Here is a 57,671-nt window from a genome sequence, read left to right as displayed (position 1 = left end):
CATCAGCAGTTTGGCCTCAGTACCTACCGAAACCGAAACAACCTCATCGAGATTGGAAATAGGTTCGATGGCAGACAGGGGCATGTCGGCAGTGACGAGTGTCTCGCTGATGCGCGAGTTCACTTTGGCTCCCAGAGCCTCTATTTTGGCAATGGCATCCTGCGACTTGACGGTGATGAATGCGCTGACAGTCTGTGGGGTAGCATTTGCAGCCTTGGCTTTCTTCTGTGCTGTTCTTGCTTCGTGAAGCATCATGCTTGTGCTTGGCGACAGCTTCTGCGCAAAGCTGAAACTGCCGACAAGCAGGAATGATGCCATAAGAATGGTTTTCTTATTCATTTCTTAATTCTTACTTTTTCTTTTTAATCTGTTTATTAGTATGCTTCTACTGCTCCGTTGTAATTGAATACCAAACGCTCCTTGTTGCCTGCACCATTTGGTGTATTTTTGTTGGTATAAGTGTTGACAACATCCAGTGAGATTTCATAGTTGCCGGCAGCGTCTTTCTTGATGGATAATGTACCGTTGTCTGGAGTGTTGTTAAATCCACCATATTTGGCATCGGGAGAATACAACTGTACGTCTGAGTATTTCACCTGGAAGTTGTCGCCGTCTTTCAGCTCAGCCAAGTTGATGGTTCCGGCATTGATAAACTTCTCATCTACCTGCAGTGTTACCTTTTCGCTGCTGAATTTGCTTGAGAACTTGCCGCCATAAAGGTAGAATGTGTAGATGTTGCTCTTTTGCTTAAGAAGCACCTTGCAGATGTCCTGGTTTATAAGGATGCTTCCGTCAGGGTTGTACAACTTGTAGCTGTTGCTTACCACAGCAGGAGTCATTCCGTCGAGGCTCTCTACGGAAGTGGTTGCACCGTAATACTCCAACTCGATGGTACGGTTGTCATCGAAGGTGGCGTTGATCTTGATGTAGAGCTTGCCGTCCTTGTCCTTTGCGGTGGTGATAGTGCCGGCCTTAACCTTCTCGTAGGTGACGCGTGTGGCGTAGTCGATGTACTTCAGGGTGTAGCTGTCGGCATCGGTAGCCAGGTCGATGGTTCCATTGTAGAGCTTGGAAGCCGAGATGCTTACTGCAACGCCAATCTTGCCAGCCAGCAAACCGTCGGCTGTGGTAGCCTCGACATCACCGAAGGCGAAGGTTGTTGCCGCACCTACAGTGGCTGGGTTGAGCACGAGGGCAGAAGCAACGTTATAGGTCTTCACGTCGTTCACATTAGTTGTCTTGATGCTGTTGGTGGCAGTGTAAATCTGGGTGAACGCGCTGTTGGTCCACTTGCAACGCAGGTCGCTGTAGTCGGCAGTCTCAGCCTCAAGTGTGATGGTGACGTTCTTCTTGCTCTTGTCGAATTTAGCCTGGAGCGTACCAGTCAGCTTAGGAGTCTCGCCATTGTAAGCCACCTTTACGTCCTGAGCGTTGTCAGAGCCAAGCGTAATCTCATGACCCATGAGACTCTGTGGAATGGTCAGCTCGAATACAGGTTTTGTGTCGCTGTCGCTGCCATAGAGCGCAAACACGTATGAGCCGTTGGCATCCAGCTTGGTTACCTTGCTGAGATCCTTTACGTCGTCGTTGTATGCCCACTGGTTTCTGAGGGTTGCGAGAGCCTCGTCGGTAAAGGTGACGTTCTCTATGCTGTTTACCTTATATACTTTGGTTGTGCCGTCCTTCTGGTGAACGGTCATCACGCGTCTTGTCTGTGCGAATGTGGGGAGCACTGTTGCGAGACAGAGTGCTGCTGTAGCTATATACTTTTTCATTTCTTTACGATTTTTGTGGTTTTGTTGTTTGATTTTACGATATAGATGCCGCTTGGCAGGTTGGCGATGCTGGCAGCCTTGGTGCCGTCGATGGTCTGCATGAGTTGTCCACCAACAGAGTATATTTCGGTCTTGCCGGTAAAGTCGGCCTTGATGCCTTCGATGCCAGTGATGGAAGATGGTTCGTAATTGTATTCCATCTCCTTGTCGAACTCGCCCGTAATCTGGAAGCCTTTGCCGTCGAAGAGGTTGATGACGAACTTGTAGTGTGTGTTGTCGGTCTTGCTTACGCCCACGGTTCCTGAGTAGACTGTTGCCCACTTGTCAACTACCCATGGCAAGCGGGTGGCAGGGTCTGGGTTCTTGCGGAAGTGATGGTAGCGTGTGCCTGTGCGCTCGCCGTTGTTATAGAAGTAGCCGCGGGTCATCATGAATGGAGCATACATATTGGTCCACAGATGGCTTTCCTCCATGAGGGTGTATGTGCCTTCGGGAAGATACTGGCTGCCTTCGGCTGCCTGGAATTCCATGCGCAGCAGATCCTGGTCACCAGTATAGTCTTGGTCGTCCTTGCCGCTTGGCGAACCGAGGTCGACAGAGAATACCTGAACACCGTTCTGCACGCCGAGCGAGTAGATGCGTGACTTCTCCACGCGGTCGAACTTGAGATGTACATCCTCCTCGAGGTTGGAGTCAACGTCCTTGTCGTCTTTCTCCGACTGATCGTAGTAGATGAACGAGATGCCCTTGGCTGTGCCTGTCACCTTGTGTCCGCGGTCGGTGGTGCAGTCTACGGTAATGTCGAAGGTTCCCTCTTTCTCGCCGTCGGCGATGGTGATGGTTCCGTTGGTGATGTAGCAGTAGTCGTAGTCGGTGTCCATTCCTGTCACGGCCTTGCGGCGCTTCACGTAGGTTCCCATTACGACAGTCATGCCGTTGTAGTCGATTTCCATACCTGGGAAGAAAGTGCCTACCTTGAAATTGCGTGCTACGGTATAGGTGCCTGGCACGACAGTAGCGGTCTTAGGGTCGCCAAAGAGACGGTTGTAGAGGTTGATGACGAGGTCGTGTCCCTTGCCTGTCATTCCGCCAGTCTGGGTGTCGTACTCTCCGTCGTAGAGGTTGAGCACCATGTTGCCGGTCTTAGAATCCATGAGGTTGCCGTAATAGTAGCCGATACCGCCATGGAAAGTGGTGTTGATGTCTGTCGAAATCTGAGGATATACATCAGAGCTTCCCGCTGACATATTGTTGAATACCATATCGCCGACGTACGAATACTGTGTTCCATTGGCATCGCTGAACGAGAGCGTGTAGGTTACGATTCCTTCGTTCTCTGCCTTGCTCACGGTGATGTCGTTTGCTATGTCCACAACGCCGTCGCTGTTACCCTTGTCGTCGAAGTTCTCCACGTAAGTAAGATCGGGATTGTAGTACAAGTTGCCTTCAGAGGCAGCGAAGGTTCCTGCAGGCAGGTCGATGCCTGTTCCTTCTGGCGCATAAAGGTCAAGCTCGGCTACAGTAGCGTTTTTGGCATTGATCTGTCCTTCGTTGACATTGTAGCTTACATCTTCCTTGTCCGAAAGAACCAAGTAGTAGTTTTCGTATCCTTCTGCTCCTGAGCCGGCAGCAGGATAATAAGCCAGCAGCACACTGTTGTTGATATTGGTGACAGCCTGTGCGGCTGCGGCAGCTTTTCTTTTGCCTGCTACGGCAGCGTCAGCACCACGCTTCTTGATGAGCTGAAAGGTAACGCGCTTCTTGACTGTTTTCTGCTGTGCCAGAACAGGCATGGCTATGAAGGCAAGAAGGCATGTGAATAAAAGTAAAGTTTTCTTCATTATTTCTTGATGATTTTAAAGGAATGTTCGTTGGTCAGATTCAGAATGTACACACCCGGTGCGTAAGAGGCAACATTGATGGCAGCGTTTCCGCCGCTTACTTTCTGTCGCTGTAGCAGTTTGCCGTTGGCATCGTAGAGCACAGCTTCGCCTGCCGCAGAACCGCTGATGCGGATCGTGGCGTTGTCGGTGTAACTAAAACTCATGGTGGATGTGTTTACCTTTTCCTCAATGCCTGTGGAAATGGCTGTGAAATAAAACTCGGTTACATCGCTCTGAGGATAGTCGGTGGAAATCTCATCGGATGTAATCTGCAACTTGTCTTCGGAAAAAGCGATGACGGGTCGCGTACTTAATTTGAACTCTGCCGTCTTGGAGTCGGCCATCTTTAAAACCAAGAATTCTGCTTGCTCAGTCTCGGCTGCATGAATAAGCCCAAATGGGGGGGGCAAAACAGCAGAGTAGAGCAAGGCTCAAAACTCTCTTTTTCATGTTGATAATCTCTTTAGAGGGACAATTAATAGTATAAGTATTCTCTATGTGAACATTGTTTTGTCTTTCGTCTCACCCTCGTACATATTAACGAATGTCAAATAAATGTGCTGCAAAGGTAGTTAAATCTTTTAAAACATGCAAGAAAATACAGGAAAAATTGTATTTCTTGTACCTGATTATCTTACGTTTTGTTATAAAACGCATGTTTATTGTAATGAAATGAAGATGATCGTGCTACAAAAGCGAGGTGGCGTGACAAAACAATAGATATGGATGAATTGTGTCTGTTGCTGTGTTGTAAAAACAAATTAGGGGCGAGACTGCTAAGTGCAGTTCGCCCCTATATATATATTGTTCTTAAGTAACTTCTCTAACTTCCCCGAGCAGCTTCGGCTCCTCAGCTTATTTCTTGTCGTAGGCGTGGACGGGATAGTCGATGGTGTAGTGGAGACCACGGCTCTCTTTGCGTTCTATCGCCATGCGGGTGATGAGATAACCCACGTTGATCATGTTGCGAAGCTCGCAGAGCTCCTTGCTTACCTTGACACGCTTGAAAAGGTTCTCGGTCTCCTCGTACAGCAGGTCGAGTCGGTCCCAGGCACGTTTCAGTCGGAGGTCGCTGCGCACGATGCCCACGTAGTTGCTCATGCATTCGCCCACTTCCTTGACGCTCTGTGTGATGAGCACTTTCTCCTCGTTGGTCAGTGTTCCCTCATCGTTCCATTCAGGCACCTTCTCGTTGAAGTCGTACTCGTCGACATGCTTGATGCTGTGCTTGGCAGCTGTGTCGGCATAGACCACAGCCTCGATGAGCGAGTTGCTTGCCAGACGGTTGCCGCCGTGCAGACCCGTGCACGAACATTCGCCCAGAGCATACAGGCGGTTGATGCTCGAACAGCCGTTGAGGTCGACCTTGATGCCGCCGCACATATAGTGGGCTGCCGGACGTACGGGAATGTAGTCTTTGGTGATGTCGATGCCGATGCTCAGGCACTTGGCATAGATATTGGGGAAGTGGTGCTTGGTCTCTTCGGGATTCTTGTGAGTGACGTCGAGGCATACGTGGTCGAGTCCGTGCTTCTTCATCTCCTTGTCGATGGCACGTGCCACGATGTCGCGTGGAGCCAGACTCAGTCGCTTGTCGTATTTCTCCATGAAGCTCTCGCCGTTGGGCAGGCGCAGGATGCCGCCATAGCCACGCATGGCTTCGGTGATGAGGAAGGCAGGATGAGTCTCGCCTGGGTGGAAGAGGGCTGTGGGGTGGAACTGTACGAACTCCATGTCGGCCACTGTTCCCTTGGCACGATAGACCATAGCCTCGCCGTCGCCCGTGGCGATCACGGGATTGGTAGTGGTCTGATAGACAGCTCCGCAGCCGCCTGTGCACATCACTGTCACCTTGCTCAGATAGGTGTCCACCTTTTGGGTCTCGGGGTTGAGCACATAGGCTCCGTAGCAGTTGATGTAAGGAGTGCGACGTGTGACGCGTGCGCCTAAGTGGTGCTGTGTGATAATCTCGACAGCGAAATGGTTTTCCTTGATGTCGATGTCAGGATTGCTGCGCACGGCTTCCATCAGTCCGCGCTGAATCTCGGCTCCCGTGTCGTCGGCATGGTGCAGGATGCGGAACTCGCTGTGTCCTCCCTCGCGGTGAAGGTCGAACTTGCCGTCCTGCTGCTTGTCGAAATTGACACCCCACTGCACCAGCTCCTTGATCTGCTCGGGTGCCTTGGTGACAACCTGCTGCACGGCTTTGTAGTCGCTGATGTAGTCGCCAGCAATCATTGTATCCTGGATGTGTTTGTCGAAGTTGTCCACTTCGAGATTTGTGACTGAGGCGACGCCTCCCTGTGCGAATGATGTGTTGGCTTCGTCGAGCGATGTCTTGCAGATCATGCACACTTTACCTTTATGCGCTCTGGCCACTTTCAGGGCGTAACTCATACCGGCAACTCCTGCACCGATAATCAGAAAATCATACTTATAAACCATTGAGTTTACTTTAAACTAATTAATGGATTTTATCCTAATTGTTTGCAAAAGTAATAATTTATCTTTAAAGTGAGCATTAAAAGCCATATTTTTTGTAATTTTGCAGTGTTTTTTTGTAGAAAAGGATAATGAGAGACAGAACATTTCATAAGCGTATCACGCTTCCAGTGCGTTTGGGCATGGGGCTTTTCACGGCTTTGGCCGTATATTTCTTTTGGGTCAAGACGGCTATTCTGGGCATCTTGGTGGCTATAGTCATCGTGGGAATGATAGAGCGCATTCTGCATACCACGTACACCATCCGCCGTGTTAAACCCATCGACCGCGACGAGGAGATGGACTTCCTTATCATCGACGAGGGACGTTTCTCCACAAACCGCAATGTGCCGTTGTGCGATGTGGTGAGGGTGGAGAGCATACGGTGCTTCTTCGGCCTCGACCATTGCCTGCTCATCGAATACGGAGCTGGCAACATGGTGACGGTTCAGCCCGACAACGAGGAGGGAATGAAAAAGGCAATAGAGGAGAGAATTGGGGGAAGTTTATGAAGGAGTTAAGGAGTTAAGAAGTTGAGGAGTTAAGACAACGGCTTTTGTGGAGTTGGAATTTAACGTGAAACATTTCCTCAAGGCATTTGTCTTAACTCCTCAGCGACCGCAGGGAGCGATAACTCCTTAACTCCTGAAAAAAAATAAAAAGAACATTACAAGGTAAAAAAATGAAATACAGATATATTTGGTTGCTCTGCATGGTGGCGATGCTTTCGCTTCCTGTAGGAGCACAGAACGTGAAGAAGAGCGCTGCGCCCTTGATGGCGGGCGAGGAGGAAGTAGTAGAGGACAGGGACGAAAGCGAGGCGGCGGCAGACACACTCTGTGCCGACTCCATAGCAGCCGACTCGTTGGCTGTCGATTCCATCACAGCCGGCGGCTTGCGCCTGCCTTGGCCCGAAAATGTAAGGCACGGGCTCGACCGTCTCTTACAGAACGATATGTTCGAGACTTCGCAGGTTGCCATCATGGTGTGGGACTTGCAGGCCGACTCGTGCATCTATCGCCATCGCGAGCGTCAGCTCATGCGTCCTGCCAGCACGATGAAGCTGCTCACAGCCATCACAGCCCTCGACAGGTTGGGCGGCTCTTATCAGTTTAAGACGCAGCTCAAGTACACGGGCAAGATAGAGGAGGGTGTGCTCCAGGGCGACGTGTACTGCGTGGGCGGCATGGATCCGCGATTCAACAACGACGACATGCGGGCTTTTGTGAGCAGTCTGCAGGACATGGGTGTCGACACCATCCGTGGCAGCATCTATGCCGACCGCTCGATGAAAGACGCCGATCTCTTAGGCGAGGGCTGGTGCTGGGACGACGACAATCCTGTGCTTTCGCCTTTGGTCTTTGCCCGAAAGGACGGGTTTATGGATCGTTTCGTCGACAGGCTGAAGGATGCAGGCATCGTGCTCGAGACCGACACGCCTCAGGTGAAACGCTGTCCTGAGAGCGCCTTTTCGGTGTGCACGCGCTTCCACACCATGGATCAGATCATGCACAAGATGATGAAGGAAAGCGACAATCTCTATGCCGAGAGTATGTATTATCAGATAGCCGCCTCTACGGGCAACCGTCCTGCCAGCGCCAAGAGTGCGCGCAGCGTGGAGCGACAGCTCTTGCGCAAGCTTGGACTGGATGCCTCGCGCTGCAGGTTGGCCGACGGCTCGGGCCTCTCGCTCTACAATTATCTCAGTGCCGAACTGGAATGTCAGCTCCTGCGTTATGCTTATCGCAACGAGAACATTTATCCTCATCTTCGTCCCTCGCTGCCCATTGCCGGCATCGACGGTACGCTGAGGAAGCGAATGCGTGGCACTTCGGCAAGCGGCAACGTGCGGGCCAAGACGGGCACGCTGACAGGCATCATCACTCTTGCCGGCTATTGTACGGCAGCCAACGGGCACGACCTGTGTTTCGTCATTCTCAACAATGGCATCATGCATGCCGTCAATGCCCGCCGTTTTCAGGACAGGGTGTGCGCATTGCTGTGCCAGCCGTGAGTTTTTTAAAGGTAAAAAAGTAAAAAGGTAAAAAAGTAAAAAAGTAAAAAGGTAAAAAAGTAAAAAGGTAAGTAAGAACTTGCTGAAGTTCAATAAGTAAATAAAAGCGAGTGGATATGGTGTCGAATACAACTTTTTCTTATGCGATTCTTTCATGGTTTCGCGATAACGGCAGGGCTTTGCCTTGGCGCGACACCACCGACCCTTACCCCATCTGGCTGAGCGAGGTGATATTGCAGCAGACGCGTATCGCCCAGGGATGGGAATATTGGGAGCGGTTCATGCGCCAGTTTCCCACTGTCGAGGCTTTGGCTGCGGCGAGCGAGGACGAGGTGCTGAGGCTCTGGCAGGGCTTGGGCTACTATTCGCGTGCCCGCAACCTGCATGCCGCCGCCCGTCAGATAGTCGCATTGGGACAGTTTCCCTCCACGCTCGAAGGCATCAGACAGCTGAAGGGAGTGGGCGACTACACCGCAGCAGCCATTGCCTCCTTTGCTTTCGGCATCAGGGCGGCAGTGGTGGACGGCAACGTGTATCGAGTGCTGTCGCGCCACTTTGGCATCTCCACCCCCATCAACTCCACGCAGGGCAAGAAGGAGTTTGCTGCTTTGGCTCAGTCGCTCCTGCCTCCTTCCGAGGTCTCGGCCTACAATCAGGGCATCATGGATTTTGGTGCCTTGCAGTGCACGCCTCTGTCGCCCCGTTGTTCCGATTGTCCGCTGATGGAGAGCTGTGAGGCTTTCCGCACGGGCAGGGTAGAGGAGTTGCCCGTGAAGCAACGCAAGCTTCAGATCAAGACGCGCCGTCTCGCCTATATATATATAAGGTGTAAGGAGCCGTCTTCCTCGCAGGCGTTTACCGCCATCCATCGCAGGGGCGAGGGCGACATCTGGCAGGGGCTGTGGGAGCCTTTCAATGCCTCGCTTCCCGACGGCACCCGTGCTACCACGCCTGCTGAGTTATTGCAGCAGTTGGACTGCGGTGCGCCTGATGCACATCTTCGTCTTCTGTCGCAGGGTGTGAAGCATGTTCTCACCCATCGCATTCTTCTTGCCGACTTCTATCTTCTCGAGGTTTCTCGTCGTCCTCTCCTTCCTCCCGATTACATCTGGATTCCCGAGTCGGAAATAGACTGTTATGGTGTTCCCCGCCTCATAGAGAAGATGCTGAGCGAGGTTCATGGGAGATGTTGAGGAAATGTTCCATTTCCCCTATTTGTTCGTGAGAAATAGTCTATTTTTCGCTTTTCTATTACAAAAAGATGAATATTTCTGTAAAGGCTTGCTTGTTTGCTTTATTATGCTTAATTTTGCATTCGTATAAGAAGCAGATAGTAGCCTTGCGCAAACACGAAACCCTTAATAAAGAGTGAAATACGCCTCGTAGGTGTTGTCTGCTTTCACACGTAGCACGAAACAAAGACTAATTAAAATATTAATTCTTACGTTTATGAAACAACATTTACGCTTTTTATTTACGCTCCTCTTGGCGATAGTCTGTGGGGGGGGCAATGTTTGGACAGACGACTGTTACAGATGAGCTAACACCAGGTTCTTGGGATATAACTGGCCAAAATAATTATTCCCAGAAAAAAACAATTACTTTATCTTCTGGTGTATCTTATAGTGGTTATTTTTTCGCTAATAAAAATGGAAACATGACCCCAAATTTGCGACTCCAGATAAAGGAAGATTTTCAAAAGTCTAAACGAACAGGGTTTTATACGACAGCTTCCAGCAAGGTAGCTAAGAAAATCACTATTAGTTTGGCAAGCGATCATTCTGCTAATACTACACTTCAGGTTTATGGTAGCAATACCGCTTATACTTCGGCAGAAGACATATTCGATAGCGAAAAATGTGGAACGCTATTAGGAGAAATTACTAAAACCAAAACAGACGCCATCATACTTTCCGACGCACAGAGCTATAAATTTATAGCTGTGCGAGCAAAAGGTGGTGCTGCATTAATTAACAGTATCTCTATCGAGTGGGCAAGTGTTTCTGCTGAGAAAACTCAGACCAAACTTACATTCCCTAAAGACTCTTATTCTTTCTCAACCACAGATGATCTTTCTTCTTTCACGGGTCAGACTCCGACACTTAAAGCAGGAGAAAGTGAGTTGACTGGTAAGACAATCACCTATTCTAAAACAGGTGATGATATTTTCACTTCTTTTGATGCATCTACTGGCACTCTTGCCTTGAATGGTAAAGCCGGTACAGCCACAGTTACTGCCTCATTCTCTGGTGATGAAACCTATGCAGCTTCTTCTGCTTCTTATACGATTACCGTGCAAGATAACAGAGCCACTCCTACATTTACTTTTGGCAAGGAGTCTTACACCTTTGATTTAGGCGCTACGGTTGCTCCATTCACTAATCAGCTGACAGCTCCAGAAGGCGTAACTGTCGTTTATTCTTCTAATTCGGAGATTGCTACAGTCAACGAAACAACAGGCGAGGTTAATGTAAACACAGCTACTGTTGGTAAGGCAACGATTACTGCTACTTTTGCAGGAAATGAGACTTATGCCCCAGCTACTGTTTCTTATACCATTGAAGTAAAGAAACCAATGTTGCCTCCAACATTCGACTTTACTCAATCAGAAAATGATTATGGTTCTGGTGCGACTCCTGGTGAAAATTATATAGAAACATCAACTTGGACTTCAGGAAAAGTTAAAATGGTAACAAGTAAAGGGAATAGTCAAGGATTTCGTTGGTGGCAAAAAACTGATGGTACAGTATTGAGATCCTATGATGGTTGCAGTTTGACTATTTCTGTAAACAAGGGCTTACTTATTAATTCTATAGAATTCGATGGTGTTATTAGTGGGTTTGCTGCTGATAAGGGTACGTTGAAAAGTGAAAAATGGACAGGTTCTGCGCAAACTGTAACATTTAGCTTTAGTGCAAAAAAAGACATCAAGTCCATTACCGTGACTTACGAGAAGGATGCAACTTTTACTCTCGAAACCCTCACGACAGCAGCATCAGGCTTCGCTACTTATGCCGCAGATTATGATGTGAACTATAGCGCTTTGGGCTTGACGACATACACCATTGCCTTGGATGAGGCCAACAACAAGGTAAGCTATAACCGCTTTGAGGGCGTGGTTCCTGCTGGAAAGGCAGTGCTCGTACAGGGAACAGCATCAACATCTTATGAACTGACACCAGCCGAAGGGGCAGCTGATGAAACATTCACTACCGACCTGAAGGCTTCTGACGGAACATTTGAGGCAAAGGACGATAAGGTTTATGCCTTCGGTACACTCAATGGCAAGTCGGGCTTCAAGCTCGTGAACAATGGTGTTGTGATTCCAGCCAAGAAGGGCTATTTGCAGCTGACAGGCACGACTGCAGCCAAGCCTACGTTCTTCGCATTCGATGGCATCGGTACAGGAATCAGCCACATTGAGGCAGACGCCGCCTTGGAGAATGCCGCCATGTACAACCTTGCCGGACAGCGCGTGGACAAGAGCTACAAGGGAGTAGTCATCGTGAACGGAAAGAAGATGCTTCGCAAGTAAGCAACCATAGAAAAGTTTATCCTAAAAAAACAGAAATGACAATGAAAAAATATATAATTCCCACCATTGAGGTGATGAAGATTGAGACTGAAAGCATGATAGCAGCCAGTCCTGAAAGCGATTTGAATTCGACAGACAAAATCACCGACCAAAACCAGATAGAGGCAAAGCCCCATTCTCCCACGGATGTAGACTTCTGGGACGATGAGGAAGATGACGGTAGCTGGTCATACAGCCATCGCACCAAGAGTCTCTGGAATTAAAAACATTCACCCATGCGAGCGTCCCGGCACAGCCTATGTGTCGGGACGTTTTGCATCATTTACAGAAATGGAGTCATGTAGAAAGGAAGGCAATTTAAGGAACCTTCTTTTCTTAAGTCCTTGCCGTATATGAGATACGAATGCAGTATGCGTGATGAATATTTCTGCATAAAATTATCGATAGAGACATGTTGTGCAGAACGAGCAGACTTAACCTCTATTACGCTTATTTTCCCTCCATCCGGAATCAAGAAATCAACCTCGTATTTCCGTTTGCCGTCTGGGGTTGGCCAAGTATGATAGTACAATTTCTTGCCGGCGGCTACAAGCATCTGTGATACGATGTTTTCATAAACATATCCAAGATCTGCCGTGAGTTTGCCATTTAGAATTTTCTGGTATATAACGTTGCTTGTGAAGTCAGAGTCCCAAAAAGCAAGCGTAATGAATAATCCGGTATCTCCACAGTAAAGCTTGAAACATTCTGGGTTGATATGCATGGCAAGTCCGGCGCTCGGGTCGTTGGAGTGATAGGCAATATTTGTAGTCATTGATTCTTTCAGAATGGAAAGAGACGTAGTGAGTCTTTCTGTCCTTCCTCCCTCTATTACACTACTTACTTGATAACGTGAGGCGTTGGTGTTCAATTGTGCTGGTATCGCGTGAAACAGCATGGAGGTTTTTCCAGAAGAATCTAATTCATAGAAATCAGAGTCATATAAGTTAATGATATTTCTCTTGACTTGATCAACTCTACTTAGGTCCAGCGTATCGAGATATGTGTTTACAGCCTGTGGCATACCGCCGACGAGTACATACAAGCGAAAATCTCTCATGAGCTTTCTGTTGGTGGCATCACCAAGAGGTGCCCATTGCTCAAAGATATTTTTTGCGAGAGACATGGTGGCCGTATCGCCCAAAGCCCAACGGAATTCTTCGTAATCCATAGGGTACATGGCTATTCTTCGTTCCTCACTTGGTATGAGAATCTTTGTTCCATCAGTCATTGGACGTTTCTTCATTTTTATGCCAAGCAATGAACCTGTCTCGATATAGTGGAAGCGGCCATCCTTAACCAAGTGTTTTATAGCTTGTCGAGCCAAAGGCCACTTTTGTATTTCGTCAAAGATTATCAGTGACTTTCCGGGGATAAGGTTCACTCCACAGTTCATCTGTAGACTGGTAAACAGCATGTCAAGATTTGAAATATCCGTAAATGCATCCTTTACAACCTTGCTTGCGATAGAAAAATCTATAAGTAAGTAGGTTTCGTATTCGTTCTTAGCAAACTCTTCAGCTATCGTTGATTTCCCAACACGTCTTGCTCCTTCTATGAGTAGTGCTGTACTACCTTTGTCTTGCTCCTTCCAATCAAGAAGCTTCTGGTATATTTTGCGTTTGAAGATTCTTTCTGACATAGTTGTTAATGTTTAACGTTTATATTGCTGCAAAGATACTAATAATTCTTTGATTTTCAATGACTTTTTGGGAAAAATGTCAAAATCCGCAAACTTTAAAGTGTTAAAAGCGTCAAAATCCGCAAACTTTAAAGTACCAAAAGTGTCAAAATCCGCAAACTTCGAGGTGTTGCCAGCAAGCGCATTGCAGGTGCTTTCTTGCAAAATAGAAAGTTTCTATAATGTATATGTGAGCGTCCCGGCACAGCCTGTGTGTCGGGACGTTTTGCATTATGACAGCAGGAAGCTATGAAAAAGCACGAAGATGAAACCACGAAACACGAAAACAAGAGCAAACTATCATGACGTGAGCTTTCAATGGTGATAAATTGTAATTAAAACACTACCCATATATAGCAAACTGTAAGAATGAGTGTATTTTTAGATTTATTTTGCATAAAAAATTACGGATAAGAAATCAAAATGTCGTATCTTTGCACACGAAAAGAAACAAAAAGTTATTGAAACGGCGGATAACATAACAAAAAGTCAGACAATAACAAGAAGTAGAACAAAAAGGCAAACAACAACGCAATATGAGAAGAACAGTTCATTTCACTAAGATGCAGGGAGCCGGCAACGACTACATATACGTCGACACACAGCTCTACGACATTCCCGATCCCGAGAAAGCCGCTATCGCCTGGAGTGCTTACCATACAGGAATAGGCAGCGACGGACTGGTTCTCATAGGCAAGCCCCACGACGGCAGACGTGCAGACTATTCGATGCGCATATTCAATGCCGACGGCTCCGAAGCCATGATGTGCGGCAATGCCAGTCGTTGTATCGGAAAATATCTCTACGAGAAAGGACTCACCCACAAGGACACCATTCGGTTGGAAACCCTTTCGGGTGTCAAGATACTGAAACTGCATATTCAGGATGGCAATGAGGTGGAATCGGTGACGGTAGACATGCTGAAGCCACTACTCCAGAACCAGGAACAGTTCGTAGGCCCTTCGGTGCTTGCCGCCGACGAGCGCATCTTCGAAGGCACCTATGTCTGCATGGGCAATCCTCACTTCGTAACCTTTGTCGATGACATCGACACCATCGACATCGCGCATTACGGCAAGCTGCTCGAATGCAACGAGGCCTTCCCCCAGCGCTGCAACATTGAGTTCGCACAGCTCACCGATGCCGACACCATTCGCACCCGGGTATGGGAACGGGGCAGCGGCATCACGATGGCTTGCGGAACAGGCGCCTGCGCCACGGCTGTGGCAGCCTTCCTCACAGGACGTGCCAGCCGGAAGAGCAACATAGTGATGGATGGCGGAACACTCCAGATCGAATACAGCGAGGCCGACGGCCATGTCTACATGACAGGCCCGGCAGCCTTCGCCTTCGAGGGAGAAATTCCCCTGACAGGGGAATGAAGAGTGAAGAACAATAATTACGGCAAACTTAAATATACATAATAAAAGGAGAAAAAGAATATGGCATTAGTAAACGAACATTTCCTGAAGCTTCCCGGCAATTATCTCTTTGCCGACATCGCCAAGAAGGTGAACGCCTACAAGATAGCGCACCCCAAGCAGCGAGTCATCAGTTTGGGCATCGGCGACGTGACCCAGCCCCTCTGTCCGGCCGTCATCCAGGCCATGCACAAAGCTGTGGAAGAGATGGCAGTACAGGCTTCCTTCCGAGGCTACGGTCCTGAGCGAGGCTACGACTTCCTGCGCGAGGCGATTATCAAGAACGACTTCCTGCCACGCGGCATCCATCTCGATGTCAACGAGGTGTTTGTCAACGACGGAGCCAAGAGCGACACCGGCAACATACAGGAGATATTGAGATGGGACAACAACATCGGCGTCACCGACCCCATTTATCCTGTCTACATCGACAGCAATGTGATGATAGGACGCGCGGGCGTCTTCGAGAACGGACACTGGAGCAATGTGGTGTACATGCCCTGCAATGAAGGCAACGACTTCACACCCCAGATTCCCGACCACCGTGTAGACATGATCTACCTCTGTTATCCCAACAATCCCACCGGCACCGTCATCACCAAGGACGAGCTTCGCAAGTGGGTGAACTATGCCATCAAGAACGAGAGCATCATCCTCTACGACGCAGCCTACGAGGCCTACATCACCGATCCCGAGATACCACACTCCATCTATGAGATCAGAGGAGCGCGCAAGGTGGCGATAGAGTTCCACAGCTATTCCAAGACAGCAGGCTTCACGGGCGTGAGATGCGGTTACACCATCGTGCCCAAAGAGCTGAAGGCCAAGACGCTGAGTGGCGACGAAGTAGCGCTCAACCCCATCTGGGACCGCCGTCAGTGCACCAAGTTCAATGGCACCAGCTACATCAGTCAGCGGGCAGCCGAAGCCATCTACACCCCCGAGGGCAAGGAGCAGGTCAAGGCCACCATCGCCTACTATATGGAGAACGCCCACTACATGCGGGCAGAGCTTCAGCGCCTTGGTTTCCGTGTCTACGGCGGCGAGAATGCACCTTATCTCTGGGTGAAGACACCTGGCAACACCCCCAGCTGGAAGTTCTTCGAAGAGATGCTCTACGGAGCCAGCGTGGTGTGCACCCCGGGCGTAGGATTCGGTCCTTCGGGCGAAGGTTACATCCGTCTCACCGCCTTTGGCGAGCACGACGACTGCCGCGAGGCGATGCAGCGAATCGCCAAGTGGATGGGGAAAGAATAATCAGTAAAATAATTCAACATAAAATATATAAAGGTATGAGCAATTTAAGATTTGAAGCCGTATCAGAGGCTTCCAAGAGAAAGCCAGCTGAAGTGGCAGCTCCCGGTGAGCGACCCAGTGAGTTCTTCGGCAAGAAGGTATTCAACCGACAGAAGATGTACAAGTATCTGCCAGCCAATGTTTATGAGAAACTGGTAGACGTAATCGACAATGGCGCACGACTCGACCGCAACATCGCCGACGCTGTGGCCAAGGGCATCAAGCAGTGGGCCGACGAGAATGGCGTAACCCATTACACACACTGGTTCCAGCCTCTTACCGAGGGCACAGCCGAGAAGCACGATGCCTTCATCGAGCACGACGGCAAGGGCGGTATGATAGAGCAGTTCTCTGGCAAGTTGCTCGTACAGCAGGAGCCAGACGCCTCCTCATTCCCATCAGGCGGTATCCGCTCTACCTTCGAGGCACGTGGCTATTCTGCCTGGGATCCTACATCGCCAGTATTCATCATCGACGATACACTCTGTATTCCTACCGTCTTCATCTCCTACACCGGTGAGGCACTCGACTACAAGGCACCATTGCTCCGTGCACTCCATGCCGTCAACGTGGCAGCCACCGACGTATGCCACTACTTCAATCCCGATGTGAAGAAAGTCATTTCCAACCTGGGTTGGGAGCAGGAGTACTTCCTCGTCGACGAGAGCCTCTATGCAGCCCGTCCCGACCTGATGCTTACAGGCCGCACCCTGATGGGTCACGACTCAGCCAAGAACCAGCAGATGGACGACCATTACTTCGGAGCCATCCCCGAGCGTGTACAGGCCTTCATGAAAGACCTCGAGATACAGGCACTCGAACTCGGCATCCCTTGCAAGACACGTCACAACGAGGTAGCGCCCAACCAGTTTGAGCTGGCGCCAATCTTCGAGGAAACCAATCTGGCTGTCGACCACAACATGCTCCTCATGAGCCTGATGAAGAAGGTGGCACGTCATCACGGATTCCGTGTCCTGCTGCACGAGAAACCCTTCGCAGGCATCAACGGATCAGGTAAGCACAACAACTGGAGTCTCTCTACCGATACCGGCATCCTGCTCCATGGTCCAGGCAAGACACCAGAGGACAACCTTCGTTTCGTAGTCTTCATCACCGAGACCCTCATGGGCGTATACCGTCACAACGGTCTGCTCAAGGCATCCATCATGAGTGCCACCAATGCTCATCGTCTGGGCGCCAACGAGGCACCACCAGCCATCATCTCTTCCTTCCTTGGCAAGCAGCTCACCGACCTGCTCGACCATATCGAGAAGGCCGACAAGAAAGACCTCTTCACTGTGGCAGGCAAGCAGGGCATGAAGCTCGACATTCCAGAGATTCCTGAGTTGATGATCGATAACACCGACCGCAACCGTACCTCACCATTCGCCTTCACCGGCAACCGCTTCGAGTTCCGTGCCGTAGGTAGCGAGGCCAACTGTGCCTCAGCCATGATCGTGCTGAACACCGCAGTAGCCGAAGCTCTCACCGACTTCAAGAAGCGTGTCGACGCACTCATCGCCAAGGGCGAGGACAAGACCTCAGCCATCATCGACATCGTTCGCCAGGACATCAAGGCCTGCAAGCCTATCCGTTTCGACGGCAACGGTTACAGCGACGAGTGGGTGGAAGAGGCTGCCAAGCGCGGACTCGACTGCGAGAAGAGCTGTCCTAAGATCTTCGAGCGCTATCTCGACCCAGCATCCATCGAGATGTTCGAGAGCATGGGCGTGATGAAGAAGAACGAGCTCGAGGCTCGCAACGAGGTGAAGTGGGAGACCTACACCAAGAAGATACAGATCGAGGCCCGTGTGATGGGCGACCTGTCCATGAACCATATCATCCCTGTCGCCACCCACTATCAGAGCCAGTTGGCAAAGAATGTGGAGAACATGATCGACATCTTCGGCGAGGACGAGGGCAAGAAGCTCACCGCCCGCAACATCAACATCATCAAGAAGATAGCCGAGCGCACACAGATCATCGAGACCGGTGTCGAGGAGTTGGTCAATGCCCGCAAGGTGGCCAACAAGATAGAGAGCGAGCACGACAAGGCAATCGCTTACCACGACACGGTGGCTCCAAAGATGGAGGAGATCCGTTATCAGATAGACAAGTTGGAGCTCACCGTAGCCGACGAGCTCTGGACGCTGCCTAAGTATCGTGAGCTCCTGTTCATCCGATAATGCCGTAATATTTCAAACGGCTGCACTCCGCCGTGCGTAGCGGAGTGCGCTGTTAACTCTTCATCAGATACAGAACAGAAATTGAACGATCAATCTATTTCTTTTATTGGTTGTTTAAGTTTGCGCGGAGTGTGGTTGTGAAATCGTGCTCCGCTTTTTTATGCCTTTTTGTTCCTGTCTGTCAAAGATGGCTTCCAAAGTCGAAAATGACTAATGACTAATGACTTAATCTTGCGAAAGGTCATCAAAAGTTGAGTTTGACCAAAATGACCATGACCAAAATGACCACAATACAAAAATCAGGCTTGACTCAAAAATACTCTTGACTAAAATTATTCTCCGTCACCAGTGCCGCCGCCTTCGGTGCTGCCGCCAGTAGATGGAGAAGCAGGCTTGCTGATGTCGACGTTGTCCTTGCCCTCTTTCTTTGCCTGGTTGATGCGTGACTTTGCCTGGTTGATTTCGATGAGGTTTGCGTTCACGCTGCGCTTTACGATGCTGTAATTAATCATAGTTCTGTAGGTTTTTGAAATGATAGTTTAATACTTTGTCAGCTGCCCGATAGTGCCACCTTTTGGGTCTTAATAGATGACCGGCGCCTGTCGTCTATTGTGACCGCCCTTGGTCGTAATAGATGCCTCCTGCGAGGCTCCCTGAGCACTTTCATTGGTTGACGGTGCAAAGAAAATGCAAACGAGCGCAATGAAAACTTGCTTTCAAATTGCCGAGTGCAGCTTTTCTTCTGCAAAGATAATACATTTTTCGGCTGTTTGTTCATTTGTAGAATGACTTGTTAAGCAAAACAGGTCAAAAAAGGCAAGAAACAGTGCTGTAAGTTGCTGAGTATGTGTTGAATACGTAAACTTTGAATTTTGGTGTACAACTTTCCTTTTCATGAACTATCAAGATAGTACGAAAAAGAAAAAGTGTCATTTTGTGTCATTGTCATTTTGTGTCATTTTTGAAATTCAATGTCATTTCCGCCGCTATATAATAAATAAATATAAATATTTATTTATTATATAGAGCACTTTTCTCTTTCAAAAACGAAAATGACACAAAATGACAATGACACAAAATGACTTATTTACATAGCGTGAAATTATTTTTTTATTTTGATTTTGACCGAAATGACCATGACCGGATTTGATAGGAATCACCTTAAACAAATTAAGATAAAATAAATTACATTTTATCTGTCAATCCTCTTGCAAAAAGCAAGGAAATGGTGAAGAGTAGGAAACTGTTTCTCCCTCTCCGTTATGCAATGATGTTTGCTGTGCCAGGATGAAAAAATGAACAAAAACCAAAGGTTTTGTAGTGTTTATGCAGATTTCATCTGTGAAATATGGATATTTATCCATAATATAAAAGAATTATTTTCATGCATAAAAATGCAAAATAAAGCCCAAGAACGAAATGTATAAATATACAATCATAAAATAGCAAGTTTTAAGAGTGAATATGTAGTAAATAAAACTTACAAAACACAAAAGATGAACATGTTTTTATATTTACTGAACTTTAGCAAGTTCATAAGTTATCACTCCCTTCGGTCGTTAGAAGTTATAACCAACAGCCTTTTTGGACAAGAAGAAACTACTTTTCATGCTATGAGAAGAGGAGAAATAACCCTTCTGCAGCCCATGAGGGGGGAATGGTTTATTTTGTAAACTAAAGTTAAATATTTGTTTTTTGAGGGAAAAAAGTTTGGTTTATAAAATAAACTATGTTATCTTTGTGCCCGAAATCATGATTGTGAAGAGTGATGTGGTTTATAAAATAAACTAAGTGTTCTACCGGACTCCTTTATTATATAAGGAGTCGCAAACTAAAAGAAAAATGGAAGAAAAGAAGATTTCTGAGCAGGAGAGCCTTGAGCTCATCAACCAGATGATAGAGCAGACAAGAAGGGATTCGACAGTAGGTTCGGGCAATACGTTCCTGATTTGGGGTTATGTGTGTATGGTCGTGTCGCTTGCTGTCTTTGTTGCGGCATATACAGGTCCTGGAGCCTGGGGATGGCTTTACTTGGGCATTCCCGTTATGGGTGGCGTCGCCACGCTGATAGCTGGAAGAAAGAAAAAGAATGTGCCTTCTACGTACACCTCGAAGAGTATCAACAGTATCTGGGCGTGCCTGGCAGGTGTGTTTGCCGCCTATGCCGTTTACAGTCTCGGGTATTGGGCCGAGATGGAAGGCTGGTCGGGAATGTTTCTGCTGGGATTGTTGCTGCCCGGTATTGGAACCTACTGCACCGGCACCATTCTGAAGGAAGAGCTGCTGAAGCTGTGCGGCTTGATAGGTGTCATGATGGGAGTGGGCTTCCTGCATGACTTATGCACGGGCGCAGTGATTAGCCTGGCATGGCCGATGCTGATGGCGGTTTCCTCGGCGATAACGCTTGTCGCGCCAGGACATTATCTGAACTATCAATCAAAAAAACAGCGTAAATGATGCAGGAACTGAATCCTCTATTACACAGTCAGTTGAGACTTGCCATCATGTCGGTGTTGCTGAGTGCTGAAGAAGCCGACTTCGTGTATCTGAAGGAGAAAACGGAGGCTACAGCGGGCAACCTGAGTGTGCAGTTGGACAAACTTGCCTCGGCTGGCTATATCGAGAAGGAGACTGACGGCTCGGGCTCCAAGCCGAGAACAGTCTGCAGAATGACTGAGGCTGGCCGACAGGCCATGCAGGAATATGTAGCGGCGCTGAAGACCTATTTCTCGGGTCTTTGATGCTGAGAATGAAAAAAATGCTGCCATCTGACGGGTTCTCTGACCTGACCGATGACAGCATTTTGCTGTTGGGAGGGTGTTATTGTTTGTCGGGCGAATCAGAACTCTCTTTGTCTATTTCGCGGAAAAGGCCGAAGAATCTGTTGCCAGCCCAGATGATGCCGGCAATCAGGGCTATGGAGACTAAGCCCCTCAAAAATCCACTCAGCAAACCAGGCAGACTGTCCCAGAACGGAAGATAATGTACTCCGAACCCTACAGCTATGGACAACACCAATGTGCCGACGATGAGGAGTTTCTCGTTCCGGATAGTGGGCGAAGGGGCTTCTACTTCTACCAGGTTTCGCAACTTGTATATCTTGTAGGTAAAGAATATGCAATTCAGAACCAAAAGGGCTAAGCATGTTATCATTCCGCCTAAGAAGATGCTCTCGCTCTCTATCCATTCCGCACAGCCGGCCCATATAAAGAAGAGTGCATAAACAACAGACTGCAGGCGACCGCAAAGCGACAGGCAGCGTACTTGCCGGGCGTTGACTATCTTGACGAATGGCAGATCGGAGGCCGACGGATGATAGCTGTGACGGAAGCTGAGACCTGTGCTGACTGTGCCGCAGATGGCGATGATAAGACAAGAGTGCCATTCCTCGGCTGCGACATGAGTGATGTTTACGATGGTGAGGAGCCAAATGGCAAGCAACAGGATTCCGATGACGTACTCGAAAATTCTGACACTTGCTGTGCGATAAATCTTGACTTGTGCGAAGATGCTGTCCTGCTCCTCGTCATCGCTGGCACTGAACAGGTCGAGCGCAAAATGCAACAGTTTGTTTTTCATTTGATTCAAATTTTATTTAACTTCTATAACTTCCATGCATGCGAAACTTCAGTTAAGTATTCGTTGCAGTTTTCTTTTTCTTAGGCAGTCTGCCTGCTTTGCGCAGCGCTTCGGAGATGATCCATTGCAACTGGCCGTTGGTGGAGCGGAACTCGTCAGCAGCCCATGCCTCAATGGCGCTCATCGTTTCCGAATCGATGCGTAATATAAAACTTTTTGTAGTTGTCTCTTTTTTAGCCATGCTGTTAATGATTCAATGTACCCGTATTCACCACAGGCTGGGCGGTGTCGTCGCCACAGAGCACTACGAGCAGGTTGCTGACCATGGCAGCCTTCTTGTCATCGTCCAGCTCGACTACTTCCTCGTCGCTCAGTTTCTGCAATGCCATCTTCACCATCGAGACAGCGCCTTCCACAATCTTCTCTCTGGCAGAGATGATGGCTGAAGCCTGCTGACGACGAAGCATCACGGCGGCAATCTCCGGAGCATAAGCCAGATAGTTGATGCGAGCCTCTACCACCTCGATGCCTGCCATCGCCAAACGCTCGTCGATGCGAGCCTCCAACTCCTTGTTGATTTCGTCGCTTCCATCACGAAGCGTTTTCTTGCTGCTGTTGTCGTCCTCGTCATCGTCGTAGGCATACTGTCCTGCCACCTGTCTGAGAGCTGCATCTGCCTGAATCTGAACGAAACGGCCCAACATATTCATCACCTGTGCGGCAGAGGCTCCGACGCCAGCCTGGCCGACAGAACCTTCTGCCATCGTCTGGGTGTCGATCTCGAAAATGGCTTTATAGGTATCTTTCAGTTTCCATACCAATACCATGCCGATCATGATGGGGTTGCCCGTCTTGTCGTTCACCTTGATGGGTTCGGCATCGAGGTTGCGCACTCGGAGCGAGAGTTTTTTCTGACTGATAAACGGATTCAGCCAATAGTAACCTGGCTGGGTAAACGTACCACGATACTTACCGAAGAAAAGCAGTACGCGTGCCTGTCCTGGCTCTACGAGGATAAAACCGCAAACGCAGATGATGCTCAGGATGAGGAGCACTGCGCTGCTGATGCCGCATACACAGGCCTGCCATGTTTCTTCTGACAGGCAAGCCAATACAAACATTCCTATTCCTGTCAGGAAGACGAGAAGGTTGATCACTAACATCAGGATGCCATTTATGGTCTTGCCCTGAAATGCAAATTCCTTATTTTCCATATTTTACTGTTTATGTTGATATCATTTTGATATCGCAAAAATATGATATTAAAATGATATCACAATGGTAGAGGCGAATGTTTTATAATACTTTAACAAGAAAAGGCCGCTGAGACGATTCTCGGCGGCCTTTTTTTATGGGAATTACTCCCCCTTATTCTTCCTCTTCTTCCTCGGCATCGAGGGGAATGGGTTCTTTCTTTCCGAAGTCGGGGTCGATCTTGAGGAAGGCGGTGACTACGAAGGTGATGGTGCAGCACGCCATGACGATGATGAAGAACAGGCGATAACCCACCATGTCCTTGAGATAGCCCGAGAGCATGCCGGGAAGCATGAGGCCGAGATAGGAAATGCCCGTACAGATGGAATAATGGGAGGTCTTGAATTTGCCCTGGCTGTAGAAGAGCATGTAGAGGGTGAGGACGGTGAAGCCCAAGCCATAGCCGAACTGCTCGACAAACAGACAGGAGGAAACCACGATGAGGTTGGAGTTGAGCGAGTAGCTCAGGAAGATGTAGACAGCATCGGGCAGCGTGATCGCCATGACCATGGGCCACAGCCACTTCTTCATGCCGTCGCGGCTCACCAGGATGCCGCCGATGATGCCGCCCAGGAGGAGTCCGATGAGTCCGACGGTGCCATTGGCGAAGCCATATTCCTGGGGCGAGAGTCCCAGTCCGCCCTGTGAGTTGGGGCGGAGGATGAAGGTCTTGGTCATGGTGTTGAGCAGGGCCTCGGGGAATCGATAGAGCAGGAGGAAGAGCATGACGCAGATGGTTTCCTTGACGGGGAACTTCTGGAAGAACGTGCCGAACATGTTCTTCAGTTCGTGAGCCACTTCGCCCACGCTCCGTTCGGTCTGCACATCGTCGGCAGGACGCGGCATGAAACGGCTGTGATAGAGCCACAGCGCGATGAAGATGCCTGCCAGGCCATAGAATATCAGCGCCCACGAGAAGCGTATCTGGTTGCGGAACACTACCTGCAGGACGCCTGCCAGCGACACTAAGACGCCGTTGACGAAGATGATGGCAAGCCGGTAGAAGGTGTTGCGCAGACCCACATACTTGGTCTGGTTGTGCCCGTCGAGCTCTATCATGTAGAATCCGTCGGCAGAGATGTCGTGCGTGGCGCTGCAGAAGGCGATGAGGAAGAAGAAGCACATCGTGGCCTGAAACCAGAATGCCGTGGGGATGGAGAAGGCGATGCCTGCCAGGGCTGCTCCGATGAGCGCCTGCATGGTGAGCACCCACCAGCGCTTGGTCTTCAGCAAGTCGATGAACGGACTCCACAGGGGTTTGATGACCCATGGCAGGGCCAGCCAGCCTGTGTAGAGGCCCACCTCAGAGTCGGTGAGTCCCATCTGCATGTACATTACGACAGAAAGACCCGTGACAATGATGTTGGGCAGTCCTTCTGCAAAATATAAGGTTGGAATCCAAGCCCAGGGACTCCTGCTGTTTTTATTTGTTGCCACTTTTTTGTAAATGTTTAATGAGGAGATTTTTCAAGAGTTTTTTCAGGAGTTAAAGGAGTTACTCCTTAACTTCTCTTATTTATATACTTTCTTGATTTCGGCTCCCTGATAGTAGTGCAACAGGATGGCGTCGTAGTCGAAGCCTTCCTCGCCCATGACGGCGGCACCTATCTGGCAGAGTCCCACACCGTGTCCCCATCCGGCTCCGATGATGTCGAAGCGCTGCGGAACGCCTTTCTCGTCGATGTCGCATCTGTCGACCACGAATGCAGAGCTGTAGAGATGGGTGTCGCTCAGGGCACGGCGTATCTCGAGTTCCTTGCCGATGACAAATGTCTTCTCGGTGCCCACGATGCGCAGTTTGCTGATGCGTCCGCTCTTGCCTCGCTCTTCGGCCTGAAGGTCGAGGATGTCGCCGAAATTCATTTTCAGTTTCTCGTCGAGCAGCTGCTTCAGCTTCTCCTGGGTCAGCGTCACCTTCCAGCGGTAGAAGTCGGCTGTTTCCTGGTCGTAGTCGTTGAGCACCTGCGAGAGTATCTTCTTGTCTGTGGTGTTGCAGAAGGCAGGAGGGTTGGAGCGGATCCAGGCATCGGCAGCAGCCTCGTCTTGCAGCGAGGGCAGTGGGGCTGGGGCTGCGGAGCCGACAGACTTCACGCCCTGTATGATGTCGCGCACGCTGCTGAGATAGTTTTTCGGTGTGTCCTCCCAGCAGTACTGGAACTCCTCGGTGACGCCGCCGCAGCACTTCGAGAAGCGTGCGTCGCAGATGTCGTCGCCGTCCATCAGGATCTGTCCCTTGGTCTGCCGGATGGCTTCTGCCACATGGGGCGAAGTCTCCTTGGTGATGCCCTGATAGCGCTGGCAGTGGTCGTCGGCGCAGACGTCGAAGATGGTGTGGTCCTCGCGGTCGTACCAGCGTATGAGTCGGTCGTCTTTCTTGACAAAGGAGAAGAAGTTGTTGCCCGACTCAGCCACCTCGCGGCGCTTCTTCATCTGTGCCAGGAGCCACGAGCGGGAGATGACGGCATGGGCCTTGAGCAGCTCGAGGCTCGACGTGGCGCTCATCTCGCTCGAGATGACGCTCTCGAGGTATCGTTCTACGGGCAGCTCGTTGATGGCGCATATCTTGTCCGACTCCACTACAAAGTGCAGGGTGCCGAGGAAGGTCTGTGTCTCCTTGCGTTCCCAATGGAAGTTGACGCCTATGGTCACGTCGCTGAGCGAGAAGGAGGCGTCGGCGCTCTGCGGATGGAAGGTGAGCGAGCTGTACTGGTTGCCGTTCCACAGGATGCCGCCCTCGGAGAACGCCACTTCCTGTTCGCCCGTCACCATCTCGCCCTTGGCCAGGTAAGGCTTGTTGAGCGAGAAGTGAATCTTCTGTCCGCTCACGATGCCCACGTTCACGTTGGGCTGTTTGCCCTTGTCGGCGAGCAGCTGGAGCGGATGCTCGTGAGCGGTCGCGGCAGAGGCCTTGAGATTGCTGACGATGGCTTCCATCTTCTCTGCCGAAATGCCGCACTCGCGCAGCAGGGCTGTGGCTTTGTCGAGGTTGATCTTACTGAAGTCTTCCTCGCGCGGAGTGATGATCAGTCCTGCCATGTCGAGTGCTCCTGGCGAAACCATCATCTGGGCCTCGCCTTCGGCGAAATAGGCGTCAGGGCGGTGCTTCTCTCTCGGGATGACGACGCTGATAAACTCGTCGCCTTTTCGCCAGGCGATGATGTTCATCATGGGCTCGCTCTCGTCGCCACGCATCGGCATGGAGCGATAGAGGCGATGGAAGAGTTCCTCGTCGCTGTCCTCGCTCTTCGAGATGATGACGAAGGCAGGCACGAGGAAGTCGCGCAGCACGGAAATCTTCTCCTCGTCGTTGAGCGAGATGACGTCGGAGAGGTTGCGCGAGAGGCGTTGCCAGTTGGTCTGCAGGGGCAGCACGCCACTTGTGCCAGCCTGGAAGTGCAGGTGGTCGGGGGCTGAGGCGCCACACTTAGGACCGTTGTAGAACACCATCAGCTCGCTGTGGAGCGACAGCAGTCTGTGCATCTCGCCATAATGGCGGTAGATGGATTGTGGCTGGTGCTTGGTGGCGGGAATGGTGAAGTGGACCGGCAGGATGGGGAAGGGGTTGACCAGGAGCTGGAAGTGGTCGTCTATCTGTTTGGTCATCTGTTCCTTGGGGCGGTTTCGCTCGCACAGGAAGCAGGGGCGCTCGCCGAGTGTGTGCTTGTCTATCTTGGCGCCTGTGCTGACGATGCGTGCAGGATTGAACTGCACCTTCAGCTGGTCGGAGAGCTGGCGCACCTCTACGTGCTTGAGGTCGCGGAAGCGGTGGCGTGCGTCTTCCCACATCTCCAACTGTCGGTTGAAGAAGCGCGAGATGCTGCTGTCCTCCATGATGTCGGCCTTGCCCTGCAGCATCTGCTGTCGGGCCTTGAGCTCCATGGTGCGCAGGCGGTCTTTATATAGGTTGTTGGCATTCACCCGCTCCACGCTGAGGGCTGCGTCGCTGTTGCCACCCCAGCGGCGGCAGAGATAGAGCTCGTCGTAGATGCGGCCTATGCGGTAACGGCGCGAGAAAGCCAGTCCCAGGGCGTAGTCTTCGCCATAGGAGGTGTTGGGGAACTGTATCTGTCGCACCAAGGGTGTGAAGAAGGCGCGTGGTGCTCCCAAACCATTGATGCGCAGGGCGTTGTTGCAGCCGTTGTCTTCGGTCCATTCCTTGTGGTCGATGAGTCCCGGGGGCAGGGTGTTGAGGTCGAAGTCGCACATGCGGTACGAGCCGATGATCATGGCTGCCTTCTGCTCGTGGAAGGCGTCGACGATCTTCTGCAGTGTCTTGGGTGAGGAATACAGGTCGTCGCTGTCGAGCTGTACGGCGAACTTTCCGCAATGGTCGCTGTTGACAGCCACATTCCAGCAGCCGCCGATGCCCAGGTCGGTGCGGCCGGGCACAATCTGTATCAGGCGCCCGTCGTCTATCGAGTCGAGGATTTCACCGGTGCTGTCGGTGGAATGGTTGTTGACTACGATGACATTATAGGGGAAGTTGGTCTTCTGGGACAGGGCGCTCTTCACGGCGTCGGCAATGGTCTTCTCGCGATTGAACACGGGAATGACGACAGAGGCCTCGCAGGCGAAGTCCTGCTCGTCGAAGTCGGGCTGGCGGTAGAAGTTGGTGTCGACGATGGCTCCCACCTTCTCGAGATGGGCTGTGCAGGCACGCTCCATCTCAATCTGTACCTCGCGGTTGCGCGGATTGACATAGTCGAACTGTTTTTCGCCGCTCTTGCGGGTGTCGAGCTCGGCCTCGGTGTAGAGATATTCGTTGAGATGGAATATCTCGCCCTTTCTGCTCAGATACAGGCGTAGGTCGTAGAGTCCGGCATACTGATAATCCACACGGTCGGTCTGCGCCACATAGTCGAGCAGCGCCTGCGACTTGATGAGCCACAGGCTGCCGAAGTCGAAGTCGTCGCGGAGGCTTCCTTCCTGATAGTCGATGGCGGGATGCTTCGTCAGGGCGCCTTCCTCCAAGGAGTAGTGGTCGCTGTAGACCATCACCGCTCCCGTGTCGTCGGCAGTGCGCAGAAAGCGTTCCAGGGCATAGAGCCCCCAGCGCACCGACGTCATCCTGGTGCACAACAGCAGATAGTCGGCATCCGTGTTCTCGGCTATGCTCATCACCGTGTTGGATGACTCCATTCTGTCGATTACTACAAAGGTACAGCCTTCGGGCACTTGGTGCTGCGAGGCAAAGTCGCTGCTTACCAGCAGATTGATATGTTGAACCGTCTTGTTCTCATGAAGCTCGAGCAGCGTTTCTTCACCCTTCTCCAAGGCTTCAAAAGGCAAGAAAAGGTCTATTTTTTCTCTCATTTTTGCTTATTATCTTAAAATATGTGGCAAAGATAACAATTTTTCGGCAAAAAAGCGTATCTTTGCACTATGAATAACGAAAAAAAATATCTTCTCGGTCTGACACTCGCCGAACTGAAGCAGGTGGCCAAGGATTTGGGCATGCCTGCCTTCACCGGTGGACAGATGGCAAAATGGCTCTATCAGCAGCATGTGAAGAGCATCGACGAGATGACGAACATATCGAAAGCCAACCGTGCCAAGCTGGCTGAAGAATACGAAATAGGATGCTTCGGATATTCCGACGCACAGCACTCGGTAGACGGAACCATCAAGTATCTGTTCCCCACACGGAGCGGAAAGTTTGTCGAGACGGTCTACATCCCCGACAAAGACCGCGCCACGCTTTGTGTATCGTCACAGGTGGGGTGCAAGATGAACTGCCTGTTCTGTCAGACAGGAAAGCAGGGGTTTGAGGGCAGTCTGCCTGCAGGCGACATCCTCAACCAGATATACTCGCTGCCCGAGGTGGACAAGTTGACAAACATCGTGTTCATGGGGCAGGGCGAGCCAATGGACAACCTCGACAATGTGCTCCGTGCCACGGACATCCTGACTGCCGACTATGGTTGGGCATGGAGCCCCAAGCGCATCACCGTCAGTTCGGTGGGCGTGAAGAATAAGTTGAAACGATTCCTCGAGGAGAGCGAGTGCCACGTGGCCATCTCCATGCACGACCCGATACCGGCAGAGCGTGCCGAGCTGATGCCGGCAGAGAGAGGAATGGGAATAGAACAGGTGGTGGAACTGTTGCGCAACTACGACTTCTCGCATCAGCGCCGACTCTCGTTCGAATACATCGTCTTCAAGGGGCTGAACGACAGCATGCAGCACGCCAAGGCCATCATCAGGCTGGTGAAGGGGCTCGACTGCCGCTTCAACCTGATACGCTTCCATCAGATTCCCGACATCCCGCTGCAGGGAGTGAGCGACGAGAAGATGGAGCAGTTCCGCGACTATCTGACCCAGCACGGTGTGTTCACCACCATCCGCGCCAGCCGTGGACAGGACATCTATGCTGCCTGCGGACTGCTGAGCACATCGAAGAAGATAGGAGAGATAAGACAGCATGAGAACGAACAGGCTTAGTGCTGCGCTGTGCTGCCTGGCGCTGACACTCGTCGGCTGCGATGGCATGGGTGGAAGAAAACCCGCAAGCACCGGGCTGCCCTACGAGGTGGTGCTGGAAGGCGACAGCGACAGCATCGTGACCCGGATGATGACGGCCGATATGTCGCATCTGCCACAGCCCGAACCGATGTTCAGCCTTATACAGGTGAGGAAGGGAAAGGTGCGCGGAAGCTACCAGCTGGTGAGAAACCGCATCGTGGTGGACATCAATGCCCATAACAAAGGCTATGCCGTGAAGATGAGGAAAGACGTGAGTGCCGTGCCGCAGACCGTCGTCTACATACAGGCACAGTCGGCTGAACAGCTTCGCCACAGGCTGGACGGCGGGAAGCTGAGGAGCCTCTTCGACACATCGGAGCTACGGCATCTTGCCACCGTCGTGCCACAGAATCCCGACAGACAGAAGGAGATGAGGCAGCGCTTCGGCATCAGCATGAGGATTCCTGCCTCGATGAATGCCGGTAAGCAAGCCAAAGACTTCGCATGGCTCACCGACAATGCCAGCACGGGAATGCAGAGCCTGATATTCTTCAAGACCAAGAGCCACGGCCGGAGCCGTGACGACCTGAAGGCCCAGGCCGACAGTGCCCTGAAGCGAAACCTGCCCGGCGAGACCGACGGCATGTACATGCAGCTTGCCGACATGAGCCAGGCCGACAGGCAGGGAATGAGGCGGGGACTGTGGGAGATGAAGGGCGACGCCATGGGCGGACCCTACGTGATGAGGACACGGGGCAGCATGGCTGTCATTGGCTTCGTCTATGCGCCCGAAAAGAAAAAGAAAATACTAATCAAGCAGCTCGAGGCTGCTCTTTCTACAATAAAATAAGAATCCAAAATGGACAACAAGAAAATCAGGGTGGCTATCACCCATGGAGATACCAATGGTATCGGATACGAACTGATCTTTAAAACCTTTGCAGAGCCCGAGATGCTGGAGCTTTGCACGCCTATCGTCTATGGCTCGCCCAAGGTGGCAGCCTACTACCGCAAGGCCATGAACCTGCCCGCGCAGTTCTCCATCATCCAGAAGGCCGAAGACGCTGAGGAAGGACGCATCAACCTTCTGGCGGCTGTCGAGGAGGAGGTGAAGGTGGACATGGGTGTGCCTACAGAGGAGTCGGGACAGGCCGCGGTGAAGGCACTCGACAGAGCCATGACCGACTTCAGAGACGATCTGTATGATGTGTTGGTGACAGCACCTATCAACAGTCAGAACGCATTCATCGAGGGCTTCGCCTTCAAGGGACACAAGCACTACATCGAGACCTGTCTCGGTGAGGGAAAGAAGGGACTCAGCATCCTCGTGGGCGATACGCTGCGCATCGCTTCGGTGACGGAGAAACTGCCGCTCAAAGAGGTTGCCGCACAGATCACGGCAGAGAAAATCGTAGAGAAGGCAACCCTCTTCCAGCAAACCATCAAGCGCGACTTCAACATCAGCAATCCACGTATCGCCGTGCTGGCACTCAACCCCAAGAACAATGAGGAGACAAGCTGCGGAAACGAGGAAATGGAAATCATCATTCCAGCCATCGACGAGCTGGCAGGCAAGGGCGTACAGGTCTTCGGACCTTATCCTGCCGACGACTTCTTCGGCAATGGCGACTTCAGAGAGTTTGACGGTGTTCTGGCCATGTATCACGACCAGGCCACAGCTCCATTCAAGTCGATCAACGACGGACGGGGCGTTATCTATACAGCAGGAATGCCTGTCATCCGAACCAGCGCTGATATCACGCCCGGATACGAGATTGCAGGTACAAATACAGCCGATGAGTCTGCCTTCAGAAATGCCGTCTATCTGGCCATCGACACCTTCAGATATCGCAGCAGTTACGACGAGGCCTGCGAGAACCCACTGCCCAAACTCTTCCACGAGAAAAGAGACGACAGCGAGAAGGTGAGATTCGCTATTCCAAAGAAGAAAGCGGATTCGCCAGAGGCTAAACGTTAAAAAAGGACTATTTTCAAGCCAATATTGCAGTTAATTCAAAAAAAATGCGTAATTTTGGCAGCTAAATGAATACATCTGAACTTCAGAAGATCAAATTGAGGTACAATATCGTAGGCAACAGCGACGAATTGAACCGAGCTCTCGATGTCGCCCTGCAGGTGGCACCGACTGATCTTTCTGTGCTCATCATCGGAGAAAGCGGCGTGGGAAAGGAAATCATTCCGAAGGTCATTCACGACAATTCTCCACGCAGACGGGAGAAGTATTTCGCCATCAACTGTGGAAGCATTCCTGAGGGAACCATCGACAGTGAGCTCTTCGGTCATGAGAAAGGTTCGTTCACCGGAGCCATAGGCGAGAGCGAGGGATATTTCGGCATCGCCAATAAGGGAACCATCTTCCTCGATGAGGTGGGCGAACTGCCCATCGCCACACAGGCAAGACTGCTGAGAGTGCTCGAGACGGGAGAATACATACGCGTGGGCGGACAGGAAGTGCGCAAGACGAATGTGCGCATCGTGGCGGCTACCAATGTCAACATGAGAAAGGCCGTCAGCGAGGGACGCTTCCGCGAAGACCTGTACTATCGCCTCAACACCATACCCATCATGATGCCGCCTCTGCGAGAGAGGGGGAACGATATCCTGCTCTTGTTCCGACTCTTCGCCATGCAGATGGCCGAGAAGTACAAACTGCCTAAAATTGTGCTTACCGATGACGCCAAGGCCATCATGCTGAAATACAAATGGCCTGGAAACGTGAGACAGCTCAAGAACATTACCGAACAGATGTCGGTACTGAGCGAGGAAAGGGAAATCGACGCACAGACGCTGCTCAGGTTCATTCCGCAAGACGAGGAGACCACACAGTTGGCTACCATCGCACCAGGGCAGGGAGGAACCCACAGCTATGAGAGTGAGCGCGAACTGCTCTACAAGATTCTCTACGAACTGAGGGGCAACGTTAGCGACCTGCGGCGCGACATGAACTCGCTGCGCAAACAGCTCGACGAGGCACGACAGCTCAACGGAGCCAAAGGCTTTGCCGAACCACAGCCCCTGACACCCATAACCCCCATAAGCTATCCAGCCCCTGTCGAAAAGGAAAGCGAGGCGTTGCACCATCCATTCACAGAGGATGCCGAAGTGGAGGAAATACATGAGGCGGAAACGCTCAACCTCAACGACCTGGGCAAGCAGATGGTGGAGAAAGCACTGGAACGCAACAACGGCAACCGAAAGAAAGCTGCCAAAGAACTGGGAATATCCGACAGAACTCTGTATCGACGCATCAAGGCATACAAGCTCGGCGACAACGACGAGGCTGAGGACGACGATGGCGACGATGTGAAGAAATAAAAGAAGCCAAGAGGCTAAGACGACAAGAAGAAAATAACAAAATGAAGCATCTCTTCAAGCATATATATATAATAGGTGTAATCTTCGCCATTATCGCCACCACGGCTGCATGCTCGGTAAAGTATGCCTTCAATGGTGCCAGCATCGACTATACCAAAACCAAGACCATAGAGCTTGCCGAGTTCCCTATTCGCAGCTCCTATGTCTGGGGACCTATGGGACCGATGTTCAACAATCAGTTGAAGGATGAGTTCGCCAGCCACACCCGACTGATACAGGTGAAGCGAAATGGAGACCTCAAGATAGAGGGAGAAATCACACAGTACAGCCAGCGAAACAAGTCGGTATCGAGTGAGGGATACTCTGCACAGACTGAGCTGTCGATGACTGTCAATGTGAGATTCACCAACAACAAGAACCATGCCGAGGACTTCGAGCGCCAGTTTACCTCTACCAAGAGCTACGACACAACGCAGAGTCTGAACGCCGTACAGGAAGAACTCGTCACACAGATGGTGAAAGACCTGGTGGAACAGATCTTCAATGCTACCGTGGCCAACTGGTAAATGAGTAAAGGGTGAAGAATCAAATGCCGACACTCTGTATATAAAGATTAGGAAATAAAATATAACGCGAAATTATAACGTGGAATTAAGTAGACTGATACAACATCCTGAGGAGATGAACAAGGAGACACTTTACGATCTCCGGGCACTGTTAGCACTCTATCCGTACTATCAGACAGCCCGCCTTTTGATGTTGCAGAACCTCTACCTGCTCCACGACCCGAGTTTCGACGAGGAACTGAGAAAGGCTGCTATCTATATCACCGACCGAAAGGTGATATTCAGAATGGTGGAGGCGGCTCACTATCAACTCAAGAAGGAAACCAATCGGGAAGAGAAGAAGGCAGGAAATGCCAACAATGCTTCCGACCGAACTTCCGACTTGATAGACAACTTCCTCGAGTCGATACCCAATGATGCCGAAGAGGAGAAAGACGCGGCACAGAAAAACAAGCGAAAGCCTACGCCTGCCGATGCTGCCGTCGACTATGTGGCTTATCTGATGGAGACAGAAGATGCGGAACAGGAAAAGGACAACAACTCCTCACGCACGCTGGCGCTTATCGACGACTTCATTGACGATGGAGGATTTCAGTTGCCTAAGCTCGATGCTACAGCTGATGCTGAGCTGGAATACAAACCTGCCATAGATGACGACGAGGTCAACAGCAACAGCGAGACTACAGAGAACAGCGGTATCTTCACCGAAACACTCGCACGCATCTATATCAAACAGGGCAAGTACGAGAGAGCGCACGAAATCATTGAGCGACTCTATCATAAACAACCCAACAAGAGCGCATACTATACAGACCAGATGCGATTCTTGGAGAAACTGATAATAAATAGTAAAAATAATAAATAACAAAAATCAAAAATGGCTTACACATTATTTGTAGTTTTAATCGTCCTGGCTTCATTGCTGATGATTTTCATCGTGCTCATCCAGGAATCTAAAGGTGGTGGACTTGCTTCCAACTTCTCTTCAACCAACTCTATCATGGGAGTTCGCAAGACTACCGACTTAGTAGAAAAATTGACATGGGGACTCGCTGCAGCGATGGTTTTCCTCAGTGTTGCTTGTGCTTATGTGGCTCCTCAGGCTATCGGCGACAATAGCGTGATGGAAGGTGCTACACAGGAACAGACAGCGTTGCCTGCTATGCCAGGTGCTAACAGCGATGCTGCCAAGAAGGTTGCGCCTGCTGCTCAGAATGCTGCTGAAAAGGCTGCTCCTGCGGTGCCTGCAACTCCTGCAAAGTAATTTTTTAGAAAAAAATGCGGAATTTGTTTGGTTATTCCAAATAAATTCCGTACCTTTGCACTCGCTTAAAAGAAATAACTCTTTTTAAAGCCAAATGGTGGATGTAGTTCAGTTGGTTAGAGCGTCAGATTGTGGTTCTGAATGTCGTGGGTTCGAGTCCCACCTTCCACCCAAGATAAACCCTGTAAATCGTAAGATTTGCAGGGATTCTTGTTTTTTATACCTGATACCTTCGTCTACTGTCAGAAAAGTTTTGTATTTTTGCAACAGCAATGGAATCTTCAACTAAAACATACAGCAAATGAAAATTATCGTATCAGAAGAGATAGAAACAGTTTGCCCCAAATTCGTAGGGGCTTGTGTGGAAGCCAATGTACAGAACTCGTCTTATTGCCAGGAACTGTGGGACGAGATTAACGCCCTTGGCGAGAAATACAGAGACACGCTGACTACAGAGTCGCTGAAGGAAATGAGTGGCATTGCCGCCACAAGGAAGGTTTATCGTGCCTGCGGAAAAGATCCTTCGCGCTATCGTCCTGCTTCCGAGGCGCTCATCAGGAGAATGCTTCAGGGCAAACAACTCTATCAGAGAGACACGCTCGTCGACCTGGTCAACCTTGCCAGCATCGCATTCGGTTACAGCATCGGAGGATTTGATGCCGACAAGTTTGAGGGCGATAGACTAACACTGGGCGTTGGCAAGGCCGGTGAACCTTATGAGGGAATAGGAAGAGGAAACATCAATATTGAGGGACTGCCTGTATACAGAGACAGTTTGGGAGGCGTTGGAACGCCAACCAGCGACAATGAGCGCACCAAGATGATGTCAGACACTTCTCATCTTGTGGTGCTTATTAATGGCTATGATGGAAACGAGCAACAGGTGCGTGCCAATGCCGAATACATACAGTCGTTGCTCAAAAAATACTGTAAGAGCGATGGAGGTTCTTATTTCATATATAAGTAACGGCAACTTTCGCAAATAGGGAAGTTAGAGAATTTAACTTCTCTAACTTCTCTAACTTCTTTAAATGAAAATATACTTCAGTACGAATAAAATCGCCAATACCCACATGGTGATGCTCAACTTCTTGAAGCTTCCACACAGTGCGTTGATAAGTACATAACTGATCATACCGCACAGGATTCCGTCGGAAATGCTATATGTGAGCGGCATCATCACGATGGTGATGAAGGCAGGAATCGACTCGGCATAGTCGTTCATATTGATATCCTTGATGGGCGACATCATAAACAAGCCCACGATGACGAGCACAGGAGTGGTAGCGGCAGCAGGAACTGACAGGAACAGGGGAGCGAAGAACAATGCTATCAGGAAGCAGACTGCTGTGACAAAAGCCGTGAGACCTGTCCTACCGCCCTGGGCTACGCCTGATGCACTCTCCACGTATGTAGTGGTGGTACTGGTTCCGAAGCAGGCTCCTGTCACTGTTGCCACAGCATCAGCCATGAAAGCCTTGTTCAGTCCATGTATCTTGCCGTCTGGGCTCATCATGCCAGCCTTGGTACATACGCCAACCAGGGTGCCCATAGTGTCGAACATATCGATAAAGAGAAATGTCAGCACAATGATTACCATGTCGATAGAGAAAATGCGGGAGAAGTCAAACTGACAGAAAATAGGGGTAATCGAAGGAGGAATGTCTATCAGACCCGTAATCTTCGTAATGCCCATAGGAATACCAATCAGCGTGGTGGCGATGATGCCGATAAGCAGACTTCCAGGTACTTTCTTGATGACAAGCACACTGGTGATGACGATGCCTATGGCACCCAACAGGGCTGAGCCTTCTGTTATTTTTCCTATCGTCACAAGAGTGGCGGCATTGGCAGCTACGATGCCTGCATTCTTCAGACCTATGAAGGCGATAAAGAGGCCGATACCTGCACCAATGGCACGTTTCAGAGAGGCAGGAATGGCATCAACCATCAGCGAACGAATGCCTGTTGCTGACAGGATGATAAAGATGAAACCCTCGATAAGTACTGCCGTGAGCGCCATTTGCCAGGGATAGCCCATGGTGAGGCACACGGTGAAGACGAAGAAGGCGTTCAGTCCCATGCCGGGAGCCAGTCCGAAAGGTTTCTTGGCATATATTGCCATGATGAGTGTTCCTACTACAGCAGCCAGTACTGTGGCGGTGAATACTGCGTGTGTATCCATGCCCTGAGAGGCAAGACTACTGAAGATGTTGGGGTTTACGGCGAGGATGTAGGCCATGGTGAGGAAGGTGGTAATACCTGCCGCGATCTCTGTTTTCAACTTGTTTTGAGCTGGGTCAAAACCGAATAATTTTTTCAGCATGATTTGTTGTTTTTATTTTTACGTTTTTCAAACATTTCTCTAAGTCCACAAATCGGAATGTGAGTTTGCCTTCGTTATGTGTCTCCTCCTTCACTTTCTTCCATCCTGCTTGGTTTAAGCATTCCACCTCGTTGGCTGTGAGAGGAAAGAAGGCATCTGCCTGTTGTGGCGTATCTTCTACGATGGTGAGGTACAGACGAGTGGCAAGACTGAGGGCTGACCGATAGAGCATGGCTCCGCCGATGACGAACACTTCTTTCTCGCCTTGGTCGCGGCATCGGGAAAGGGCTTCTTCCAAACTGCGGCACACCTCGTATTGAAGTGCTGATGCATGAGACAATTCTCTGTTTTTTGATTCTGCTTCATTCGCAGATGTCATCTCTGCACTCTGTTCCTTCCTCATTGTCTTGGAGACGATGATGTTGCGCCTGTTGGGCAAAGGTCCGTTGGGCAACGACAGATAAGTCATCCTGCCCATGATGACGGTATGTCCCGTGGTGAGCGTCTTGAATCGCTGCATGTCCTGCCTGATAGGGTAGAGCAGATGGTTGTAAAAACCGATGGCGCCATTCTGGGCAATGCAGGCGATGAGGCTTATTTCTTGCTGTTTTACCATGTGATGACAGGCTTGTCGGTTTCGGGTACGTGGCTGCTCTTTATCTTCCATTCTTGTGGGTAGAGATTGTTGGCACGGTTGCCGATGTTCTTCTCCCAGCCTAAAGGAATTCCACGATAGGTGACGAGCACATAGCCGCGCGGTGTGCCTTCAGGCAGATTGACAGCCTCTTTGCGCAGATAGCGCAAGGTATCGGTATAATTGAGTTCTACCTGTGGAAAAGTTTGGCGTGACAAGTCGATAGACAGCGCCAGACTTTGTGCAGGGATGAGTGAGGCTTTAATGGTTCCTATCTCGATGCCAGCGTGCAGAACTTTGAGGTTGGGAGATGCGCTGTCAAAGATGTTGCTCCATGACTCCGATATGGCGTACAGATGATCGCCTATGCGTGCGCCCTGATAGGATTCTGGATGATTGATCCAGTCCTGGGGGATGTGTAAATAGGGTGAGTTGCCCCTGCTTTTTCCCTTTATTTTTTTTCTGCTCTTGTTATATCTGTCGGATTTGATATCGAGTGTCTCTGCATCCTCGTTCTTTCGCATGACGGTGAGGAAGAGTCCTTCGCCGCGTGTCTTGCCAGGCAGAAAACGATATACAGGGAAATTGTGGTGAGTCAGATTGCCCGTGATGCCCCACGCCTCGTCAATATCGAGTTCTACAGGTTCTGCTCCCTTCATGTAGATGATGTGGGCTGCGTTCAACTCGTCCTCGAGTTTGTTGAAGGTGCAGGTAGAGTAGATAAGCAGTCCGCCAGGTTTGAGGCAGGGCCAAATGTCCTCGATGATGCTGCGTTGCAGAGAACTGCAGTTGTTTACATTGTCAATGCTCCATTCGCTTATTGCCCCGTCGTCTTTGCGGAACATGCCTTCTCCCGAACAGGGCACATCAGCGAGGATGACATCAAAGAGAACGCCAGCCTTCTGGAAATCCTTGGGGTAGTTATTGGTAACGATAACGTCGGGGTGTCCGAACTTCTGCATGTTCTCTGCGAGAATCTGTGCTCGTGTGCGCATGGGTTCATTGCTGAAGAGCAGACTGCCGTCGGGAAGGACATTACGCACGGCTGTAGACTTTCCGCCAGGTGCAGCACAAAGGTCGAGCATGACAACAGGCTCGTGAATGAGTTGTCTTACCACGAGGTCGACAAACATGGAAGAGGCTTCCTGGGCATAATACAGACCGGCATGGAAGAGTGGGTCGAAGGTGAAGTTGGGCCTTTCTGTAAGGTATCTGCCATAGTCGGGACACCAGGGCACAATAGAGGCAGCTGTTTTTTCCGACTCATTATGTGTCTTCACTTCGGCTTCAGCATCCGTGTTGCTATTGTCGGCAAGATGCGTTCCCTGTGGCGCTTTGAACCGATTGAGTCTGATACTTGTTGGCGGCTCTGAATGACAGATGGCGTCGGAAAGTTGCGCAAACATTTCCTCACCCATCAGTTCCTGGGTTTGCTGTATAAACTCTTCTGGTAATATCTTGGTCATGATGTAGTGTTATTGCTTATTGTCAGAAGTCGATGTCGAAGACGTCTTCTGCGTTTTTGTTTTCTTTCTTTTGTTTGGGCTGAGGCGGATTCTTCAGATTTCCCTTCTCGTCGAAGAGTCCGTAGGTAGTACGCAGCACGATAAACTCGGTGCGTCGGTTCAGCTGGTTGCATATTTCCTGATGCTCTTTGGTCTGCTTGGTGATAAACTCGGTGGTGAGCACGTCGCCTTCCTTGAGCCATGGATATTTCTCGGTCATCTTCTTGCGTACTGTCTTCGGCTTTTCCCATCCGTAACCTCTTGGCGTGAGCCTGTCTTTGGCTATGCCGTGGGCGATGAGATAGTCGACTACAGCCTGAGCCCTTCGTTGCGAGAGGCGTTGATTGTATTCGGCACTTCCCTTATAGTCGCAATGGGCTCCCAACTCAATGGTTACATTAGGGTTCTCCTTGAGCAGCGCTGTGAGCTCGTCGAGAGCCTTGGTGCTGGCAGGTGTAAGGGTGGCTTTGTCGAAATCGTAGAAGATGTTGTCGATAAGAACCGGGGCTGTGATAGAAGCCAAGGGGAACTGCAGCACATATTCCTTGCTCTCTTTGGCGGTGTCGACACGCAGTTCTTCCTTGTGATTGAGGAATCCCTTGCACGATGCCATCAGCAGATAGTCCACATGAGGCTTGATGGGAAGAGTGAAAGAGCCGTCGCCCTTGACAGGCAGTTTCTTGTAGGTTCCGTCGTTGCCCACCACCATTACCTGTGCGGCAGTAAGCTCATAACCGCCCATCTCGTAAACCCATCCCTTGATGGTGGTAACGATTTCGGGGTTCTCGAACGAGTAGATATGGTCGTATCCGCGTCCGTCTTTACGGTTGGACGAGAAGAAGCCTCGGTTGTGAGGCCCCTCGAAGGTCATTCCGAAGTCGTCGCCCTCTGAGTTGAGTGGATAACCAGGATGTTCTATCTTGTATTGGCGGGTCTTGGCATCTACTTTGGCTATGTAGATGTCGAGTCCGCCCAGTCCGGGATGTCCGTTGCTGCTGAAGTACAGGTCGCCATTGGGGCGGAAGGTAGGAAACATCTCGTCGCCAGGAGTGTTGACAGGTTCGCCAAGGTTCTCTACTCCTCCCAGTCCGGCAGCCGTAAGTCTGACGCGCCAGATGTCGAGTCCGCCCATTCCTCCAGGCATGTCGGAAACGAAGTAGAGCCATTCTCCATCGGGCGAGATGGCAGGATGGGCATAGCTGCTCAGTGTGTCTTTCGTCACTTCCAGCATCGTGGCTTTTCCCCAAGCCGCATCCGAACGTGGTGAGGTGGCTATCTGTGCATAACGTGGCGATGAGGGGTCGGTGACACACTGGGTGAGATACATTTCCCTGCCATCGGGCGTAAAGCAGCAGGCTCCCTCATCATAGTCGGTGTTCAGTCCGGTGCCTATGGCCTCGGGTTTGCTCCATTTCCCTCGGTCGTCTTTTTCTGAGAGGAAGATGTCGCCAGCCTTGGTGCCTGTGATTCCACTCAGTTCGTCTCCCAGCGCCTCGTTGCGTGTCGAGGTAAAATAAAGTTGGTCGTAGTCATCGCCGAAGAGTACGGGCGAATAGTCGTGGCGTCGTGAGTTGAAGACATCCATGCGTTTTACGATGTATCGGCTTCCCTGCTTCTTCCATTCGGGTGCCATCTGTGCCGACTTCAGTCCGTTGGCAACGAGCTGGTTTCCAGGCATGGAGTCTTTGAGCATCAGGAACACCTTCTCAGCCTGTCGGTAGTCGCCATTCTTGAGCAACTGTCGGGCATAGGCCAGTTGGTCTTCCTTCGATGCCTGGTTGTAGCGTATGGCGTTTCGATAGGCAGCTATGGCTTTGGGTGTGGCATTGATGCGCTGGTAGCATTGAGCCATCTTCAGAGCCCGTTTTCCACGGGTGTCGCGCTCCTTGGCTGGCGTACGTGTGTAAGCCTGCTTGAACTGGTCGGCGGCATCGTAGTATTCGCCTAAGGCGAGAAACTTCTCGCCTTTCTTCATATACTTGTCTGCTCCACAGCTCATCAGCAGGAGGCTGCTGATGAGCAAGAGCATTGTGTTCCGTCTAATATGTTTCATATTAGGATAACGTAAAAAGGGGTGAATTATTTTTTCTTACCAGAGATTTACTCAACTTCCGTACATGCGAAACCTCAGAGATTTACATCTTGTCGAATGGCAGTCTGTACTGGCATCCTTCCTTCCAGTTGCTGCATCCGTAGGCTGTCTTTCCCTTGATGATGGTTCCCTTTCCACACAGTGGGCAGGGCTTGCCTACTATTGAAGTCTTTGAAGCTGCCGAAGGCTTTCTTGCCGTTGTTTTCTTGGCTGCAGGCTTTTTCTTGAGGTCTTCCTCGGTGGTTATGGTGACGTGGCGTGCGCTGTTGTCCGACAGCACGTCTTTCACAATCTGGTTGATCTGTTCCTTCAGTCCGTTGATGAAGTCGGCAGGGTCGTAGGTCTTGTGCTCTATGTCGCGCAACTTCTTCTCCCAGATACCTGTCAGCTCGCAGCTTTTCAGCAGTTCCTCGTTGATGGTGTCGATGAGTTCGATACCCGTAGGTGTGGCAACGAGGTTTTTTCGCTGTCGCCTTATGTAGTGTCGCTTGAAGAGGGTTTCGATGATGCCGGCACGCGATGAAGGTCTGCCTATTCCGTTCTCCTTCAGGGCAGCGCGCAGTTCTTCGTCTTCCACAAACTTTCCAGCCGTCTCCATGGCTCTGAGCAGCGAGGCTTCGGTGTAGTATTTGGGCGGTGTGGTCCACTTCTCCGTGAGTGTAGGCTTGTGGTCACCGCTCTCTCCCTTCACGAATGCAGGCAGGGTGCGTTCTTCTACGTTTTCCTTCTTGCTGTTGTTGCCGTCAGTCTCCTCCTCGTCGGTGTTTTTGTTGTTTGACTCCTTGGCATATACATCTCTCCAGCCTGGTTCGAGTATTTCCTTGCCGCTCACTTTGAATTCCACCTTCTGTTCTTTACCGTCAGTCTCGCCGATTACTTCGCCCAGAACGGTTGTGGTAGAGAACTTGCAGTCAGGATAAAAGATACTGATGAAGCGCTTGGCAATGAGGTCGTACACATTGGCTTCCATATCTGTAAGTCCCGAGGGTGGCACTCCTGTAGGGATGATGGCATGGTGGTCGGTCACTTTGCTGTTGTCGAACACCTTTTTGCTCTTGGGCAGTTTCTTTCCTGTTGCTGCCAGTAGCTGTATCAGGGGCAGGTATTTCTGCTGGCTGTTGATTTTTGCCTGACTCACACCATTGAGAATCTGAGGACATTTGGGGTAGATGTCGTCGGTAAGAAACTGGGTGTCCACACGAGGATAGGTAGTAAATTTCTTCTCGTAGAGGCTCTGTATGAGCTTGAGCGTCATGTCGGCAGAATAGCTGAACTTCTTGTTGCAGTCCACCTGCAGCGATGTGAGGTCGTAGAGGTGAGGTGGCGCCTCGGTGCCTTTCTTCTTGGTGACAGCAGTCACGGTGAAGGGCTTTCCGGCGATGGTGCTGAATGCTTTCTCGCCTTCCTCCTTGCTGGTGAATTTACCGCTTGTGGCAGTAAACTGTGTGTCGCGATAGATGGTGGCAAGCACCCAGTAGGGTTCTGGCTCGAAGTTGTCGATTTCTTTCTGTCGGTTCACGATGAGTGCAAGGGTGGGAGTCTGCACACGTCCTATGCTGAGCACCTGTCTGTTCTGTCCGTATTTCAGGGTGTATAGACGTGTGGCGTTCATTCCGAGTATCCAGTCGCCTATGGCACGTGAGAGTCCGGCAAGGTAGAGCGGCTGATACTCACTCTGGTCTTTCAGTTCCTGAAATCCCTGTCGGATGGCTTCATCGGTCATTGATGAAATCCAGAGTCGCTTTACGGGACATTTGGCCTGTGCTTTCTGCATCACCCATCTCTGTATGAGCTCACCTTCCTGTCCGGCGTCACCACAGTTGATGATGCTGTCGGCCGCCTGCATCAGTCGCTCTATGGTACCAAACTGTCGCTTGATGCCTTCGTCATTGATGAGCTTGATGCCGAATCTTTGTGGAATCATGGGCAGGGCCGAAAGGCTCCATCTTTTCCACATGGGGGTATAGTCGTCGGGTTCCTTCAGCTCACACAAGTGGCCGAAGGTCCAGGTTACTTGGTATCCGTTACCTTCCATATATCCGTCGTGTGCCGAGTTTGCGCCTATGATGCGGGCTATGTCTTTGGCAACACTGGGTTTCTCTGCTATACAAACTATCATTCTTTATTCTTATTTCTGTTTGCAAAGGTACAACAAAATAATGAGAAAGGCATCATTTCAGCTCCTTTTTCTCATGGCAGAGAATAAAAAAGCCCCGTAAGGCTTGGAGGGGGAGGCATAAGTTTTTTAGGATATAGAAAAGGCACGGATTACAAGGATTACACGGAATTATGGTGCTAATAAAAGCAAAGCGATAATCATCTCGTATAAATCCGTGTAATCCGTGCCTAAAAAAACAACGAGATTACTCGTACTCCTGCCAACTCTTAATCTGCAGGTCGTCCTGCGAGAGTGTGCAGAAAGCCTCGATGAAAGCAGAGGCTAAGCGTGCGTTGGTCATCAATGGAATGTTGTGGTCGATGGCACCGCGACGGATTCTGTAACCATTGGTAAGCTCTCGCTTGGTATGGTTTTTAGGAATGTTCACGATGAGGTCGAACTTGTGGTCGGCAATCATTTCCATGACGTTAGGCATGTCCTTGTGATCCTCGTCGGGCCAAGCCACGGCAATAGCCTTCACATGATTGTCGTTGAGGAACTTGGCAGTTCCCTCGCTGGCATAAACGGTGTAGCCGTTCTTTACCAGAGCCTGGGCGGCATCGAGCATGGAAGCCTTCTCCTTGGTGCCGCCGCTCGAAATCATGATGCCCTTCTCCTTTGAAGGAATCTTGTAGCCTGTGGCAATCAGCGAGTTGAGCAAAGCCTCCTCGAAGGTGTCGCCCATACAGCCTACCTCACCTGTAGAACTCATGTCGACGCCAAGTACTGGGTCCGCGTTCTGCAAACGGGCGAATGAGAACTGTGAAGCCTTCACACCCATGCGGTCGATATCGAAAGCCGACTTGTCTGGCTTCTGGTAAGGAGCATCGAGCATGATGCGTGTAGCTGTCTCGATGAAGTTGCGCTTCAATACCTTGCTTACGAATGGGAAAGAGCGGGAAGCACGCAGGTTGCACTCGATCACCTTCACGTCGCGACCCTTGGCCAGATACTGGATATTGAAAGGACCAGAGATGTTGAGCTCCTTGGCAATGGCACGTGAGATCTTCTTGATCTGACGGGCTGTGGCGAAGGAAATCTGCTGAGCAGGGAAGGTCATCGTAGCGTCGCCGGAGTGAACACCCGCATACTCTACGTGCTCTGAGATACCGTACTCTACTACCTCGCCGTTCTGAGCCACACCGTCGAACTCTATCTCGTTGGTCTCTGTCATAAACTGAGAGATAACCACAGGGTACTCCTTGGAAACCTCAGAAGCAGCCTCGAGGAAGCGACGCAACTCATCATCGTCGTGGCAAACGTTCATGGCTGCGCCAGAAAGAACATATGATGGACGAACGAGCACAGGATAGCCTACCTCGTCGATGAACTTCTGAACATCCTCCATCGAGGTGAGGGCGCTCCACTTAGGCTGGTCGATGCCCAACTTGTCGAGCATGGCAGAGAACTTACCGCGGTTCTCGGCACGGTCGATGTTCACAGGAGATGTACCGAGGATTGGCACAGACTGGCGATGGAGCTTCATAGCCAGGTTGTTAGGAATCTGACCACCTACAGATACAATCACACCACGTGGTGACTCCAGGTCGATGACATCGAGAACACGCTCGAACGAAAGCTCATCGAAGTAGAGACGGTCGCACATATCGTAGTCGGTAGACACGGTCTCGGGGTTGTAGTTGATCATGATAGACTTGTAGCCCAGCTTGCGGGCTGTGTTGATGGCATTGACCGAACACCAGTCGAACTCTACGGACGAACCGATGCGGTAAGCACCCGAACCCAGTACGATGACCGATTTCTCGTTCTTGTAGTAGTTGATGTCGTAACCCTCTACGGCGTAAGTCATGTAGAGATAGTTGGTCAGGTCGGGATGCTCGCTGGCCACAGTAGGGATGCGCTTCACGGCAGGCAGGATGTTCAGCTTCTTGCGCTGGGCACGAACAGCGAGAACCTCCTTCTCCATATTGGTGTCCTGTGTCTTCAGTACGAAGCGGCCTATCTGGAAGTCAGAGAAACCCAAAACCTTGGCTTCGCGCAAAATCTCGGCAGGAATTTCCTCCAAAGTGTTGTATTCAGAAAGCTTGTGCTTGTAGTCTACAATATTCTTCATGCGCTCGATGAACCAAGGGTCGATCTTGGTCAACTCCTCGATGCGCTCGATGGTGTAGCCTTCCTCCAGAGCCTGGGCGATGGCGAAGATACGGAGGTCGGTAGGATTGGAAAGCTCCTCGTCCAGGTTGTCGAACTTGGTGTGGTCGTTGCCTACGAAACCGTGCATTCCCTGACCGATCATGCGCAGACCCTTCTGGAGCATCTCCTCGAAAGAGCGGCCGATAGACATGATTTCACCTACCGACTTCATCGAAGAACCGATCTTGCGGCTTACACCGGCAAACTTGGTAAGGTCCCAACGGGGAATCTTACAGATCATATAGTCGAGTGAAGGAGCCACATAGGCCGAGTTGGAAGTTCCCATCTCACCTATCTGGTCGAGTGTATAGCCAAGGGCAATCTTGGCAGCCACAAAGGCGAGCGGATAACCGGTAGCCTTAGAGGCAAGAGCAGACGAACGGCTCAGACGGGCATTGATCTCGATGATGCGATAGTCGTTGGTCTCGGCATTGAAGGCATACTGGATGTTGCACTCGCCAACAATCTGCAGATGGCGCACGCACTTCACGGCAATGTCCTGCAGCATCTTCACCTGCTCATCGGTAAGCGAACAGGTAGGAGCCACAACGATAGACTCGCCCGTGTGAATGCCCAATGGGTCGAAATTCTCCATAGAGGCAACGGTGAAGCAACGGTCGTTGGCATCGCGGATGCACTCAAACTCAATCTCCTTCCATCCCTTCAGGCTCTCCTCTACGAGCACCTGAGGAGCGAAAGTAAAGGCCGACTCAGCAATCTCCTTGAACTCCTCCTCAGTCTTGCAGACACCAGAGCCGAGACCGCCAAGGGCATAAGCCGAACGAATCATGATAGGATAGCCTATCTTGCGGGCAGCGTCGACAGCCTCTTCCATGTTCTCGCAGGCGTGGCTTACCGGCACCTTGAGGTCAACCTTGTTGAGCTCCTTCACGAAGAGGTCGCGGTCTTCGGTGTTCATGATAGCTTCTACCGATGTGCCGAGAACCTGCACACCGTATTCCTTGAGCACACCGCTAAGATAGAGTTCTGTACCCACGTTGAGGCCAGTCTGTCCACCCCATGCGAGCATGATGCCGTCGGGGCGCTCCTTCTTGATGATTTCAGTTACAAAAAAAGGTGTCACTGGCAAGAAATAAACCTTGTCTGCGATACCTTCACTTGTCTGAATCGTTGCAACATTGGGATTGATGAGGATGGAACTGATACCCTCCTCACGCAAAGCCTTGAGGGCTTGCGAACCGGAATAGTCAAACTCACCTGCCTGGCCGATTTTCAAAGCACCGGAACCCAGTACGAGGACTTTCTTAAGCTGTTTCTTCATCATTATTTTTATAACTATAAGTTTGTTCTTGAATTGTATCTAATGCTTAGGGTTGTATTTGGGTTGTTTAGGTCAAATACACTATTTCTGGATGCAAAGTTACATCATTTTTTTGACTTCTGCAAATTTCTTTGCCTATTAAATAATATCAATAAAAATATTTTTCTTTTAAGAATGTTTTGAGTTTGTGATATTTTTATTACTTTTGCAAACGTTACAGAAAATATACAAGACATAAAATTTATAGCAAAAAGATTCTTATACAACAATGAAAGTCGGATTATTCGTCCCTTGCTATGTAGATGCGCTTTATCCAGAAGCGGGTGTGGCTACATACAAGTTGCTCAGACATTATGGGCTTGAAGTGGGATATCCAGAAAGACAAACCTGTTGTGGTCAGCCGATGGCAAATGCTGGCTTTCAGGACAAGTCTATGAAGGTGATAGAAACCTTCGATGATATCTTCAAAGATTATGACTACATCGTGGCACCTTCAGCCTCGTGTGCAGCCTATGTGAGAGTTTATTACCCTAAGATTTTGGAGGGCAAGCACGACTGCGTGGCTTCAAAAAAGATTATGGACATTGTGGAGTTTCTGCACGATGTGCTCAAGGTCGACCACGTGCCGGGCAAGTTTGCCCATGTGGTGAGTGTACACAACAGTTGCCATGGCGTGAGGGAGTTGGGACTTTCCTCCCCCTCAGAGCAGCATGTAGCTCCTTTCAACAAGATCATCGACCTGTTGCAGATGGTTGAAGGAATCACCATCCACGAGCCCGAGCGCAAGGATGAGTGCTGTGGTTTCGGCGGCATGTTCTCCATTGAGGAGCCTGCCGTGTCCACACGAATGGGCGAGGACAAGATTCGTCGCCACATGGCTACAGGTGCCGAGTATGTGACCGGTCCCGACTCTTCGTGCCTCATGCACATGGCAGGCATTGCCAAGAAAGAGAAGATGCCCATCAAGTTTATTCATGTTGTACAAATACTATCTGCAGGACTATGAGTACAGAACATTCCAAGAGAGCTGCGAAGTTTACGCAGGACGTAGAGAAGACCACCTGGCACGACAACACCTTCTGGTCGGTGCGCCAGAAGAGAGACAACATGGCGCAGCAGTTGCCCGAATGGGAAGACCTTCGCGAGCATGCGTCAGAAATCAAGAAACATACCATCACCCATCTGGCCGATTACCTCGATATGTTCTCCAAGAATCTGGAGAGCCGTGGTGTCAAGGTGCACTGGGCAAAGGATGCACTGGAGTTCAACGAGATAGTGCTCGGTATCCTCAAGGATCACAACGTGAAAAAGATGGTGAAGTCGAAGTCGATGCTTACCGAGGAATGCGAGATGAATCCTTACCTCGAACAGCATGGCATTGATGTGGTGGAAACCGACCTGGGAGAGCGCATCATACAGTTGCTGCACCAAAAGCCCAGCCACATCGTGATGCCCGCCATCCACCTGAAGCGTGAGGAAGTGGGAAGAATGTTTGAGGAGAAAGGCATCTCCAAGGAAACAGGCAACTACGACCCGACATACCTGACCCGCTGCGCCCGTCATCATCTCCGCGACCAGTTTATGGAGGCAGGAGCCGGAATGACAGGCTGCAACTTTGGTGTGGCAGCCACAGGCGACTGTGTGGTATGCACCAACGAGGGCAATGCCGACATGACAACCTCCATGCCCAAGCTCCACATCGTGGCAATGGGTATAGAGAAGTTGGTTCCCGACTATCAGTCTTTGGCCGTGTTCCAGCGCCTGCTTTGTCGTTGCGGTACAGGTCAGCCCACCACCACTTATACCTCTCATTTCCGTCAGGCCCGTCCGGGCGCCGAGATGCACGTGGTGCTGGTAGACAATGGCAGAAGCGACATCCTTGCCGACAAGGACCACTGGCAGACGCTGAAGTGCATGCGTTGTGGCGCCTGTATGAATACCTGCCCCGTCTATCGCCGTTCGGGAGGATACAGTTACACCTATTTCATCCCCGGCCCTGTCGGTGTAAACCTGGGCATGCTGAAGAATCCACAGCAGTATGCCGACAACGTATCAGCCTGCACCCTGTGCCTGTCATGCGACAATGTCTGTCCTTCCAAGGTAGGACCAGGCTCGCAGATCTATTTATGGCGTCAGAATCTGGAGAAGCTGGGCAAGGCCGACCCCATCAAGAAAGCTATGTCCAACGGAATGAAGTATCTCTTCGATCATCCTTCGCTCTATACCACGGCCCTGAAGTTTGCACCCCTTGCCAATCTTGTGCCAGAGTGCTGTACACACTTCAGCCGTCTGAATGCATGGGGCATCGGACACGCCATGCCCAAGTTTGCGAAGAAATCGTTTCATCAATTATGGAAGGAGGGGAAGTAAAATGAAAAAAGAAGAATTGCTGAACAAACTGCGTAAGAATACGCACGTTCAATTCGATATGCCTGCCGTGGAAGTGAAGGGCATCCAATACGAGGATACTTTGAGACAGTTCGTTGAGATGACAGAGTCAGTGGGAGGACACGTGATAGAGGCCAAGGAAGGCGAGAGCCTTGACGAACTGGTGAAGAGAGCATATCCTGAGGCAAAGGTTTTCGCCTCTCATCTTCCAGAGATAACGATAGCTCAGAAGAACCCCGATACGGTGGCAGAGGCCAACGATCTGAATGGCACGGATGTGGGAATAGTTCGTGGAGCATTGGGCGTGGCAGAGAACGGCTGCGTATGGATTCCACAGACGATGAAGGAGAAGGCCGTGCTTTTCATCTCCGAGTATCTCGTCATCATCTTGGAGAAAGATAAGGTGGTGAACAATATGCATGAGGCTTATGCCCGTATCGAAATGGATCCGAAGTACAACTTCGGCACATTTATCAGCGGTCCTTCAAAGACTGCCGATATAGAGCAGGCTCTCGTCATGGGAGCACAGGCTGCACGAGGTGTGACGGTTATACTCTTGTAAAAGACAGAATACTGCATTTATAAATAAGGTATAATTGCTGGCAAGTATGCAAAAAACGGCTGTTAACTCACATAACAAAAATCCCGAAGCTCACTATCGTGTGAACTTCGGGATTTCTCTTTATACTGTCCATTCATAGGTGTCATAAACCACGCCTCTTCCTCCGTATCCTTCCTTGTGGGCAATAAGACCTTCGTTAATCCATGCTCCTTGCTGTTCTGTAGAACTGCCGAAATCCAGGTATGGATAATCGGGGTAATCATGATACATAATCTGCTCGTAGATAGCCTCCATGGCTCCGAATTCCTTTCCCTCATCGTTGGTAGAACTATATTGTCCGTGTATTACTTGCTGGGTAATATAAAAGGTGAGGCCTCCTATGATGTGCCCGTTGCGATAAGCATTGTATTGGATGATATTCTCGGGGAATCGACTTTTCAGAAGTTCCATTTCCTGAAGCGTGTGTACCGGTTTGGCTCCAAATCGCTTTTCCAGGTTCTCATCCAAAACCTCCCAGAATTCCGACAGACTTGCATCTCTCACTACGGTCACTCCATTCTGATGAGCCTTCTTCAGACGGCGTAGATGGTCTTTGCGCCAGCGCAATTTCTGCTGCATGAAGATGGTTGTGCCGATATTGCGGAGCGAAAGATAGGCCTTGCATTTCCAGAAGATGGCATAGAGATCTTCTTCTGAAGGATGGAGATGATAGATCCAGGGAATAGGACGATACTGTACCTTCTCGAAACCCTGAAGGCGCAGATAGACATTCAGTTCCTCAAAGAGTTGGCAGACATCTGAAATCGTGACGTGGATGTTCATGATCAGTCCGCCATAGGTGAGTCCGAAATGTGAGCAGAGGGTCTTGCCTACCTGATGGGCTGGCAGGATGGAATGAAGCTTTCCCTTCTTGAAGAATAGGAGAGAATAGTCCTTGAACCGGTCGGAATGGTAATCCATATAGTTGCGGTAAAAGAGAAACGTAGCGTTTCGGGCTTTTGCCACATACTCATCCCATTGCTGGCGAAATTCGGGTGCGTATTTGATGATTTCAAACATGATGTCTTGTGTATTGAGTAGTATCAAATATGATGTCTTACATATTTGAGATATTCGTCATATTCGCGTATATAGTCTTCTTCCTTAAACTTTTTGGAGGCAAGTACCAGGCAAAGGGAGCCGGAAGAGAAATCATCCAGTGTCCGCCAGATATTGACATCTACGAACAAGCCTTCCCAAGGATGGTTGAGATGATAGGTCTTCTTTTGCTCTCCGTCATCGAGCGTGACGGAGAAGGAACCGTTGGCTGCAATGATGAATTCCTGACATTCCTTGTGGGCATGGCCCCCACGGCTTTCTCCGCCCGGAACGTCGTAGGTCCAGTAGGCACGGGCAATGGCAAAGGGAATGTTAGTCTCTCCCTCTGCCACTGTCAGGTTGCCTCTTGGGTCGAATATCTTGGGTAATGTGATGATTCTTCCTAATTCTTTCATGTCTTATTTCTTCATGTATGGGTCTGTGCCGAGTACGGTCTTAGCCAGACGCTTTGCCTTGTCGCGCAGGGCATTCAGGTCGTCGCCCTTCTCGCCGTAGCAGAGAACGACTCCCATGCGGCGGCCTACGTGAGCCTCTGGCTTGCCGAAGATGCGGATGCAGGTGTGGTCTTCCTTCAGGGCATCCATCATGTTATAGTGTAATGGCTCGGTGCTCTCTTCTGGTGAGAGGATGACGGCTGAACAGCCGATGTGCTCGAGATGGATGCCGGCGATGGGTAAGCCCATCACTGCACGGAAGTGAAGCTCAAACTCGCTCAGGTTGGTGGTGTGACCCAGGGTCACCATACCAGTGTCGTGAGGACGTGGACTCAGCTCTGAGAAGATGACTTCGCCCTGCTTGCTCAGGAAGAATTCTACGCCCCAAAGTCCGGCACCAGTAAGGGCCTTGGTGACTTCGGCTGCTATGTGCTGAGCCTTCTTCAGGGCTTCCTCTGGAAGCTGGAAGGGCTGCCAACTCTCACGATAATCGCCGCCTTTCTGTACGTGGCCGATAGGTGGGCAGAAGAGGGTAGGGCCGTCTTTCTGTGTGACGGTGAGGAGCGTGAACTCAGAATCGAAGTCGATGAATTCTTCGATGATCACTTCCTTGACGTCGCCACGGCCTTCCTCCATGGCTTCCTTGTATGCTTCTACCAGCTCGTCGTCGTTGTGAACATAGCTTTGTCCGTGACCGCTGGAACTCATCAGTGGCTTCACTACGCATGGGAAGCCGATCTCGTCGGCTGCGTTCTTAAACTCCTCGAAGGTCTTGGCATAGAAATACTTGGCTGTGCGCAGTCCCAGTTCCTTGGCTGCCAGGTCGCGGATGGCACGGCGGTTCATGGTGTAGTTGACGGCGCGTGCTGAAGGCACAACCTGAATGCCCTCTTTCTCGAAGTCGAAGAGTCGCTCGGTGCGGATGGCTTCAATCTCAGGCACGATGATGTCTGGGTGATGTTTCTCTACCACAGCGGTCAATGCGTCGCCATCAAGCATTGAGAACACTTCTCGCTCGTCGGCTACCTGCATGGCTGGTGCATTGTCATACTTGTCGCAAGCGATGACGTACTGTCCTGCGCGCTTTGCGGCGATGGTAAACTCTTTGCCCAGTTCGCCTGAGCCCAAAAGCATAATCTTCTTCATTATATTATAAGTTAAATTTCTTTCTGATAAATTCGGCGATAAACTTCTCGGTTTCCTCCAACCCTAAGAGGCTACTATTGATGCAGAGGTCGTAGCTCTCGCTGTGCCCCCATCTCTTACCAGTGTAATAGTCGTAGTAAGAGGCGCGTTGCTCTTCATGACTTTCTATAAACTTGCGTGCTGCTTCGGCTGTGATGCCCTTGCGTTTGCTTACAGCTTCGATGCGGTCGTCGATGTTGGCGGTGATGAAGATATTGATCACATTCTTGTAGTCACGCAGCACATAATCGGCGGTTCTGCCTACGAAAACGCAGTTGCCCTGGTCGGCAGCCTTCTTGATGGCATCGCTCTGAAATTTATACAAGCCTTCTTGTGAGAAGTCGTTATGATAAAAGTTGTTGTCGCTCAAGAATGGTAGATGTGTATGGAAAATCGACTTGAAGAAGCCCTTCTGTTCATCGTTCTGTTCGAAAAACTTCTCTGAAAAACCGCTCTCCTTGGCTGCAAGATTTAAGAGCTCTCGATCGTAGCACTTACAACCGAAGTCCTCTGCCAACTTCTCTGCGATGATATGGCCACCGCTTCCTATCTGGCGACCTACGTTTATGATAATCTTATTCATAAGTCTAAAATTTTAGCTGTTAACTGTTAACCTCAACCGTTATTCATTAACATTAACTTTCATGTTTTCTCTATGTTGTTTCTTCAACTTGTTCATGTACCACAACATCACGATTGCGGCGATGACTGCGGCTGAGAAGTCGGAGATAGGCATACTGTACCATACGCCGTCAATATCCCAGATCATCGGCAGGAAAGACAGGAGCGGCAGAAGAATGAGCAACTGTCTCGACAAGGAGAGGAAGATGCTGATCTTCACCTTTCCGATACATTGGAAGAAGTTCGTGATGACCATCTGGAACCCGATGATCGGGAAGCAGCACATCACCACTCTGATAGCCTTGATGCCCAGGTCTAACAGCGTTTTATCCGTAGTAAAGAGTCTTGCGCAGTAGTAAGGCAGGAACATCGCTATCAGCCATCCCGTCACCATGATGGCGGTGGCAGCAATGATGCTCAGGTTCAGTACACGCATCAGTCGGTCTATCTTCTGGGCACCATAGTTGTAGCCTGCAATAGGCTGCATTCCCTGGTTGACGCCTAAAACGAACATGATGAACACCATCGAAATACCGTTGGCTATTCCGTAGGCTCCCACCGAGAGGTCGCCTCCAAATCGCACTAACTGGTTGTTGATGAAGATGACGATGATGCAGGCGCACACGTTCATCAGGAAAGGCGAAATGCCGATGGCAATGATTTTTTCCACGAGTTTTCTCTTCAGCTTGTAGATTCCTTTCTTGAAGTGGAGCAGCTCGCTCTTGTTGCTGAAGAGCTTGATCTGCCACATCAGCGCCATCAGCTGCGATAGGATGGTGGCGATGGCGGCACCCTGTATTCCCCATTTGAAACCGAGGATGAAGAGGGCATCGAGTATCACGTTCATCACCACCGTGAAGATGGTGGCGTACATCGCCTGCTTGGGCTTGCTCGCAGCCCGGAGCAGGCCGTTCATGCCGAAATACATGTGGCTCACCACATTTCCCAGCAGGATGATGACCATATACTCGTGGGCATAGATGAGCGTCTGGTCGCTGGCTCCGAAGAATCTCAGGATAGGGTCGAGGAAGAGCAGACAGATGATGCTCAATCCGATACCGATGACGAGGTTCAGAGAAATCGTGTTACCTAAAATGTTCTGTGCTGTGGCATAATCTTTTTGTCCCAACTTCACGCTGATGGCTGTGGACGCTCCCACGCCAACACCGGCTCCGAAGGCGGTGGTGAGGTTCATGAAAGGGAAGGTGATGGCGAGACCCGAGATGGCCATGGCTCCCACACCCTGACCGATGAATACACGGTCAACAATGTTGTAGAGCGAGGAGGCGGTCATTGCAATCATTGCTGGCAGGGCGTACTGAATGAGCAGCTTGCCCACCGGCTTCGTACCTAATTCTAATGTTGCTTGCTTATTTTCCATGTGGCAAAATTACAAAAAAATATTGATACCTTGTCCGTTCTGTCCGAAAAAGTTGCCTCGATGGTGACAAATGGACAAAAATATGGCTTTTCGTTTGGTTATGTCGCAAGAAAAACTTACTTTTGCATCTTGTGACTAAAACCTTTTTCGGAGCAAATGAAACAAGTTGTACTTATATTCCTGTTGGCGGCATGCAGCATTCTGGCTCCTGCCCGCGTGGCTGACACCAACCTGGTGTCTTTCCCGGGTGGCAAGTGCCTGATGTACCGCATCTATCTGCAGGACAAAGACCTCGAACATAACCCCTTCTCGATCGACAGACCTGAGGAGTTTCTCTCTTCACGCTCGATAGAAAGACGCAAGCGACAGAAGCTGGCTGTCGACCTTACCGACCTGCCTATAGCTCCTGCCTATGTGGAGGCTGTACGCCAAGCCGGGGTTGAGATAGTGGGGAGGAGCAAGTGGAACAACACCTTGCTGGTGCGTGTTCATAAGGAGAAGCAGCTCAGGCGACTGCAGGAACTGCCCTTTATCACGCGCAAGGTAAAGGTCTTTGCCTCGCCCGACTCGGTGAGCCAGCGCAAACGAACCTCCTTCCGTAAGGAGCTGAGTCCCTGGGAGAGTAATGGCGAGACTTATGGTTCTGCCGATGCGCAGATCTCTTCTCTGGGTGGCAAGCGACTGCACGACAGTGGGTTTCGCGGCAAGGGCATGATGATAGCTGTCTTCGACGGGGGCTTTATGAATGTCGACAAGATTCCGGCTTTTCATGGCATCCGGTTGGCAGGACTGAAGGATTTTGTGGTTCCTCCCTCGGATAATATCTTCTCGGAGATGGAGCACGGCACGATGGTGCTTTCTGTCATGGCTGCCAATGTGCCTAATTATTATATAGGTGTGGCTCCCGAGGCCTCCTATCTGTTGGTGCGCTGCGAGGACGAGCGTACGGAGAGTCTTGCCGAGGAAGACTACTGGGCCGAGGCTGCCGAATATGCCGACAGTGTGGGGGTAGACGTCATCAATTCTTCTTTGGGATATCATGATTTCGATGATGCCTCTATGAGTCATCGTTATGCCGAGCAGGACGGACAGACGGCGCTCATCTCGCATACTGCCTCTATGTTGGCTGACAAAGGTATTGTCTGCGTCAATTCGGCTGGCAATGACGGTATGGGAACCTGGAAACGCATCAACTTTCCTGCCGATGCCAAGGATATTATCACTGTGGGAAGTGTCAATCCGCAAGGTGTCAATGCTCCCTTCAGTGCTGTAGGTCCTACTGCCGACGGACGCATCAAGCCTGATGTGATGGCGATGGGAAGTCCTACCTCTGTCATAACAGGACGTGGAAGCATCATCAACGACAATGGCACGTCTTTCTCCTCGCCCCTCGTGGCTGGCATGGTGGCTTGCCTGTGGCAGGCTTTCCCGCACAAATCTGCCCGACAGATCATCAAACTCGTCAGGTTGGCTGGCAATAATCAGCAGCATCCCGATAATATCTATGGATATGGTGTGCCCGACTTCTGGAAAGCTTACCTGACAGGGAAAGCGATTAAGTAGGAACGGTGATGAAAATATAAGAGTATGAAGCAAAGATTATCTCTCTATGAATTGAACTCGATGGTTCGTGATGCACTTTCGATGACTCTGCCCGACAGTTATTGGGTAGAGGCGGAACTGTCGGAGGTGCGCGAGGGGTATGGAGGTCATTGCTACATGGAACTGATAGAAAAGGAAGAACGCTCCAATACACCCATAGCCAAGGCTCATGCTGCCTGCTGGCGTAACCGCTGGATAAGCATACGCCCGCAGTTTGAGCAGGTTACAGGGCAAAGACTTCATGCCGGAATGAAGGTCCTTCTCAAGGTGCATGCCCAGTTCCACGAGAACTATGGCTTCTCATGGATCGTCGACGACATAGACCCCAACTATACGATGGGAGATATGGCTCGCAAGCGACAGGAAATCATCCGGACGCTGAAAGAAGAAGGTGTCTTTGATTTGCAGAAGGAACTGGCTCTCCCGATGTTCTGCCAGCGCATTGCGGTAGTGTCGAGTGCCACGGCTGCCGGTTATGGCGATTTCTGCAATCAACTTGCCGGCAACGATTATGGCTTGCAGTTCAAGACGGGCCTTTTTGCTGCCACTATGCAGGGCGAGGGCGTAGAGCAAAGTGTCATCGCTGCCCTCAATCGTATTGATGCTGAATATGAGGATTGGGATTGTGTGGTCATCATCCGTGGCGGTGGTGCCACCAGCGATCTCTCTGGCTTCGACACCCTGGCATTGGCAGAGAATGTGGCCAACTTCCCCTTGCCGATAATCACAGGTATAGGACATGAGCGAGACGAGAGTGTTCTCGACATGATCTCCTTCCAGAAGGTGAAGACGCCGACGGCGGCTGCCGCCTTTCTGGTTCAGCACCTCACGGATGTGTATGTCAGGGTGATGGAGGCACAGGAAACGATTGTGCAAAACGTGAAGCACCGCTTGCAAGTGGAGAAGATGCGGCTTGACCGTCTGAACAAAAGTATTCCTGTGCAGTTCTCGTTGGTGAAGACCCGTCAGGGTGCATATATCGACCGCCTGATGAACCGTCTCTCGCAGCAAGTGCTGTCTAAGGTGGCTGATGCGCAACGCAAGTTGGAGATTATCTCGCAGAATGTGCAGCCTGTCCTCGAAAGGAAGATGATGAGTGAGAGTCATCGCCTGCAGATGCTGGAACAGCGCATCAGGTCACAGGACCCGGAGCTGCTCTTGAAGCGCGGATACAGTATCACACTGCGGAACGGCAAGAGTGTTCGCTCGGCTTCGCTGTTGACTTCTGGTGACGTTATCATTACGAGATTCGCCGAAGGCACCGTCAAGTCGAAAGTGGAATAATTCCCCATACGCCTTGAGGCAATAGAAATGAATTCTCAGCACGCCCTTAGGCAATAGGAATGAATTCCCTATACGCCCTTAGGTAATAGGAATTTCCCTATACGCCCTGAAAGGGCAGAAGCTCTTAGCCCAGGGCAACGCCCTGGGTATAATGGCAATCAACAAGGCGCCCTGTAAGGTAAACAGCTTTATA

At 50.6% G+C, this 57,671-nt stretch carries 46 protein-coding genes and 1 tRNA gene (1 of these 47 running past the window's edge); 24 read left to right on the top strand and 23 right to left on the bottom strand.

The window, feature by feature from the left end:
* The 5 genes from F7D20_RS01120 to nadB all read right to left on the bottom strand — a co-directional run.
* Nucleotides 1–339: the beginning of a S8 family peptidase gene (locus F7D20_RS01120; protein ID WP_158462423.1), read on the bottom strand. It extends 1,830 nt beyond the left edge of the window; the window shows 339 of its 2,169 coding nt (coding positions 1–339); it begins with the start codon at nucleotides 337–339; its stop codon lies beyond the left edge, outside the window.
* A 35-nt stretch (nucleotides 340–374) separates the two neighbouring features.
* Nucleotides 375–1,775, bottom strand: coding sequence for a hypothetical protein (locus F7D20_RS01115; RefSeq protein WP_158462422.1), 1,401 nt, complete (start codon nucleotides 1,773–1,775; stop codon nucleotides 375–377).
* Nucleotides 1,772–3,616, bottom strand: a complete 1,845-nt coding sequence (locus F7D20_RS01110) for a T9SS type A sorting domain-containing protein (RefSeq protein ID WP_158462421.1) — start codon at nucleotides 3,614–3,616, stop codon at nucleotides 1,772–1,774. The genes F7D20_RS01115 and F7D20_RS01110 overlap by 4 nt, the downstream gene beginning before the upstream one ends.
* Nucleotides 3,616–4,014 (bottom strand): T9SS type A sorting domain-containing protein, encoded by a 399-nt coding sequence (locus F7D20_RS01105; protein ID WP_158462420.1) that lies wholly within the window; start codon nucleotides 4,012–4,014, stop codon nucleotides 3,616–3,618. Before F7D20_RS01105 ends, F7D20_RS01110 begins: the two co-directional genes overlap by 1 nt.
* 499 nt (nucleotides 4,015–4,513) lie before the next feature.
* The gene (nadB, locus tag F7D20_RS01100) at nucleotides 4,514–6,103 is read right to left on the bottom strand and encodes an L-aspartate oxidase (protein WP_158462419.1); all 1,590 of its coding nucleotides are present in this window, start codon (nucleotides 6,101–6,103) and stop codon (nucleotides 4,514–4,516) included.
* A 128-nt stretch (nucleotides 6,104–6,231) separates the two neighbouring features.
* Here nadB and F7D20_RS01095 point away from each other — a divergent pair, with 128 nt between their 5' ends.
* From F7D20_RS01095 to F7D20_RS01075, 5 genes are all read left to right on the top strand, one after another.
* Nucleotides 6,232–6,651: a hypothetical protein gene (locus F7D20_RS01095; protein WP_158462418.1), complete on the top strand. Its 420-nt coding sequence runs from the start codon at nucleotides 6,232–6,234 to the stop codon at nucleotides 6,649–6,651.
* A gap of 170 nt (nucleotides 6,652–6,821) precedes the next feature.
* Nucleotides 6,822–8,153, top strand: a complete 1,332-nt coding sequence (dacB, locus tag F7D20_RS01090; RefSeq protein WP_437182643.1) for a D-alanyl-D-alanine carboxypeptidase/D-alanyl-D-alanine endopeptidase — start codon at nucleotides 6,822–6,824, stop codon at nucleotides 8,151–8,153.
* A 116-nt stretch (nucleotides 8,154–8,269) separates the two neighbouring features.
* The gene (gene mutY, locus F7D20_RS01085) at nucleotides 8,270–9,346 is read left to right on the top strand and encodes an A/G-specific adenine glycosylase (RefSeq protein ID WP_158462417.1); all 1,077 of its coding nucleotides are present in this window, start codon (nucleotides 8,270–8,272) and stop codon (nucleotides 9,344–9,346) included.
* A gap of 464 nt (nucleotides 9,347–9,810) precedes the next feature.
* Nucleotides 9,811–11,688 carry a hypothetical protein gene (locus tag F7D20_RS01080; protein WP_158462416.1) on the top strand — a complete coding sequence of 626 codons (1,878 nt, stop codon included), beginning with the start codon at nucleotides 9,811–9,813 and terminating at the stop codon, nucleotides 11,686–11,688.
* 41 nt (nucleotides 11,689–11,729) lie between these two features.
* A complete protein-coding gene (locus F7D20_RS01075; protein ID WP_158462415.1) occupies nucleotides 11,730–11,951 on the top strand; it encodes a hypothetical protein in 222 nt (73 codons plus the stop codon).
* A 59-nt stretch (nucleotides 11,952–12,010) separates the two neighbouring features.
* Here the strand turns inward: F7D20_RS01075 and F7D20_RS01070 are convergent, their stop codons facing one another.
* Nucleotides 12,011–13,369: an ATP-binding protein gene (locus F7D20_RS01070; RefSeq protein ID WP_158462414.1), complete on the bottom strand. Its 1,359-nt coding sequence runs from the start codon at nucleotides 13,367–13,369 to the stop codon at nucleotides 12,011–12,013.
* A 575-nt stretch (nucleotides 13,370–13,944) separates the two neighbouring features.
* On the opposite strand from F7D20_RS01070, the gene dapF reads away from it, so the two are divergent.
* From dapF to F7D20_RS01055, 3 genes are read left to right on the top strand one after another with little or no spacing between them, the layout of a single operon-like run.
* Complete coding sequence (gene dapF / locus F7D20_RS01065) at nucleotides 13,945–14,790, top strand: diaminopimelate epimerase (protein ID WP_158462413.1); 846 nt, start codon at nucleotides 13,945–13,947, stop codon at nucleotides 14,788–14,790.
* A 60-nt stretch (nucleotides 14,791–14,850) separates the two neighbouring features.
* Entirely contained in the window at nucleotides 14,851–16,086 is a 1,236-nt protein-coding gene (locus tag F7D20_RS01060) for an LL-diaminopimelate aminotransferase (RefSeq protein WP_158462412.1), read from the top strand.
* A 35-nt stretch (nucleotides 16,087–16,121) separates the two neighbouring features.
* Complete coding sequence (locus F7D20_RS01055; protein ID WP_022252410.1) at nucleotides 16,122–18,311, top strand: glutamine synthetase III family protein; 2,190 nt, start codon at nucleotides 16,122–16,124, stop codon at nucleotides 18,309–18,311.
* 332 nt (nucleotides 18,312–18,643) lie between these two features.
* Here the strand turns inward: F7D20_RS01055 and F7D20_RS01050 are convergent, their stop codons facing one another.
* Nucleotides 18,644–18,823: a hypothetical protein gene (locus F7D20_RS01050; protein WP_158462411.1), complete on the bottom strand. Its 180-nt coding sequence runs from the start codon at nucleotides 18,821–18,823 to the stop codon at nucleotides 18,644–18,646.
* 1,330 nt (nucleotides 18,824–20,153) lie between these two features.
* On the opposite strand from F7D20_RS01050, the gene F7D20_RS01045 reads away from it, so the two are divergent.
* Complete coding sequence (locus F7D20_RS01045) at nucleotides 20,154–20,768, top strand: hypothetical protein (protein WP_158462410.1); 615 nt, start codon at nucleotides 20,154–20,156, stop codon at nucleotides 20,766–20,768.
* A complete protein-coding gene (locus F7D20_RS01040; RefSeq protein ID WP_158462409.1) occupies nucleotides 20,765–21,052 on the top strand; it encodes a winged helix-turn-helix domain-containing protein in 288 nt (95 codons plus the stop codon). The genes F7D20_RS01045 and F7D20_RS01040 overlap by 4 nt, the downstream gene beginning before the upstream one ends.
* A 79-nt stretch (nucleotides 21,053–21,131) precedes the next feature.
* Here the strand turns inward: F7D20_RS01040 and F7D20_RS01035 are convergent, their stop codons facing one another.
* The 5 genes from F7D20_RS01035 to F7D20_RS01015 all read right to left on the bottom strand — a co-directional run bounded on the left by F7D20_RS01035 (nucleotide 21,132) and on the right by F7D20_RS01015 (nucleotide 28,457).
* Complete coding sequence (locus F7D20_RS01035) at nucleotides 21,132–21,890, bottom strand: hypothetical protein (protein ID WP_158462408.1); 759 nt, start codon at nucleotides 21,888–21,890, stop codon at nucleotides 21,132–21,134.
* A 52-nt stretch (nucleotides 21,891–21,942) separates the two neighbouring features.
* Nucleotides 21,943–22,131: a DNA-binding protein gene (locus tag F7D20_RS01030; protein ID WP_158462407.1), complete on the bottom strand. Its 189-nt coding sequence runs from the start codon at nucleotides 22,129–22,131 to the stop codon at nucleotides 21,943–21,945.
* A 4-nt stretch (nucleotides 22,132–22,135) separates the two neighbouring features.
* Nucleotides 22,136–23,104: an SPFH domain-containing protein gene (locus tag F7D20_RS01025; RefSeq protein ID WP_158462406.1), complete on the bottom strand. Its 969-nt coding sequence runs from the start codon at nucleotides 23,102–23,104 to the stop codon at nucleotides 22,136–22,138.
* 154 nt (nucleotides 23,105–23,258) lie between these two features.
* The gene (locus F7D20_RS01020; protein WP_276505520.1) at nucleotides 23,259–24,581 is read right to left on the bottom strand and encodes an MFS transporter; all 1,323 of its coding nucleotides are present in this window, start codon (nucleotides 24,579–24,581) and stop codon (nucleotides 23,259–23,261) included.
* Between the two features lie 75 nt (nucleotides 24,582–24,656).
* Nucleotides 24,657–28,457 (bottom strand): DUF4922 domain-containing protein, encoded by a 3,801-nt coding sequence (locus F7D20_RS01015; RefSeq protein ID WP_158462405.1) that lies wholly within the window; start codon nucleotides 28,455–28,457, stop codon nucleotides 24,657–24,659.
* A 69-nt stretch (nucleotides 28,458–28,526) separates the two neighbouring features.
* On the opposite strand from F7D20_RS01015, the gene rlmN reads away from it, so the two are divergent.
* The 9 genes from rlmN (at nucleotide 28,527) to F7D20_RS00970 (ending at nucleotide 35,739) form a co-directional block, all read left to right on the top strand.
* A complete protein-coding gene (rlmN, locus tag F7D20_RS01010) occupies nucleotides 28,527–29,585 on the top strand; it encodes a 23S rRNA (adenine(2503)-C(2))-methyltransferase RlmN (RefSeq protein ID WP_022252271.1) in 1,059 nt (352 codons plus the stop codon).
* Complete coding sequence (locus F7D20_RS01005) at nucleotides 29,566–30,456, top strand: DUF4837 family protein (RefSeq protein ID WP_158462404.1); 891 nt, start codon at nucleotides 29,566–29,568, stop codon at nucleotides 30,454–30,456. The genes rlmN and F7D20_RS01005 overlap by 20 nt, the downstream gene beginning before the upstream one ends.
* Nucleotides 30,457–30,465: 9 nt before the next feature.
* Nucleotides 30,466–31,584 carry a PdxA family dehydrogenase gene (locus F7D20_RS01000; RefSeq protein WP_158462403.1) on the top strand — a complete coding sequence of 373 codons (1,119 nt, stop codon included), beginning with the start codon at nucleotides 30,466–30,468 and terminating at the stop codon, nucleotides 31,582–31,584.
* Nucleotides 31,585–31,649: 65 nt separating this feature from the next.
* Nucleotides 31,650–32,942, top strand: a complete 1,293-nt coding sequence (locus tag F7D20_RS00995) for a sigma-54 interaction domain-containing protein (protein ID WP_158462402.1) — start codon at nucleotides 31,650–31,652, stop codon at nucleotides 32,940–32,942.
* A gap of 41 nt (nucleotides 32,943–32,983) precedes the next feature.
* Nucleotides 32,984–33,508, top strand: coding sequence for an LPS assembly lipoprotein LptE (gene lptE / locus F7D20_RS00990; RefSeq protein ID WP_022252275.1), 525 nt, complete (start codon nucleotides 32,984–32,986; stop codon nucleotides 33,506–33,508).
* A 79-nt stretch (nucleotides 33,509–33,587) separates the two neighbouring features.
* Nucleotides 33,588–34,373: a hypothetical protein gene (locus F7D20_RS00985; RefSeq protein WP_022252276.1), complete on the top strand. Its 786-nt coding sequence runs from the start codon at nucleotides 33,588–33,590 to the stop codon at nucleotides 34,371–34,373.
* 12 nt (nucleotides 34,374–34,385) lie between these two features.
* Nucleotides 34,386–34,772, top strand: coding sequence for a preprotein translocase subunit SecG (gene secG / locus F7D20_RS00980; RefSeq protein ID WP_158462401.1), 387 nt, complete (start codon nucleotides 34,386–34,388; stop codon nucleotides 34,770–34,772).
* 96 nt (nucleotides 34,773–34,868) lie between these two features.
* A tRNA-His gene (locus tag F7D20_RS00975) sits at nucleotides 34,869–34,944 on the top strand.
* Between the two features lie 129 nt (nucleotides 34,945–35,073).
* Nucleotides 35,074–35,739 carry a B3/B4 domain-containing protein gene (locus F7D20_RS00970; protein WP_158462400.1) on the top strand — a complete coding sequence of 222 codons (666 nt, stop codon included), beginning with the start codon at nucleotides 35,074–35,076 and terminating at the stop codon, nucleotides 35,737–35,739.
* A 60-nt stretch (nucleotides 35,740–35,799) separates the two neighbouring features.
* On the opposite strand, the gene F7D20_RS00965 is transcribed toward F7D20_RS00970, so the two are convergent.
* The 6 genes from F7D20_RS00965 to carB all read right to left on the bottom strand — a co-directional run bounded on the left by F7D20_RS00965 (nucleotide 35,800) and on the right by carB (nucleotide 46,923).
* Nucleotides 35,800–37,098 (bottom strand): NCS2 family permease, encoded by a 1,299-nt coding sequence (locus F7D20_RS00965; protein WP_158462399.1) that lies wholly within the window; start codon nucleotides 37,096–37,098, stop codon nucleotides 35,800–35,802.
* The gene (locus F7D20_RS00960) at nucleotides 37,073–37,765 is read right to left on the bottom strand and encodes a dihydrofolate reductase (protein ID WP_228114061.1); all 693 of its coding nucleotides are present in this window, start codon (nucleotides 37,763–37,765) and stop codon (nucleotides 37,073–37,075) included. Before F7D20_RS00960 ends, F7D20_RS00965 begins: the two co-directional genes overlap by 26 nt.
* A complete protein-coding gene (locus F7D20_RS00955) occupies nucleotides 37,708–39,198 on the bottom strand; it encodes a methyltransferase RsmF C-terminal domain-like protein (RefSeq protein ID WP_158462398.1) in 1,491 nt (496 codons plus the stop codon). Before F7D20_RS00955 ends, F7D20_RS00960 begins: the two co-directional genes overlap by 58 nt.
* Before the next feature lie 22 nt (nucleotides 39,199–39,220).
* On the bottom strand, nucleotides 39,221–41,290 hold the full coding sequence (locus F7D20_RS00950; RefSeq protein ID WP_158462397.1) for an OmpA family protein: 2,070 nt from the start codon (nucleotides 41,288–41,290) through the stop codon (nucleotides 39,221–39,223).
* 82 nt (nucleotides 41,291–41,372) lie between these two features.
* Nucleotides 41,373–43,448, bottom strand: coding sequence for a DNA topoisomerase 3 (locus F7D20_RS00945; RefSeq protein ID WP_158462396.1), 2,076 nt, complete (start codon nucleotides 43,446–43,448; stop codon nucleotides 41,373–41,375).
* A 244-nt stretch (nucleotides 43,449–43,692) separates the two neighbouring features.
* Nucleotides 43,693–46,923 carry a carbamoyl-phosphate synthase (glutamine-hydrolyzing) large subunit gene (carB, locus tag F7D20_RS00940; RefSeq protein ID WP_158462499.1) on the bottom strand — a complete coding sequence of 1,077 codons (3,231 nt, stop codon included), beginning with the start codon at nucleotides 46,921–46,923 and terminating at the stop codon, nucleotides 43,693–43,695.
* 268 nt (nucleotides 46,924–47,191) lie between these two features.
* On the opposite strand from carB, the gene F7D20_RS00935 reads away from it, so the two are divergent.
* The 3 genes from F7D20_RS00935 to F7D20_RS00925 are packed head-to-tail and all read left to right on the top strand — an operon-like array spanning nucleotide 47,192 to nucleotide 49,873.
* Entirely contained in the window at nucleotides 47,192–47,929 is a 738-nt protein-coding gene (locus tag F7D20_RS00935; RefSeq protein ID WP_022252285.1) for a (Fe-S)-binding protein, read from the top strand.
* Entirely contained in the window at nucleotides 47,926–49,293 is a 1,368-nt protein-coding gene (locus F7D20_RS00930; protein WP_158462395.1) for a lactate utilization protein B, read from the top strand. Before F7D20_RS00935 ends, F7D20_RS00930 begins: the two co-directional genes overlap by 4 nt.
* A gap of 1 nt (nucleotide 49,294) precedes the next feature.
* Nucleotides 49,295–49,873 carry a LutC/YkgG family protein gene (locus F7D20_RS00925; protein WP_158462394.1) on the top strand — a complete coding sequence of 193 codons (579 nt, stop codon included), beginning with the start codon at nucleotides 49,295–49,297 and terminating at the stop codon, nucleotides 49,871–49,873.
* A 120-nt stretch (nucleotides 49,874–49,993) separates the two neighbouring features.
* On the opposite strand, the gene F7D20_RS00920 is transcribed toward F7D20_RS00925, so the two are convergent.
* From F7D20_RS00920 to F7D20_RS00900, 5 genes are read right to left on the bottom strand one after another with little or no spacing between them, the layout of a single operon-like run.
* Nucleotides 49,994–50,932 carry a GNAT family N-acetyltransferase gene (locus F7D20_RS00920; protein ID WP_158462497.1) on the bottom strand — a complete coding sequence of 313 codons (939 nt, stop codon included), beginning with the start codon at nucleotides 50,930–50,932 and terminating at the stop codon, nucleotides 49,994–49,996.
* Nucleotides 50,933–50,955: 23 nt separating this feature from the next.
* Nucleotides 50,956–51,366 (bottom strand): sugar 3,4-ketoisomerase, encoded by a 411-nt coding sequence (locus F7D20_RS00915; RefSeq protein ID WP_158462393.1) that lies wholly within the window; start codon nucleotides 51,364–51,366, stop codon nucleotides 50,956–50,958.
* A gap of 3 nt (nucleotides 51,367–51,369) precedes the next feature.
* Nucleotides 51,370–52,551 carry a formate-dependent phosphoribosylglycinamide formyltransferase gene (purT, locus tag F7D20_RS00910; protein ID WP_158462392.1) on the bottom strand — a complete coding sequence of 394 codons (1,182 nt, stop codon included), beginning with the start codon at nucleotides 52,549–52,551 and terminating at the stop codon, nucleotides 51,370–51,372.
* 4 nt (nucleotides 52,552–52,555) lie between these two features.
* Nucleotides 52,556–53,173 (bottom strand): AAA family ATPase, encoded by a 618-nt coding sequence (locus F7D20_RS00905; protein WP_158462391.1) that lies wholly within the window; start codon nucleotides 53,171–53,173, stop codon nucleotides 52,556–52,558.
* Nucleotides 53,174–53,212: 39 nt separating this feature from the next.
* On the bottom strand, nucleotides 53,213–54,592 hold the full coding sequence (locus F7D20_RS00900) for an MATE family efflux transporter (RefSeq protein ID WP_158462390.1): 1,380 nt from the start codon (nucleotides 54,590–54,592) through the stop codon (nucleotides 53,213–53,215).
* A gap of 156 nt (nucleotides 54,593–54,748) precedes the next feature.
* On the opposite strand from F7D20_RS00900, the gene F7D20_RS00895 reads away from it, so the two are divergent.
* Both F7D20_RS00895 and xseA read left to right on the top strand, forming a co-directional pair.
* The gene (locus F7D20_RS00895; protein WP_158462389.1) at nucleotides 54,749–56,155 is read left to right on the top strand and encodes a S8 family peptidase; all 1,407 of its coding nucleotides are present in this window, start codon (nucleotides 54,749–54,751) and stop codon (nucleotides 56,153–56,155) included.
* 24 nt (nucleotides 56,156–56,179) lie between these two features.
* On the top strand, nucleotides 56,180–57,478 hold the full coding sequence (gene xseA / locus F7D20_RS00890; RefSeq protein WP_158462388.1) for an exodeoxyribonuclease VII large subunit: 1,299 nt from the start codon (nucleotides 56,180–56,182) through the stop codon (nucleotides 57,476–57,478).
* Nucleotides 57,479–57,671 lie beyond the last annotated feature (193 nt).

The organism is Segatella copri (assembly GCF_009495355.1).
In the GTDB taxonomy this organism is placed as follows: domain Bacteria; phylum Bacteroidota; class Bacteroidia; order Bacteroidales; family Bacteroidaceae; genus Prevotella.
Note: the sequence above shows the minus strand (reverse complement) of the source record. Positions and strands in the feature narration are given on the sequence as shown.

What these genes read in the sequence shown, in the direction of transcription:
- dapF (WP_158462413.1), top strand. Translation starts at nt 13,945, where the DNA reads ATGAGAAGAACAGTTCATTTCACTAAGATGCAGGGAGCCGGCAACGAC.
- F7D20_RS01110 (WP_158462421.1), bottom strand. Translation starts at nt 3,616, where the DNA reads ATGAAGAAAACTTTACTTTTATTCACATGCCTTCTTGCCTTCATAGCC.
- F7D20_RS00925 (WP_158462394.1), top strand. Translation starts at nt 49,295, where the DNA reads ATGAAAAAAGAAGAATTGCTGAACAAACTGCGTAAGAATACGCACGTT.
- secG (WP_158462401.1), top strand. Translation starts at nt 34,386, where the DNA reads ATGGCTTACACATTATTTGTAGTTTTAATCGTCCTGGCTTCATTGCTG.
- F7D20_RS00955 (WP_158462398.1), bottom strand. Translation starts at nt 39,198, where the DNA reads ATGACCAAGATATTACCAGAAGAGTTTATACAGCAAACCCAGGAACTG.
- F7D20_RS01030 (WP_158462407.1), bottom strand. Translation starts at nt 22,131, where the DNA reads ATGGCTAAAAAAGAGACAACTACAAAAAGTTTTATATTACGCATCGAT.
- F7D20_RS01035 (WP_158462408.1), bottom strand. Translation starts at nt 21,890, where the DNA reads ATGAAAAACAAACTGTTGCATTTTGCGCTCGACCTGTTCAGTGCCAGC.
- F7D20_RS00895 (WP_158462389.1), top strand. Translation starts at nt 54,749, where the DNA reads ATGAAACAAGTTGTACTTATATTCCTGTTGGCGGCATGCAGCATTCTG.
- F7D20_RS00995 (WP_158462402.1), top strand. Translation starts at nt 31,650, where the DNA reads ATGAATACATCTGAACTTCAGAAGATCAAATTGAGGTACAATATCGTA.
- F7D20_RS01000 (WP_158462403.1), top strand. Translation starts at nt 30,466, where the DNA reads ATGGACAACAAGAAAATCAGGGTGGCTATCACCCATGGAGATACCAAT.
- F7D20_RS01040 (WP_158462409.1), top strand. Translation starts at nt 20,765, where the DNA reads ATGATGCAGGAACTGAATCCTCTATTACACAGTCAGTTGAGACTTGCC.
- F7D20_RS00915 (WP_158462393.1), bottom strand. Translation starts at nt 51,366, where the DNA reads ATGAAAGAATTAGGAAGAATCATCACATTACCCAAGATATTCGACCCA.
- F7D20_RS01060 (WP_158462412.1), top strand. Translation starts at nt 14,851, where the DNA reads ATGGCATTAGTAAACGAACATTTCCTGAAGCTTCCCGGCAATTATCTC.
- dacB (WP_437182643.1), top strand. Translation starts at nt 6,822, where the DNA reads ATGAAATACAGATATATTTGGTTGCTCTGCATGGTGGCGATGCTTTCG.
- mutY (WP_158462417.1), top strand. Translation starts at nt 8,270, where the DNA reads ATGGTGTCGAATACAACTTTTTCTTATGCGATTCTTTCATGGTTTCGC.
- F7D20_RS01115 (WP_158462422.1), bottom strand. Translation starts at nt 1,775, where the DNA reads ATGAAAAAGTATATAGCTACAGCAGCACTCTGTCTCGCAACAGTGCTC.
- lptE (WP_022252275.1), top strand. Translation starts at nt 32,984, where the DNA reads ATGAAGCATCTCTTCAAGCATATATATATAATAGGTGTAATCTTCGCC.
- rlmN (WP_022252271.1), top strand. Translation starts at nt 28,527, where the DNA reads ATGAATAACGAAAAAAAATATCTTCTCGGTCTGACACTCGCCGAACTG.
- carB (WP_158462499.1), bottom strand. Translation starts at nt 46,923, where the DNA reads ATGAAGAAACAGCTTAAGAAAGTCCTCGTACTGGGTTCCGGTGCTTTG.
- F7D20_RS00950 (WP_158462397.1), bottom strand. Translation starts at nt 41,290, where the DNA reads ATGAAACATATTAGACGGAACACAATGCTCTTGCTCATCAGCAGCCTC.
- F7D20_RS01045 (WP_158462410.1), top strand. Translation starts at nt 20,154, where the DNA reads ATGGAAGAAAAGAAGATTTCTGAGCAGGAGAGCCTTGAGCTCATCAAC.
- F7D20_RS01080 (WP_158462416.1), top strand. Translation starts at nt 9,811, where the DNA reads ATGACCCCAAATTTGCGACTCCAGATAAAGGAAGATTTTCAAAAGTCT.
- F7D20_RS01070 (WP_158462414.1), bottom strand. Translation starts at nt 13,369, where the DNA reads ATGTCAGAAAGAATCTTCAAACGCAAAATATACCAGAAGCTTCTTGAT.
- F7D20_RS00930 (WP_158462395.1), top strand. Translation starts at nt 47,926, where the DNA reads ATGAGTACAGAACATTCCAAGAGAGCTGCGAAGTTTACGCAGGACGTA.
- F7D20_RS01050 (WP_158462411.1), bottom strand. Translation starts at nt 18,823, where the DNA reads ATGATTAATTACAGCATCGTAAAGCGCAGCGTGAACGCAAACCTCATC.
- xseA (WP_158462388.1), top strand. Translation starts at nt 56,180, where the DNA reads ATGAAGCAAAGATTATCTCTCTATGAATTGAACTCGATGGTTCGTGAT.
- purT (WP_158462392.1), bottom strand. Translation starts at nt 52,551, where the DNA reads ATGAAGAAGATTATGCTTTTGGGCTCAGGCGAACTGGGCAAAGAGTTT.
- F7D20_RS01005 (WP_158462404.1), top strand. Translation starts at nt 29,566, where the DNA reads ATGAGAACGAACAGGCTTAGTGCTGCGCTGTGCTGCCTGGCGCTGACA.
- F7D20_RS00920 (WP_158462497.1), bottom strand. Translation starts at nt 50,932, where the DNA reads ATGTTTGAAATCATCAAATACGCACCCGAATTTCGCCAGCAATGGGAT.
- F7D20_RS00970 (WP_158462400.1), top strand. Translation starts at nt 35,074, where the DNA reads ATGAAAATTATCGTATCAGAAGAGATAGAAACAGTTTGCCCCAAATTC.
- nadB (WP_158462419.1), bottom strand. Translation starts at nt 6,103, where the DNA reads ATGGTTTATAAGTATGATTTTCTGATTATCGGTGCAGGAGTTGCCGGT.
- F7D20_RS00960 (WP_228114061.1), bottom strand. Translation starts at nt 37,765, where the DNA reads ATGGAAGATAAAGAGCAGCCACGTACCCGAAACCGACAAGCCTGTCAT.
- F7D20_RS01025 (WP_158462406.1), bottom strand. Translation starts at nt 23,104, where the DNA reads ATGGAAAATAAGGAATTTGCATTTCAGGGCAAGACCATAAATGGCATC.
- F7D20_RS00900 (WP_158462390.1), bottom strand. Translation starts at nt 54,592, where the DNA reads ATGGAAAATAAGCAAGCAACATTAGAATTAGGTACGAAGCCGGTGGGC.
- F7D20_RS00905 (WP_158462391.1), bottom strand. Translation starts at nt 53,173, where the DNA reads ATGAATAAGATTATCATAAACGTAGGTCGCCAGATAGGAAGCGGTGGC.
- F7D20_RS00935 (WP_022252285.1), top strand. Translation starts at nt 47,192, where the DNA reads ATGAAAGTCGGATTATTCGTCCCTTGCTATGTAGATGCGCTTTATCCA.
- F7D20_RS01095 (WP_158462418.1), top strand. Translation starts at nt 6,232, where the DNA reads ATGAGAGACAGAACATTTCATAAGCGTATCACGCTTCCAGTGCGTTTG.
- F7D20_RS01055 (WP_022252410.1), top strand. Translation starts at nt 16,122, where the DNA reads ATGAGCAATTTAAGATTTGAAGCCGTATCAGAGGCTTCCAAGAGAAAG.
- F7D20_RS00945 (WP_158462396.1), bottom strand. Translation starts at nt 43,448, where the DNA reads ATGATAGTTTGTATAGCAGAGAAACCCAGTGTTGCCAAAGACATAGCC.
- F7D20_RS01075 (WP_158462415.1), top strand. Translation starts at nt 11,730, where the DNA reads ATGAAAAAATATATAATTCCCACCATTGAGGTGATGAAGATTGAGACT.
- F7D20_RS00965 (WP_158462399.1), bottom strand. Translation starts at nt 37,098, where the DNA reads ATGCTGAAAAAATTATTCGGTTTTGACCCAGCTCAAAACAAGTTGAAA.
- F7D20_RS01015 (WP_158462405.1), bottom strand. Translation starts at nt 28,457, where the DNA reads ATGAGAGAAAAAATAGACCTTTTCTTGCCTTTTGAAGCCTTGGAGAAG.